53 protein-coding genes and 2 tRNA genes (1 of these 55 running past the window's edge) are annotated in these 56,660 nt (G+C 70.4%); 33 read left to right on the top strand and 22 right to left on the bottom strand.

Translation table 11 applies throughout. The features are described from left to right. A protein-coding gene (locus BDW27_RS24205) for an NUDIX hydrolase (protein WP_233515912.1) crosses the window boundary here: on the bottom strand, positions 1-334 show its 5' portion. Its footprint begins 122 nt before the window's first position; only the first 334 of its 456 coding nucleotides appear in the window; it begins with the start codon at positions 332-334; its stop codon lies beyond the left edge, outside the window. A gap of 30 nt (positions 335-364) precedes the next feature. Here BDW27_RS24205 and BDW27_RS24200 point away from each other — a divergent pair, with 30 nt between their 5' ends. Next, complete coding sequence (locus BDW27_RS24200; RefSeq protein WP_110051914.1) at positions 365-1,144, top strand: GntR family transcriptional regulator; 780 nt, start codon at positions 365-367, stop codon at positions 1,142-1,144. Positions 1,145-1,796: 652 nt separating this feature from the next. Continuing rightward, the gene (locus BDW27_RS24195; protein ID WP_110051913.1) at positions 1,797-1,994 is read left to right on the top strand and encodes a tyrosine-type recombinase/integrase; all 198 of its coding nucleotides are present in this window, start codon (positions 1,797-1,799) and stop codon (positions 1,992-1,994) included. Between the two features lie 153 nt (positions 1,995-2,147). On the opposite strand, the gene BDW27_RS24190 is transcribed toward BDW27_RS24195, so the two are convergent. Beyond that, positions 2,148-2,236 (bottom strand) — tRNA-Ser (locus BDW27_RS24190). A gap of 127 nt (positions 2,237-2,363) precedes the next feature. On the opposite strand from BDW27_RS24190, the gene BDW27_RS24185 reads away from it, so the two are divergent. Further along, positions 2,364-2,822 carry a DUF4442 domain-containing protein gene (locus BDW27_RS24185; RefSeq protein ID WP_017546655.1) on the top strand — a complete coding sequence of 153 codons (459 nt, stop codon included), beginning with the start codon at positions 2,364-2,366 and terminating at the stop codon, positions 2,820-2,822. Positions 2,823-2,895: 73 nt separating this feature from the next. Beyond that, positions 2,896-4,017, top strand: coding sequence for a DNA polymerase III subunit beta (gene dnaN, locus BDW27_RS24180; RefSeq protein ID WP_199560757.1), 1,122 nt, complete (start codon positions 2,896-2,898; stop codon positions 4,015-4,017). Between the two features lie 212 nt (positions 4,018-4,229). Here the strand turns inward: dnaN and BDW27_RS24175 are convergent, their stop codons facing one another. Then, the gene (locus BDW27_RS24175; RefSeq protein ID WP_017546657.1) at positions 4,230-5,042 is read right to left on the bottom strand and encodes a DUF2786 domain-containing protein; all 813 of its coding nucleotides are present in this window, start codon (positions 5,040-5,042) and stop codon (positions 4,230-4,232) included. Positions 5,043-5,188: 146 nt separating this feature from the next. Next, a complete protein-coding gene (locus BDW27_RS24170) occupies positions 5,189-5,626 on the bottom strand; it encodes a hypothetical protein (protein ID WP_017546658.1) in 438 nt (145 codons plus the stop codon). 391 nt (positions 5,627-6,017) lie between these two features. Here BDW27_RS24170 and BDW27_RS24165 point away from each other — a divergent pair, with 391 nt between their 5' ends. Further along, complete coding sequence (locus BDW27_RS24165; protein ID WP_110051910.1) at positions 6,018-6,566, top strand: TIGR03086 family metal-binding protein; 549 nt, start codon at positions 6,018-6,020, stop codon at positions 6,564-6,566. A gap of 359 nt (positions 6,567-6,925) precedes the next feature. Here the strand turns inward: BDW27_RS24165 and BDW27_RS24160 are convergent, their stop codons facing one another. Beyond that, complete coding sequence (locus tag BDW27_RS24160; RefSeq protein ID WP_110051908.1) at positions 6,926-7,402, bottom strand: NUDIX hydrolase; 477 nt, start codon at positions 7,400-7,402, stop codon at positions 6,926-6,928. 874 nt (positions 7,403-8,276) lie between these two features. Here BDW27_RS24160 and BDW27_RS27605 point away from each other — a divergent pair. After that, complete coding sequence (locus BDW27_RS27605; RefSeq protein ID WP_199560752.1) at positions 8,277-8,450, top strand: hypothetical protein; 174 nt, start codon at positions 8,277-8,279, stop codon at positions 8,448-8,450. A 338-nt stretch (positions 8,451-8,788) separates the two neighbouring features. Further along, entirely contained in the window at positions 8,789-11,578 is a 2,790-nt protein-coding gene (locus BDW27_RS24155; protein ID WP_233515911.1) for a BTAD domain-containing putative transcriptional regulator, read from the top strand. Between the two features lie 22 nt (positions 11,579-11,600). Here the strand turns inward: BDW27_RS24155 and BDW27_RS24150 are convergent, their stop codons facing one another. Further along, complete coding sequence (locus tag BDW27_RS24150; RefSeq protein ID WP_110051905.1) at positions 11,601-12,434, bottom strand: oxygenase MpaB family protein; 834 nt, start codon at positions 12,432-12,434, stop codon at positions 11,601-11,603. Positions 12,435-12,565: 131 nt separating this feature from the next. Beyond that, entirely contained in the window at positions 12,566-13,573 is a 1,008-nt protein-coding gene (locus BDW27_RS24145) for a DUF4037 domain-containing protein (protein ID WP_233515910.1), read from the bottom strand. Positions 13,574-14,292: 719 nt separating this feature from the next. On the opposite strand from BDW27_RS24145, the gene BDW27_RS24140 reads away from it, so the two are divergent. The 3 genes from BDW27_RS24140 to BDW27_RS24130 all read left to right on the top strand — a co-directional run bounded on the left by BDW27_RS24140 (position 14,293) and on the right by BDW27_RS24130 (position 16,720). Beyond that, positions 14,293-14,817, top strand: coding sequence for a lytic polysaccharide monooxygenase auxiliary activity family 9 protein (locus tag BDW27_RS24140; RefSeq protein WP_026129630.1), 525 nt, complete (start codon positions 14,293-14,295; stop codon positions 14,815-14,817). Positions 14,818-15,283: 466 nt separating this feature from the next. Then, complete coding sequence (locus tag BDW27_RS24135) at positions 15,284-15,904, top strand: hypothetical protein (protein WP_110051903.1); 621 nt, start codon at positions 15,284-15,286, stop codon at positions 15,902-15,904. Positions 15,905-16,126: 222 nt separating this feature from the next. Next, positions 16,127-16,720 carry a hypothetical protein gene (locus tag BDW27_RS24130; protein WP_110051902.1) on the top strand — a complete coding sequence of 198 codons (594 nt, stop codon included), beginning with the start codon at positions 16,127-16,129 and terminating at the stop codon, positions 16,718-16,720. Positions 16,721-16,740: 20 nt separating this feature from the next. Here BDW27_RS24130 and BDW27_RS24125 read toward each other — a convergent pair whose 3' ends face one another. After that, positions 16,741-18,201 carry an amidase gene (locus BDW27_RS24125; protein WP_110051900.1) on the bottom strand — a complete coding sequence of 487 codons (1,461 nt, stop codon included), beginning with the start codon at positions 18,199-18,201 and terminating at the stop codon, positions 16,741-16,743. A 167-nt stretch (positions 18,202-18,368) separates the two neighbouring features. On the opposite strand from BDW27_RS24125, the gene BDW27_RS24120 reads away from it, so the two are divergent. Then, complete coding sequence (locus BDW27_RS24120) at positions 18,369-19,598, top strand: amidohydrolase (RefSeq protein ID WP_110051898.1); 1,230 nt, start codon at positions 18,369-18,371, stop codon at positions 19,596-19,598. Between the two features lie 73 nt (positions 19,599-19,671). Here the strand turns inward: BDW27_RS24120 and BDW27_RS24115 are convergent. Together BDW27_RS24115 and BDW27_RS24110 are read right to left on the bottom strand one after the other, a co-directional pair. Continuing rightward, positions 19,672-19,745 (bottom strand) — tRNA-Pro (locus tag BDW27_RS24115). A gap of 74 nt (positions 19,746-19,819) precedes the next feature. Next, positions 19,820-20,740, bottom strand: coding sequence for a metallophosphoesterase (locus tag BDW27_RS24110; protein WP_110051896.1), 921 nt, complete (start codon positions 20,738-20,740; stop codon positions 19,820-19,822). A gap of 97 nt (positions 20,741-20,837) precedes the next feature. Between BDW27_RS24110 and BDW27_RS24105 the strand changes: the two genes are divergently transcribed. Then, positions 20,838-21,290, top strand: a complete 453-nt coding sequence (locus BDW27_RS24105) for a GatB/YqeY domain-containing protein (RefSeq protein ID WP_110051895.1) — start codon at positions 20,838-20,840, stop codon at positions 21,288-21,290. A 65-nt stretch (positions 21,291-21,355) separates the two neighbouring features. Here BDW27_RS24105 and BDW27_RS24100 read toward each other — a convergent pair whose 3' ends face one another. Beyond that, positions 21,356-23,746 (bottom strand): penicillin-binding protein, encoded by a 2,391-nt coding sequence (locus BDW27_RS24100; protein ID WP_026129632.1) that lies wholly within the window; start codon positions 23,744-23,746, stop codon positions 21,356-21,358. 437 nt (positions 23,747-24,183) lie between these two features. On the opposite strand from BDW27_RS24100, the gene BDW27_RS24095 reads away from it, so the two are divergent. Then, complete coding sequence (locus BDW27_RS24095; protein ID WP_017546672.1) at positions 24,184-24,501, top strand: WhiB family transcriptional regulator; 318 nt, start codon at positions 24,184-24,186, stop codon at positions 24,499-24,501. A 14-nt stretch (positions 24,502-24,515) separates the two neighbouring features. Here the strand turns inward: BDW27_RS24095 and BDW27_RS24090 are convergent, their stop codons facing one another. The 3 genes from BDW27_RS24090 to BDW27_RS24080 all read right to left on the bottom strand — a co-directional run bounded on the left by BDW27_RS24090 (position 24,516) and on the right by BDW27_RS24080 (position 27,487). Continuing rightward, positions 24,516-25,748, bottom strand: coding sequence for an ArsA family ATPase (locus BDW27_RS24090; RefSeq protein ID WP_110051893.1), 1,233 nt, complete (start codon positions 25,746-25,748; stop codon positions 24,516-24,518). After that, on the bottom strand, positions 25,745-26,812 hold the full coding sequence (locus BDW27_RS24085; RefSeq protein ID WP_017546674.1) for an ArsA-related P-loop ATPase: 1,068 nt from the start codon (positions 26,810-26,812) through the stop codon (positions 25,745-25,747). The genes BDW27_RS24090 and BDW27_RS24085 overlap by 4 nt, the downstream gene beginning before the upstream one ends. A gap of 99 nt (positions 26,813-26,911) precedes the next feature. After that, positions 26,912-27,487 carry a TetR/AcrR family transcriptional regulator gene (locus tag BDW27_RS24080; RefSeq protein WP_086002877.1) on the bottom strand — a complete coding sequence of 192 codons (576 nt, stop codon included), beginning with the start codon at positions 27,485-27,487 and terminating at the stop codon, positions 26,912-26,914. Positions 27,488-27,602: 115 nt separating this feature from the next. On the opposite strand from BDW27_RS24080, the gene BDW27_RS24075 reads away from it, so the two are divergent. From BDW27_RS24075 to BDW27_RS24055, 5 genes are all read left to right on the top strand, one after another. Further along, positions 27,603-28,562 carry an oxidoreductase gene (locus tag BDW27_RS24075; protein WP_255421516.1) on the top strand — a complete coding sequence of 320 codons (960 nt, stop codon included), beginning with the start codon at positions 27,603-27,605 and terminating at the stop codon, positions 28,560-28,562. 60 nt (positions 28,563-28,622) lie between these two features. Then, complete coding sequence (locus BDW27_RS24070) at positions 28,623-28,796, top strand: DUF4177 domain-containing protein (RefSeq protein WP_017546677.1); 174 nt, start codon at positions 28,623-28,625, stop codon at positions 28,794-28,796. After that, a complete protein-coding gene (locus BDW27_RS24065) occupies positions 28,797-29,258 on the top strand; it encodes a RidA family protein (protein WP_017546678.1) in 462 nt (153 codons plus the stop codon). Between the two features lie 59 nt (positions 29,259-29,317). Then, a complete protein-coding gene (locus BDW27_RS24060) occupies positions 29,318-30,157 on the top strand; it encodes an NUDIX hydrolase (protein ID WP_110051890.1) in 840 nt (279 codons plus the stop codon). A 96-nt stretch (positions 30,158-30,253) separates the two neighbouring features. After that, the gene (locus BDW27_RS24055; RefSeq protein ID WP_017546680.1) at positions 30,254-31,060 is read left to right on the top strand and encodes an MBL fold metallo-hydrolase; all 807 of its coding nucleotides are present in this window, start codon (positions 30,254-30,256) and stop codon (positions 31,058-31,060) included. 195 nt (positions 31,061-31,255) lie between these two features. Here BDW27_RS24055 and BDW27_RS24050 read toward each other — a convergent pair whose 3' ends face one another. After that, entirely contained in the window at positions 31,256-31,930 is a 675-nt protein-coding gene (locus tag BDW27_RS24050; protein WP_187294582.1) for a Crp/Fnr family transcriptional regulator, read from the bottom strand. A gap of 414 nt (positions 31,931-32,344) precedes the next feature. Between BDW27_RS24050 and nth the strand changes: the two genes are divergently transcribed. The 3 genes from nth (at position 32,345) to BDW27_RS24035 (ending at position 34,996) form a co-directional block, all read left to right on the top strand. Beyond that, on the top strand, positions 32,345-33,001 hold the full coding sequence (gene nth / locus BDW27_RS24045) for an endonuclease III (RefSeq protein WP_040694775.1): 657 nt from the start codon (positions 32,345-32,347) through the stop codon (positions 32,999-33,001). A 139-nt stretch (positions 33,002-33,140) separates the two neighbouring features. Continuing rightward, positions 33,141-33,794, top strand: a complete 654-nt coding sequence (locus BDW27_RS24040; protein WP_017546682.1) for a CoA pyrophosphatase — start codon at positions 33,141-33,143, stop codon at positions 33,792-33,794. A 23-nt stretch (positions 33,795-33,817) separates the two neighbouring features. Next, entirely contained in the window at positions 33,818-34,996 is a 1,179-nt protein-coding gene (locus BDW27_RS24035; protein WP_017546683.1) for a MarP family serine protease, read from the top strand. Between the two features lie 78 nt (positions 34,997-35,074). Here the strand turns inward: BDW27_RS24035 and BDW27_RS24030 are convergent, their stop codons facing one another. Continuing rightward, on the bottom strand, positions 35,075-35,629 hold the full coding sequence (locus tag BDW27_RS24030) for an ATP-binding protein (protein WP_017546684.1): 555 nt from the start codon (positions 35,627-35,629) through the stop codon (positions 35,075-35,077). Between the two features lie 13 nt (positions 35,630-35,642). Continuing rightward, positions 35,643-35,990 (bottom strand): STAS domain-containing protein, encoded by a 348-nt coding sequence (locus BDW27_RS24025; RefSeq protein ID WP_026117083.1) that lies wholly within the window; start codon positions 35,988-35,990, stop codon positions 35,643-35,645. Positions 35,991-36,223: 233 nt separating this feature from the next. Between BDW27_RS24025 and BDW27_RS24020 the strand changes: the two genes are divergently transcribed. The 6 genes from BDW27_RS24020 to BDW27_RS23995 all read left to right on the top strand — a co-directional run bounded on the left by BDW27_RS24020 (position 36,224) and on the right by BDW27_RS23995 (position 41,938). Continuing rightward, positions 36,224-38,521 (top strand): DEAD/DEAH box helicase, encoded by a 2,298-nt coding sequence (locus BDW27_RS24020; RefSeq protein ID WP_110051888.1) that lies wholly within the window; start codon positions 36,224-36,226, stop codon positions 38,519-38,521. A 109-nt stretch (positions 38,522-38,630) separates the two neighbouring features. Further along, positions 38,631-38,807 carry a DUF4244 domain-containing protein gene (locus BDW27_RS24015; protein WP_017546687.1) on the top strand — a complete coding sequence of 59 codons (177 nt, stop codon included), beginning with the start codon at positions 38,631-38,633 and terminating at the stop codon, positions 38,805-38,807. Next, entirely contained in the window at positions 38,785-39,141 is a 357-nt protein-coding gene (locus BDW27_RS24010) for a TadE family type IV pilus minor pilin (RefSeq protein ID WP_255421514.1), read from the top strand. Before BDW27_RS24015 ends, BDW27_RS24010 begins: the two co-directional genes overlap by 23 nt. A 92-nt stretch (positions 39,142-39,233) precedes the next feature. After that, a complete protein-coding gene (locus BDW27_RS24005) occupies positions 39,234-39,623 on the top strand; it encodes an Rv3654c family TadE-like protein (RefSeq protein ID WP_110051934.1) in 390 nt (129 codons plus the stop codon). Between the two features lie 687 nt (positions 39,624-40,310). Continuing rightward, positions 40,311-40,874, top strand: a complete 564-nt coding sequence (locus BDW27_RS24000) for an RNA polymerase sigma factor (protein WP_110051886.1) — start codon at positions 40,311-40,313, stop codon at positions 40,872-40,874. Continuing rightward, a complete protein-coding gene (locus BDW27_RS23995) occupies positions 40,862-41,938 on the top strand; it encodes a CU044_5270 family protein (RefSeq protein ID WP_110051885.1) in 1,077 nt (358 codons plus the stop codon). The genes BDW27_RS24000 and BDW27_RS23995 overlap by 13 nt, the downstream gene beginning before the upstream one ends. Positions 41,939-41,982: 44 nt before the next feature. Here the strand turns inward: BDW27_RS23995 and BDW27_RS23990 are convergent, their stop codons facing one another. The 5 genes from BDW27_RS23990 to BDW27_RS23970 form a co-directional block, all read right to left on the bottom strand. After that, positions 41,983-42,720: a type II secretion system F family protein gene (locus BDW27_RS23990; protein WP_110051883.1), complete on the bottom strand. Its 738-nt coding sequence runs from the start codon at positions 42,718-42,720 to the stop codon at positions 41,983-41,985. A gap of 506 nt (positions 42,721-43,226) precedes the next feature. After that, positions 43,227-43,907 (bottom strand): type II secretion system F family protein, encoded by a 681-nt coding sequence (locus BDW27_RS23985; RefSeq protein ID WP_110051882.1) that lies wholly within the window; start codon positions 43,905-43,907, stop codon positions 43,227-43,229. Continuing rightward, complete coding sequence (locus BDW27_RS23980) at positions 43,895-45,037, bottom strand: TadA family conjugal transfer-associated ATPase (protein ID WP_370446548.1); 1,143 nt, start codon at positions 45,035-45,037, stop codon at positions 43,895-43,897. Before BDW27_RS23980 ends, BDW27_RS23985 begins: the two co-directional genes overlap by 13 nt. 71 nt (positions 45,038-45,108) lie before the next feature. After that, positions 45,109-46,164, bottom strand: a complete 1,056-nt coding sequence (gene ssd, locus BDW27_RS23975) for a septum site-determining protein Ssd (RefSeq protein WP_110051880.1) — start codon at positions 46,162-46,164, stop codon at positions 45,109-45,111. Between the two features lie 962 nt (positions 46,165-47,126). Beyond that, positions 47,127-47,939, bottom strand: a complete 813-nt coding sequence (locus BDW27_RS23970) for a hypothetical protein (RefSeq protein ID WP_026129639.1) — start codon at positions 47,937-47,939, stop codon at positions 47,127-47,129. Between the two features lie 205 nt (positions 47,940-48,144). Here BDW27_RS23970 and acs point away from each other — a divergent pair, with 205 nt between their 5' ends. From acs to BDW27_RS23940, 6 genes are all read left to right on the top strand, one after another. Beyond that, on the top strand, positions 48,145-50,115 hold the full coding sequence (gene acs, locus BDW27_RS23965; RefSeq protein ID WP_017546698.1) for an acetate--CoA ligase: 1,971 nt from the start codon (positions 48,145-48,147) through the stop codon (positions 50,113-50,115). Positions 50,116-50,340: 225 nt separating this feature from the next. After that, on the top strand, positions 50,341-50,829 hold the full coding sequence (locus BDW27_RS23960; protein WP_017546699.1) for a phage holin family protein: 489 nt from the start codon (positions 50,341-50,343) through the stop codon (positions 50,827-50,829). 6 nt (positions 50,830-50,835) lie between these two features. Then, entirely contained in the window at positions 50,836-51,780 is a 945-nt protein-coding gene (locus BDW27_RS23955) for an alpha/beta fold hydrolase (protein WP_110051878.1), read from the top strand. Between the two features lie 7 nt (positions 51,781-51,787). Further along, the gene (locus tag BDW27_RS23950) at positions 51,788-52,303 is read left to right on the top strand and encodes a DUF309 domain-containing protein (RefSeq protein ID WP_017546701.1); all 516 of its coding nucleotides are present in this window, start codon (positions 51,788-51,790) and stop codon (positions 52,301-52,303) included. A gap of 583 nt (positions 52,304-52,886) precedes the next feature. Next, on the top strand, positions 52,887-55,313 hold the full coding sequence (locus BDW27_RS23945; RefSeq protein ID WP_110051877.1) for a sodium-translocating pyrophosphatase: 2,427 nt from the start codon (positions 52,887-52,889) through the stop codon (positions 55,311-55,313). Between the two features lie 337 nt (positions 55,314-55,650). Next, entirely contained in the window at positions 55,651-56,136 is a 486-nt protein-coding gene (locus tag BDW27_RS23940; RefSeq protein ID WP_017546704.1) for a histidine phosphatase family protein, read from the top strand. Positions 56,137-56,660: the final 524 nt, after the last annotated feature.

Here is a 56,660-nt window from a genome sequence, read left to right as displayed (position 1 = left end):
TGAGCCAGCTGACGGCGCTTGCCTCGGTTGTGGGGTGTGATTCGCCGGTCAACTGTTTGCAGCGGAAGACCAGGGCGACGATTCCGCGGGTCATGTTTTTGTAGACACCTGTAAGCTGCTCCACCTCGACGTGGATACCGGTCTCCTCCAGGACCTCGCGAACAACACCCTCCTGCGGGGTCTCGTCCAACTCCAGAACTCCGCCGGGTAGCTCCCAATTGCCGTTGTCCCTGCGCTTGATCACCAGCATCCGTCCGTCTTCACGGATGACCGCTCCTGCGACGGACACGGAGTGCAGCGGCGTTGACGGCTTGTCTCCTGTGCTGTTACTCATATATATGAGCATAGGAGGCATAGAAGGACTATGGCGAGCACTGTAGGGGCGCGGTCTGCGAAGCCCCGGTATCTCCAGATCGCGGACGACATCGAGGAGCAGATCAGGGGTGGGGCTCTGGCTCCTGCTGAGGAGATTCCGAGTGAGACCGCACTGATTGAGCGCTACGGCGTCTCGTCGGGCACTGTCCGCAAGGCGGTTGCTCAGCTCCGGGCTATCGGGCTCGTGGAGACCCACCAGGGCAAGGGCTCCTTCGTGAAGTCGCGTCGTCTGGTGACCCGCAAGTCGTCGGACCGCTTTCGGCGTTCGCACCGTCGCGCGGGGAAAGCCGCCTACATCGCGGAGACCGAACAGGCTGGGGTCAAACCCACCGTCCAGGTAATCTCCATCGGTCCCGTTCTCGCTCCTGCTGGTATCGCTGAGCGCCTGGGCGTGAATGAGGGAGACAAGGTGCTCGCCCGTCGGCGGCTCTACTTCTCCGATGGCACACCCACCGAGGAAGCCACGTCCTACCTGCCGTGGGACGTAGGGCGGGACATCCCCGAACTCTTCGAGGAGAACCCTGGTGGTGGTGGCATCTACGCCCGTCTGGAGGAACACGGGCACGAGTTCGCGGAGTACACCGAGACTGTCCGGGCTCGGCTGGCCACCAAACAGGAGTCGAGTGCACTCGCGCTGAGCCCTGGCGCTCCGGTGATCCACCTGACTCGTAACGCTGTGACGGAGGTCGGACGCGTGGTGGAGGTGTGCGACACGATCATGGCCGCTGATCAGTTCGTGCTCGACTACAGGATTCCGGCCACCGACTGACGTAGGCGGCCGGTGGTGAAGCTGATCAGGGACTTCACCGAACAGGGTTGACTCATGTACATGAGTGGGGCACCCTTATGGCACTACTTATACACATGGGTGCATGGGTTGTTCTCATGCATATGGGTTGGGTCTTGGATGCGCGGTGCCTCTCTGCTCAAGCGGTGCGGGTGCCTCCGGTTCACGGGAGCGTGGTTGGTGGATGCAGTCACAGCCTCGAAGAGGTGCAAGTCCTGTCGAGGGCGGGGGCACAAGACCGTCCGTTCACGGCGGCTCGTGGTCGTGCGCTCCGCCGGAACCCAGCAGTCGGCGATGCGCATCGAGCCCTGCACCGCATGTCGGGGGACCGGAACGGACTCCTGAGAACCAATCAAGCCGCACGTGGCTGGACTTTCGCCACGCTGCAAAGCGGCTTATCGACAAGTGACCCCCGCGACGCGGGCAAGGCGTCCGGGGGCACGGCCAACCTGAGGAAAGCAGGCTGACGTTAGCGACCTTATCGCCCTGATTCAAGCTCTGGTGACCCTGATACGACCGAAACCACGGGGAAGGCATCACCGGAACGGACCCCGGACGGTGCACCTGCCCCCGCCTGCGCGGGTGGAACTGTGGCCCGCACCGGAACCCATCGTGATGGACAGTCGCGACCCCCGTGCCTACAACCTCCTGCGCGGACACAGCCGCCTCGCTCGCCATCGCCTCCGGGGCCGACGTGAAGGTGGTGCAGTCGATGCTCGGCCACGCCACGGCCACGATGACCCTGGACCGGTACGGGCACCTGTTCCCGGACCGTCTGGACGAGGTGGCCGAAGCCATGGACGTCGCCCGGCTCGCCGCACTGGCCGCGTGAGCCCTCCTCGACCGACCCCAGCGGGGACGACCCCGGACGCACCGAAGGCCGGTGGCCTGTGGACCGTGTGCACTGAATGTGCACCGGCCCGGGACCACCGGCCTTCGCCGTGTTCCGTGGAAGCATCCCACCTGGGAAGACTTCCGGATTCTGCGGAGGGTATGGGATTTGAACCCATGAAGCCCCGTCAAGGACTTGGTGCTTTTCAAGAGCACTGCACTCGGCCGCTATGCGAACCCTCCTCGGGAGAGGAGTCCTCTCCGCCAGACATGGTAGCCCACGGCGGGGGCGGCTTCGCGGGAGTATTCGGGCTTGGTTGGGGGTGGCGCTCTCGGGTTACTCGTGAGTAACCTTGGGGGTATGCAGAAAATGGACGCCGAGACGGCGGAGATGGTCAAGTCCGGGTTCCTGGCCTCGGTTCCCTTCGCGCGCACGCTGGGCGTGACCTTCAGCGACCTCGACTACGGGCGCGCCACCATGCGGCTGCCCGACAACGCCGACCACCACAACCACGTGGGCGGCCCGCACGCGGGCGCCATGTTCACGCTGGCCGAGTCCGCCTCGGGTGCCATCGTGATCGGCACCTTCGGCGACCAGCTGGAGCGCGCGGTCCCGCTGGCCGTCAGCGCCGAGATCCGCTACCTCAAGCTCGCCATGGGCGACGTGACCGCCGAGGCCACGCTGGGCCGCTCGCGGGACGAGGTCCTCGCCGAACTGGACGAGGGCAAGCGTCCCGAGTTCCCGGTGGAGATCGAACTGCGCACGGACGACGGCACCGTCACGGGCCGGATGACCGTGGTGTGGACCCTGCGTCCGAACCGGAAGTAGCCACCCGTCGATTGTCGGTGCCGCTGGGTACGTTGGCCGCAAGCAACGACCGGGAGGCGCAGTGAGAGTACGTGTGGACCGCGACGCGTTCGCGGAGGCGGTCGCGTGGACCGCCAGGGCCCTGCCGACCCGGCACGCGGTCCCCGTGCTCGCCGGGATGCGCCTGGAGGTCGCGCCGGACGGCAGTGCCCTCCACATGTCCGGCTTCGACTACGAGGTCTCCACCCGGGCCTCCGTGGAGGTCCTCTCGGAGGAGACCGGCGCCGCGTTGGTGCCCGGGAGACTGTTGGCCGAGATCGTCAACAACCTTCCCTCGGGCACGGTGCGCCTCGAGACCGACGGGGCCAGGTTGCTGGTCAGCGCGGGTGCGGCCAGGTTCACCCTGATCACCATGCCGCTGGAGGACTACCCGAGCCTGCCCGGGATGCCCGGGCGGATCGGCTCCGTGCCCGCCGACGCGTTCACCGCGGCGGTTCGCCAGGTCACCCCGGCGGCGAGTCGGGACGACACCCTGCCGATGCTCACCGGTGCCTACCTGGACTTCACCGGCGACCAGCTGAGTGTCGTGGCCACCGACCGCTACCGCATCGCGGTGCGTGAACTCTGGTGGCGGCCGGAGGACGCCGAGGTCGACGCCGCCGCCCTGGTGCCCGCGCGCACCCTGGCCAACACGGTCCGGGGTCTGATCAACCAGAGCAACGTGGACATCGCCCTGTCCACCGGAGCCGGTCCCGCCGAGGGCATGGTCGGGTTCGAGAACGGAGAGCGCCGGACCACCACCCGGCTGATCGACAGCGACTTCGTCAAGTACGCCTCCTGGTTCCCCACCGACTTCTCCGCGCGGGCCGAGGTGCCCGTCGCGCCGCTGCTGGAGGCGGTCAAGCGGGTCGCGTTGGTGGCGGACCGAAACACGCCGCTGCGGCTCGCCTTCACTGAGCGTGAGGTCGTACTCGAGGCGGGTTCGGGTGACGACGCCCAGGCCGTGGAGGCCCTGGAGGTCGGCTTCGAGGGGGACCCGATCCGGCTGGCCTTCCGGCCCGACTACCTGACGGACGGGCTCAACGGGGTGGAGACCGACACCGCCCACCTGCACCTCACCGAGCCGACCAAACCCGCGGTGTTCACGGATGTTCCGGCCAAGGAGGGCGAGAGTCCCGCTTTCCGCTACCTGGTACAACCGCTTCGGGTTAGTTGACCAGGGGTTTTGGTGTTCTTGGGAAAGTTCTCCACAGGACTGTCCACAGGTTATCCACAGGCTGCTCCCCCAGCCTGTGGATAACCCCGGGTGATCGGCCCCCTCCGGGGCCTGAACGGCCTCTTGAATCGGCTCGTATTTCCTATGTGACATGGGAAAACGGTGAGCCTGTGGATTCTCTGCACACCCTGTGGATAACTCGGGGTGAGGAGCTATTCGCCCTCGGCCAGAGAGGACGTCCGTCCGCTGGTCACCGGGGTGTCCAGACCCAGCTCCGCCTGGCGTCCGCGCCGGTAGCCGGCGCGGTATCCGGCGGCGCTGTGGGTGCGCTCGGGGCGGTGTTTACGCAACTGTGGGAATTGCTTGTGGAACTCTTCGTTCACCCGGTTCACGTCGTCCCGCAGAACCAACTCCGCACCACGCACTGAACCGTTCTCGCCGTCACCCTCAGTGACGCCTGGTTCTCCGTCGTGAGCGGCCATTTCCTGGAGTCGCGCCCGGAACTCGCGAATGCGTTCGGCCACCGCCTGGCCGTAGGCGCGAACGAACGACCGGTAGTAGCGCTTGCGCTCGGTCTCCAGTTCGGAGCGGGTGTAGTTGCGGAGTTCCCGGATGTCGGCCACGTGCGAGGAACTCATGAACCTGGCCGAGGCCTCCATCTGCATGGAGATCGACGGCATCAGCATCCGCAGCGCGTCCAGGGCGCTGACCGTCCCCACCAGGATGATGGTTCGTTCGGTGTTCTCGGAGTTGTTCCCGCGCACCGCCGACTGGCACCCGTAGGCGGCGGCGATGTCGGCGAGGGCTCTGACCCGGGCCTTGCCGTGACCCCCCACCCCCGGGACCGTGTAGTCCATGCGGCTGATCGCGTCCGGTTCCTCGCCCCTCTCGGCGCGGGCCTCGGCCTCGGCGATCGCGTGGCGGGTCATCAGCTCGGCGGCCTTGGCGGTGAACGCCTGGCTCTCGGCATCAGTGACCGCGGGGTCCTCCGCCATGCGAAGGAGCCCGCGGACCCGCTCGACCATCTTCTGACGAGCAGCTTCAGTCATCGGCGCCGGTTGTCTCCCGTAGGTGAGGTGTGGTCCATCCGCTCCTTGGCGGAAAACATCGAGCCTAGGCCCTTCTGTTCCCCTCCACCATCACGGCGGCGCCGAACGTCCCCGGTGTGCGCCTACTTCTTGTCGCCCGCGACCATGGCCACGACGCCGATGATGAGCCACAGGGCCAGCCCCACACCGAGACCCGCCCAGAGCCCGCCGAACAGGCCGCCGATGATGGCGAAGTCGGTGATCACGGACACGATGTAGCTCACCACGGCGGTGGCGCCACCGCCGAGGATCGCCGGGGCGCTCGCGTAGCGGAACGGATAGGCGGCGGCCCAGCGGCGGCCGCGGCGGTCGCCCTTCTTGCTCAGCACGCCGCCGACCCCGCCGATCAGGGCGAAGAAGAAGATTCCGGTGGTCACGGCGGCCGGGATGCCGGCCAGTCCGAAGTTGGCGAGGAAGGAGAGGGCACCGGCCACGGTGCCGCCGACGACGGACGCCCCCCACGGCCAGATCATCGTCGCCGAGGCGACGGGAGTGAATGCGTTACCGCGCTCCAGCGTCATGTTCACAGCTCCAGTCGAATCGCGTGGCGCCCACTCTTCGCAGGGCCGTCCCCTCCAGCATGCGGGGTCGGGGCGGTCAAGCACATCAGGGCCCGTCCCTGACTTACCCCCGAGACGGTGCCTTGGCACCTGGCGCGCGGGGGAAGCCGACACGAATCATCATCCCAGAACCGTGTGGTCGCCGCCTCTGCCGAGTCCAACGATCGACGGGGCCCGGAAGTGCCCGTTCCGCAGGGATTGTCGTCCTCACGGTTCCGACCTGGGGTGTCAGTGTCCGCGCGGGTGTGCGGCGTCCTCGCGGAGTCCCCGGAACGGGTCTCCTCGGAGGACACGCCCCCGCTCGCCGGGACTCCTCAGGACCCGGATCGGCCTTCGAAGAGAGGATGGATCCATGTCGACCGTCCATGAGAACTACCGTGCCGCCGCTCGGCCCCTCGGTGAGCTCCTGCGCACCGTGCCGAGCGACCGGTGGCCCGCCCCCTCGCCCTGCGAGGGGTGGTCCGCCGCAGACGTCGTACGCCACCTGATCGGAACCCAGAGGTCGTTTCTCGAGGGCGTGGGGGTCGCACTCCCTGCCGTCCCCGACGTGGACGACGATCCGGCCGAGGCCTGGACCGTCCACGAGAGGGGGATGCTCGACCTGCTCTCGGATCCCGAGGTCACCGAGAGGTCCTACGAGGGCATGTTCGGCACGACCACCGTCGCCCGGACCCTCGACACCTACTACGTGTTCGACATGATCGCGCACCGGTGGGACGTCGCCCGGGCCGTCGGCGGGGACACCGAGCTCACCGAGGCGGAGGTCGACCGTCTGGAGGCGGCTCTGGAGTCCTTTGGCGAGCACGCGTACATGGAGGGGGTGTTCGTGCGCGGCCCCGAGGCGCCGCCCGGGGCCTCACGACAGGAGCGCGTCCTCGCCAGGATGGGCCGGGGCGTGTAGCTGGCCAGAGGGGCCTCGGAACGTCGGTCCCCAGGGCACGTTCGGGGGCGACGGCGAGTCGCGGTCCCCTGCGGTAGGCGTCGGGGGACACCGGACTTCTCCGGGCCCGTCCGGCCCTGACCGAGGTGGGTGGACATCAGGGTCCGCGTGCACGGGCGTTGGCACGTCAGGCCCTCCCGCGCCCGTCACCGCCTGGCGGAGAGGGACCTCCCCACCAGGCGGAGCCGGGGCGGTCGGTGTCGGCGACGCCACGCAACGCCACGCCGTCGCGCGGCGCCGCGATGCGTTTGGGGTGTTTGGGTCGGCCGCAGGGGTTGGGGCGGCCGGTGAGGCACGGGGCACCGCGCCCCCGACTCCGGCTACGCCGTCGCGGCCCGCAGGTCGGCGCTCAGGTGCGGCCAGGCGGAACGGAAGGCGGGCAGCAGCGGGAGGTCCTCGGCGCTGTCCACCCGGACCCACCGGATCTCCTTGCTCTCCGAGTTCCCCGGGCGGAACGGGGTGAGGGTGGGAATCCGCAGCAGGAACGTGTCGTAGCGCCACACGGACAGGTCCTGCTCGTGGGAGCCCAGGACCGTGTACTGCCCGAGGTCACCGGACACCTCCTCGCTGAACTCGCGCACGGCCGCCTCGAGTGGGGTCTCGTCCCGGTTGCGGGCCCCGCCGGGGATGCCCCAGGTCCCGCCCATGTGCGTCCAGCCCGCACGGTGCTGGAGCAGGACGTGACCGGACCCGGCCACGTCGGTGGCGTACAACAGCAACCCGGCCGCGCCGTACCGACCCCACCTGCGGGATCCGTCGGCCAGGTCCACCCAGCCGTTTCCGTCGCCCTCCTGCATCAAGCCCTCCAACCAGAGCTGTCGTTCGTGTCACGATCAGGGGTCCTCGGCCCACGGCCCTGTGGACAACCGGATCCACGGAGATCATTCCCGCTCTTCTCTTGAACCTATGGCCCGCTCGACCTCTTCCGCAGCCTCTCTGCCCGTGTACGCCCCCGGCCTCGTCAGAAGCCACGGGGCTCTCCCGCTGTGCGTCCACACCGCCGGAATGCTCACCCACACGCCACTCATGCGCGGGCTGGTCGCCTTCACCGACGGTCAACCCCACCCTTTCCCCTGCCGGGCGCGGTCTCACCCTCCTCGTCACCCTGACCACCTTCGTCATCATGTTCCAGCTGCTCAGGCCGGGGGCCAGGGGAGGGTCGAGAAATGTTCGTCGGAGCGCCTGTGGGGGTAGGAGACGTAACCGCGCCCCTTGGTGTGAGACTGTTCCCCGCCTCCGTTCGCCTTTCCGAAAGCCCGCCGCTCCCACCGCCCAGCCGCCTTAGCGGTGCCGAAACCCGGGACGCGTGTCCGCGCGGTGACGGGAAGTGGTGGGGGGATCCCTGGAGGGTCCGCGGCGCGCGAGAAGCGTCAACAACGGGTAGCGGCCTTGTGACCTTGGGTTTTCCGCTCGGATTGAAAGCCGGTTGAAAGCGGAGCGGAAGAGGACCTCTCTAGTGTGGAGCACGTTCGTCGGATCGGTAGCTGCGTGAGGACGGCTCGCAGCTCCCAGTGTCTCCGACGTCCGTCGGACACATGCCATCCGTGGCGTAGCTGAGGCGGAAGCGCCACGGGTGGCGGCTCCGTCGGAAGGCGGTGCCCCTTGATGCTTCGTAGACGACGTAGGGCGACTCTCAGGCTCTACGCGAGTGCCGTGCGCAAAGGAGTTCGAGTGCCCAAGATGCTGACAGTCAACGAGCAGTTCGACGCGATCGTCGGCGGTGTCCAGCGCGACGTTCGCGGGGACAAGATGGATCCGTACCGCGAGCCCACTCCTCAGCCCGAGCCGGTTGAGGAGAAGGAGAAGAAGAAGGGCGAGGGGCAAGGCGACAAGGACAGGAAGTAGCCTTCCCGGCAGTCGTGGCAACGCCCCGAGTATGAGTTCGAGGGGGATACTCGGGGCGTTCCCGTGCTCGACGGCGCTGGCCATGGCCACACAGGCTTGTAGGGTTGGCGCTTGTGGAATTCGGCGTGCTTGGTCCAATCGCCGCGTGGTCCGAAGGCCAACCCGTGGCGGTTGGCGGGCCTCGCCAGTCGTGCGTGCTGGGAGTCCTGCTCGTCCATCTCGGGCGAGAGGTCACTGTCGACCAACTGATCTCCTGTCTGTGGAGTGACCGGCCCCCGCGTACGGCACGATCAGTCATCCAGGTGCAGGTTTCGCACCTTCGCCGCGTGTTCCCCGGGATGATCAGGACCACCCCCGGCGGCTACCTCGCCGATGTCGCCCCCGAGAAGGTGGATCTCCACCGCTTTCGCGCTCTGCGTGACCAGGCCGAGGCCCTGCCCCCCGAAGAGAGCCTCGAAGCGTGGCAGGCGGCCCTGGACTGCTGGAGGGGCGTCCCCTTCTCAGGTGTCGGCTCCGATGACCTCTACTACACGCTGGTCCAGCCGCTGTTGGAGGAACGGTGGGCCGCGGCGACCTCCTGGGCGACGAACGCCATCTCCGCCGAGCGTTTCGCGGAGGTGATCTCCTACCTCACGCCCCTGGTCCGTTCGGAGCCTCTGCGAGAGCGGTCCCACCACTTGCTGATCTCCGCCCTGTGGCACAGCGGGGAGCGTGCCACAGCGTTGAGTGTCTATGAGGACTTCCGCTCGCGGCTCGCAGACGAACTGGGCGTCCGCCCCGGGGCCGACCTCGTGGACCTGCACGCACGGATCCTCCAGGACGAGGAGGAGAACACGGCGCCGTCGGGCCGGGGCCGGGCGGAGCGCGACGTTCCTGCCGGGGACTCGCTCGTGCAGGGCGATTTCGTGGTGCGCAACGACCTTCCGAGGGACATCCCCGATCTCTCCGGCAGGGACGACGTCCTGGACTACCTGCGGGACTTCACGGGAGAGAGTGGTGCGGGGGCCATGGTCTGCGCGGTGACGGGCAGCGGCGGTAGCGGAAAGACCACTGTCGCCGTCCGGGCCGGATACACCCTGGTGGATCGCTTTCCGGATGGTCAGCTCTTCATCGACCTGCATGGATACACGGCGAACAAGGAGCCGCTCGGGGCGTTCGAGGCACTGGGCAGCCTCCTCCGCGCGGTGGGGGTGAAGCCCGAGCGGGTCCCGGACAGCCTGGACGAGAGGTCTGCGCTGTGGCGTGCGATGCTCATGAGCCGGCGGGTCCTCCTCATCCTGGACAACGCGCGCAGCTACGCTCAGGTGAGCCCTCTCCTCCCCTCGTCTTCGGGATGCCTGGTGCTCATCACCAGCCGGAACGATCTCGCCGGTTTGAACGGCGCCCGGTATCTGCCACTGTCGATGCTCTCAGAGACAGCGGCCATCGAGTTTCTCACCCTGGTGCTGGGCGAGGAGCGGGTGAGGAAGAGCCTGGACCACGCGGTCCAGGTGGTGCGCATCTGCGGTGGCATGCCACTCGCGCTGAGGGTGATCGCCGGACGCATGCTCAGTCGGCCCCGTTGGACCTTCGAGCACGTGGCACGTCGGCTCTCCGACCAGAACCGCATGCTGCGCGAACTCCAGGTGGACGGTCGCAGTGTCGAGGCCGCTATAGGACTCTCCTACTGGAGTCTGGGTCCGGACCAGCGGCGCGCCTTTCTCTTCCTGGGGCTCGCAGTGGGCAGGACACTCGATCTCCAGGCCGCCGCGGCGCTTCTGGGATCCGAACTGGAGGACGCGGACGACCTGCTCCAGGAGCTGGTGAGTGTCTGTCTCATCGAAGAGCCCCGCGGCGACGTCTACCGCTTCCACGACCTGCTTGCCGAGTTCGCCCGTCAACAGGCGGAGCAGGAACTGTCCGTCTCCGAAGCGAGCGACGCGCGACTGCGCCAGGCCGAGTACTTCATGACCACAGCGCAACAGGCCGCGGACCTCCTGGGGCCCCGAGCGCATGGTGGACCCGACAGCGGTGGGCGATCGCGGTACCGCTGGAACATGACCGAACGCTCCGAGGCGGAGGCCTGGTTCGAGGTCCACCAGGACAACATCGCGGACATCGTCGATTTCTACGCTTCACAGGGAAACGGCGAGGACGCGTGGCGCATGGCTGACGCGGTGTGGCGCTTCTACGCGCTTCGAGGCCAGATGGGCCTTCTGCTGTCCTCTCACGAGAAGGCGCTGGCTATCAGTCGGCGTCAGGGGAACCAGCGTGGCAGCGCGGTGACACTCATCGGTCTCGGTATCGCCCACTACATGACGAGCCGGTTCGACACGGCACTCGAACTGCTGAAGGAGGCCCATGTCGTCCTGGCGCGTATCGGCGACCGAAGGGGAGTGGTGCGTGCTCTCGCCAACCTGGGTCTCGTCTATGAGCGGCTCGGACGAATCCATGAGTCCGCGGATTGTCTCAACGGGGTCCTCGAACAGGCCGTCCTCCTGAAGGACCAGAGGCTGGAGGCGCTTCAGCGCGGAAACCTGGGAGTTCTCTACCTGGAACTCGGGGACTACAAGAAGGCTCTCGACATGGGGGAACAGGTGTTCTCCATGGGGGCCAAGGACGAGCTGAAGGGCGCGCGTGCCCACTCGATGAGGATCGTCGGGGAGGCCAGGACGGGTTTGGGCGATGTCGAAGGGGCCTTGAAGGCCTTGCACAGCGCGTTGGAACTCACCAGGGAACTCGGCCTGCGCGGAAAGGAGGTCTACGTGCACAACTCCTTCGGGGCGGCCTACCGGGTGGCGGGTCGCTGGGACGAGGCGATCCGTGCCCACAAGGACGCGTTGGAACTGGCGGAGACCAGGGAGAGCCACAACGGTTCTGCGGAGATCCTCGCGGACCTGGGAATCACCTACGCCGCCGCCTCAAGGGACGAGGAGGCCGCCGGGACGCTCACCCAGGCCCTGACCAGCGCGACCGAGCGCGGTGAGCGCTACACCGCGGCCAGGGCCGCACTGGCACTCGGGAGGTTGCCCGCGCCGGTGGTCGACGCCGATCGCGCCCGGTCGCTGCTCACCGACGCCCTCCAGGCCTTCGAGGAGATGGGGCTGCCCGAGGTCGACCAGGCGCGGGAAGCGCTCAAGGGCCTCTGAGCCCCTCCGCGGCGGGTCACGCTCAGCCCCTCGGACAGCCGCCGTCACCGGTCCGGCGCTTCGTCCTCTCGGACTTCGACGGCTTCCAGCCGCCGTTCTTCCTCAACGACCTCAGGTACAGGGTCGAGGGCAGACTCCGGACGGCCTTCGGGAGGCGCGGGTACACCCTGCGAGTGAGGCGCATCAGGCGCTCGAAGCGACGCTGGCGCGCCTCTGACCAGGGGATGCCGAACTGCTGGCGCAGCTCCGGCTCCAACAGGCCACCGCTGAGGAACCGCTGTGTCTCACACATGGGCCACAGCAGCCGGTTGTTCGGACGGAACAGCCCCTCGGTCAGGCCCACGGCGTCCGGGCCGACCTCCAAGCGGGCGTAGGCGTTCTCCCAGTAGTCCGAGAACTCCTCGATGCTTTGGGGCCACCATTCCTGGGGTAGGCCGAGTGCGGTGGCGTACACCGAGGTCTCACGCAGGAACTGGGCGCGTTCCTCCTCGGTCAGTTCGGCCACGGTCATCTCGTACAGGCGCACCGCGCTGTGGTACAGCGTCGCACCGATCCAGAGCAGGAGTTCGGGGTCGAGGGCGTCGTAGCCCGGCCCCCGGACCTTGCGGTGCACGGCGCGCACGATCGCCTGGACGCGCTCGCGCTCCTCCGGCGTGCCCAGGGCGGTCCCGTAGACGTAGTAGAGAGTGCCGCGCAGCCGGTCGAGCGGGCGCGCCGCGAAGTCGCTGTGCTCGGCGACTCCTCGGGCGACGCTCGGGTGGGCGACCTGGAGCAGGATCGCGTAACCGGCCCCGGCGAGGATGCTGGCCTCGGTGTTGAGCCTCCGCAGAACGGGCGGGGCGTGGGATAGGTCCATGCCTGGATCGTAGGGCAGCGCCCTGCTTCGTCGCAGGTGACGCGCCCACCCTGGTATATGGGGCTTCCTCCGCGTTCGTCTCGCCCGGCTTCCGGGCGGCCCTCCCGGCCCTCGGGAGCACCGATCGGGCCCTAGCCGGAGCCGAGCCGACCCACGGCGCGGGCCACGTTCCGGGCCAGTCCGACACGTTCCAGGGCGTCGGTGCTGTCGACGTACTGGTCGACGGCGCCCACCGGCGGCAGACCGACGAGCGCGGGGTCCTCGACCCCGGCGAGCAGGGCCTCGGTGTAGCGCGCGGCGTCCAGGACGGGGTACGGCCGCGAGTGGAAGGGGCGGGGCTCGGGGGACAGCTCCTCCGCCAACCCGGTCCGGTTCTGCCAGGCCGCGACCATCCGGCACGCCTCGGCCAGGTCGTGCTGCGGGTCGGGCGCGGAGAGCGCCCTGCGCAGTACGGGGCCCACCTCGGCCGCCTCGGGAAGCGCGGAGAAGGCCGACCCCAACCATTTGGAGTAGGGCGGGTAGCGGCGCGCGAGCAGCAGGCACAGGCGCATGAGGTCGCGAACCAGACGGGAGGCGACCACCCGTGCTCCGAGTTCGTCACCGGTCTCCGCACATCGTCCCACGAAAGGCTCCTCCTGGGCGATTCGCAGCCACTGACAGGCCAGCACGTACCGCCAGACGTCGGTGGGGTACCAGCGCAGGGTCCGGCGCGCGGCGGTGAGTTCCCCGACCCCGTCGTGGAACACGGCACCGGCGACCGCCCCCGCCAGCCGTTGGGTCGGGGTCGCCAGCCAGTCGGCGGTGGTCACCTCGGCGTTCGGGTCGAACCCCAGCCACTCGGTGAACCAGGTGCCGGGTTCGACCACGTCGACCAGGTGCAGCCCTCCGGGGCCGTCGGTGAGCCGGTGCACCCCGGGGTCGTCGGGTACCGGTTCGTACCGCGTGGGCCAGCCGCGCACCCGTCGGGGCAGGCACTCCTCCAGGAGCGCCCGCGCGCGTCCGTGGCCGTGGGAGACGAACAGTTGGAGGCGCGGCCCCCAGTCGTGGTCGGTGGAGCGGGCGGTGTCCAGGCCCAGCACCTCCGAACCCGCGCCCACTCGGGCGGCGGCGTGAGGGACTCCGCGCAGAAGGGGGGCCACCCCCTCCTCGTAGAGGGCGCGACAACTCCAGCCCGGGCAGGAACGCCCGGTCCGCCTCAGGGGGAGGGGGTGCCGCGTGTTCCGCCGGAGAGGGCGGGGGTGGTCGGTCGGTCATGCGCGTTCACTCCGTTCCCGTGGGCCGGGCCGCGCGTCCGTGCCCTGGCCCTCGGCTCGGTCGCCACAGCGTGCCGAGGCTTCCGTGCCTGACGTCCGTGCTCCGTTCTGTCACTCATCACGGACCCCGTCCACTGCTTTTCTGACGGATCGCCCCCGCCCTCCGCACGGAAGGGGGGAAGGTGAATGTCACCTTCGGGTGAGGTCTGGTGGAACGGCGTTCGGGTCGACCACTTGGTCCAGCCCGTGAGTGGCAGACCGGTCCCGCGCGGCGATGATCATCGGCCCTGTTCGGGCTGCCGTACCTGCGGCACGACCACCAGTACCAGTGCCCGCGCCCCCGCCTCTGGGCCCTTCCACTGGTACGGGTGTCCATCCGCACCCTCTGGTAACAGGGATCTTGACGAGGGGTGACAACCTCTTTACCGTCCTCGGTACTGGGTGGACGGAGGTTCCCGAAACCCACGGGAACGTCCCCGGGCAACCCCCGTCCGGGCTCACGGAAATAACCGGCCGTGAGTGCGTTCCACCCGCCCTGGTCCGGAGACGGTCCGGGTCACCCCGCTACGGCCCCCAGGGTCGTGACCCAGCAGAAGGGCTCCCTCATGAGCATCAGCAGCAAGATCCGCTCGACCGCGGCCGTCGGTGCCGCCACCGCCCTGGCCTTCACGTTGATGCCCGCGGGCACCGCCAGCGCCCACGGCTACATCAACAACCCGCCCAGCCGCCAGGCGCAGTGCGCCGCCGGAACGGTCTCCTGCGGGCCGATCCAGTGGGAGCCGCAGAGCGTCGAGGGCCCCAAGGGTCTGATGAGCTGTTCCGGAGGCAACGCCGCCTTCTCCGAGCTGGACGACGACAACTACGGCTGGGACGTCACCCCGGTCGGCAACTCCGTCACCTTCGACTGGACGATCACCGCGCGGCACTCGACCAGCACGTGGGAATACTTCATCGACGGTCAGCAGATCGAGAGCATCGACGACGGCGGTGCGCAGCCGCCGGCGAACTTCTCCCACACCATCGACCTCTCCGGCTACAGCGGTGAGCAGACGGTGCTGGCCCGCTGGAACGTGGCCGACACCCCGATGGCCTTCTACGTCTGCGTCGACCTCAACGTCGGCGCCGCGTAGGCACGCGGAGGTTCACCTCCGTACGCCGTGACGCCCCGTCCCCGGGCGTCACGGCGTTCCGCCCCGGTCCGCCCCCGGTCCGGGGTTCTCGTGTTCCCGGGACCGGATTCCGGTTGGCCGGAGGTGGCCGTTTTCCACCCGGGTGGTGCTCGTGCCCGGATTCGTCGGGGCGGCTATGGGAACATGCGACGGGTCAGGACACACGTACTCGTGGATGGACCCTCGCATGGGACACCCCCTCCAGCCGACACCGCCAGGCCACTCCGGCCACCAGGGGCAGCCCCCGTTCGGGCAGCAGGGCCCACCGGGTCAGCCGCCGCCCCGGCCGCCTTACCCCCAGGGCCCGCCCGGCCACCCCGGAGCTCCGTCGAACCCGCCCCCGCCCGGACCTCCCGGCCACCCGGGCTTCCCGGGTGTTCCTGACCAGCCCCCGGCGCCCCGACGTCGGCCCCGAACCGCACTCACGGTGGCACTCACCGCCGCCGTCACGCTCGCCGTGGCGGGCGCCCTCACGTGGGTGGTCACCGCCACCACCGCCTCCTCCGCGCGGATCAGTCCCGCGAGCGGCCTGCCGACTGACGACCCCTGCGCGGTCCTCAGCGACCGAACCCTCGCGTCGATGGACGGTGAGGCCAGATACGGGGGAGCGAGTTCCTACTCCAGCGGCTGCGACTGGAGAGTCACTCTGGCGGGGGAGGAGAGGATCTTCCTCCACTTCCGTCGTTCCGTGCCGTTCTCCGCGGCGGACGCTGCCCTGCTCCGTGAACGTGACCCGCAGGCGGAGGAGTTGCCCACTGATGCCCGGGAGCTCTACGAGTCGACCGTCGAAGGGGCCTCCGAACGCTCGCGGAGCGAGGCCGCGCAGTCGCGGGACCGACCGCTGAGGTTCGGCGACGAGAGCACGTTGGTCCTCGCCGACTTCCCCACCGGTTCCGGCGACTCTCACGAGCAGGTGGTGACACTGGTCGTCCGGGAGGGACGCCTTGTCAGCGAGGTCACCCTCAACCTGGGCTCCACCGTCGACGACATCGATCTGAACGAGGCCGAGGAGCTTCTCGCCGACGTGGCAGCCGACGCCTTCGGTTGACCCCTTCCCCCCGGCGCGCGGGCGTCGCACAGAAACAGGAGGTCAGCCGTGTACAACGGCCCCCCACAGCAGTTCCCCCCACGGCAAGACGGGCCCGGAACCCCAGGCCAGGCTCCCCGAGCGCAGGAACCCGGAGGGTCACCCCCCGCCGCCCGGACCCCAGCTTCGGGGTCGCCACCCGGACGGCGCGGCACCGGGCGCGTCATCGCGATCACCGCAGCGGTGACACTCGCGATCTACGGCCTGGTCGTCGGCGGCGTGTGGGCGGTGACCTCCTCCTCGGGCTCCCACCACGCCGGTCCGTCGCTCGAGGGTCTGGACCTGGACCCGTGCTCGGCGCCCGGCAGTTCGGACCTGCGTTCCCTCAACGCCGTCCTGGCCTCCGCCTCGTACTCCGAGGCGGGCACGGCGTGTTGGTGGAGCACGGAGTTCGCGAACGGGTCCCCGGGGTCGCTCCGGGTCACCTACAGCGTCCCCGAGAACGAGGAGGGGGAGAGGACCCGCGACCCGTCCGACACGGCCAGGAGATTCGCGGAGGAGCGGGGCAAGCTGGTCGACGGCGTGGACGCCCCACGGGGTTTCGAGATCCTGGAGGGGCGTGACCTCGACCTGGGAGACGAGTCCTTCGTCTCCCACTACCTCGCGGGCACCGACGGGCAGGGCAGTAACGCGACGGTGCTCGTCCGGAACGCGGAGTACCTGGTCGAGATCAGGGTCCTGGAGACCGGGGAAGACAGGAGCGGCCGGGTCGACTTCACCGTCGGCGAGGAGGTGATCATCTCGATCGCCGAAGGTGCCGTGAGCCGTCTGGGGTGACCCCGGCACGCGGCGGCCGTCTACCCCGCGGACGCCGTCGTCACCGGACGCACGCGCTGCCCCGTGCCCGCCCCGATTTCCGGGCGGCGGTCGACGCAGCGCGTGCGGTCCTCGAACGCCTTCGCGTAGCGCAGCAGCTCCACGTCCCGGTAGTGGTCCGCGGAGAGCTGGAAACCCACCGGGAGCCCGGACGTGGTGAACCCCGCCGGGAGCGCCAGGACGGGCAGCCCCGTAGCGGAGAGCGCGCACGCCGAGCGCATCCAGTCCAGGTAGGTCGTGGACTCCACTCCGTTGATCGCGGTCGGGTAGCGCAGCCGGGCGTCGAAGGGCAGCACCTGGGCGGCGGGGCTGACCAGGAGGTCGTGGCGGGTGTGGAAGGCTCGGACGGCGGCGGCCAGCCGGGTCCGCGCGGCCGTGGCGGCGATGATCTCCCGTGCGCTCAGCGCCCATCCGGCCTCGACGTTCCAGACCACCTCGGGCTTGATCATCTCCGGCAGATCGCGCACCGCGAGCCCGAGAGCGGCGGCGAAGTCGAGGGCTCGGGTGGTGCGGAAGACCTCGTCCGCCCCGCTGAGGTCCGGAGCGGCCTCCTCGACGATGGCCCCCGCCTCCTCGAAGACGCGCAGCCGTCCCTCCAAAACCTCCAGCACCTCCGGTTCCACGGGCAGGCCCAGCCCGAGGTCCGGGCTCCAGGCGACCCGTACTCCGCGCAGGTCCCCGAGCAGCGGCCCGGCGAAGTCGGTTCCGGTGACCGGTGCCGGGGGTTGGACCCGGGGCGAGGGCCCGGCGACGGCGGACATGAACAGGGCGATGTCGGACACCTCGCGGGCCATCGGGCCGGTGCGGGTCAGCCATGCCCAGTCGTCGCTCGCCGACGGCGCCGGGATCACCCCGTGGGAGGGCCGCAACCCCACCACACCGCAGAACGACGCGGGGATGCGCAGCGATCCACCCATGTCCGACCCCTCGCCCAGGGGCTGGATCCCGCTCGCCACGGCTGCGGCCAGGCCACCGGACGAGCCGCCCGCGCTCAGCTCCGGGGCGTGGGGGTTGGTGGTCGTGCCGAAGACCTCGTTGAAGGTGTGCGAACCGGCGCCGAACTCCGGGACGTTGCTCTTGCCCGTGGAGACGACGCCCGCGCCCCTCAACCTGGAGATGATGGCGTCGTCCTCTGGGGGCACGTGGTCGGCGAGGAGCCGCGAGCCGCTGGTGCTGCGCATCCCGGCCACCGCGTGGGTGTCCTTGTGGGTCATCGGCAGCCCGTGCAACGGAGGAAGCGCGGCGCCGGACACGGTGCGCTGGTCAGCGGCCGCGGCGGCGGCCCGGGCTCGCTCCGGATCCAGGGTGACCACGGCGTTGACTGCCGGGTTCACCTCCTCGATCCGTTCCAGGTGCGCGTCGAGTGCCTCCCGCGCGGAGACCTCGCGGCGGCGGATCGCCGCCACCAGGGTGGTCGCGGACATCAGCTGGATCTCGTTCATGGTGGGGCGCTGGCTCCTTCTGCGGTCTCCGCCGGTTCAGTGGCGCCCCAGTCTCCGTTGCGGGCCGCACGTTCCGGAACCTCCCCTCGGTGGATTCGTCCTGGTTTTTCGGGAAACGACCACACGGGGGCTCACTCCGGCCCCCGACCGCGAAGGAAGGCCTGCGCATGACCAGCCCGACCGACACCGTCCTGTCCGGACTCGACACCGGGCGCGCACACCGGATCTACCGGCACCTGCACGCCCACCCCGAACTCTCCATGCGGGAGTACGCCACCGCGGACTTCGTCGCGGCCGAACTGGACGACCTCGGAATCGGGAACTTCCGTTGCGGCGGCACCGGCGTGGTCGGCGTCCTCCGCAACGGAGAGGGGCCGGTGGTGGCCTTCCGCGCCGACACGGACGGGCTGCCCATCGCCGAGGACACCGGGTTCGAGTACGCCAGCAGTGCCACCGGAACGCTGGAGGACGGCACCACGGTGCCGGTCATGCACGGCTGCGGGCACGACACCCACGTCACGTCCCTGCTGACCGCCGCCCGCGCGCTGGTGTCCCACCCGGAAGCCTGGTCCGGGACCCTCGTGCTGGTCTTCCAACCCGGCGAGGAGGTCGCGGCCGGTGCGCGGGCGATGGTCGACGACGGCCTGTGGGAGCGCGCTCCCGTCCCCGAGGTCGTCCTGGGCCAGCACGTCATGCCGCTCCGGGCCGGGACCGTCAACATCTCCCACGGGGTCGCGATGGCGATGGCCGACGCCCTGCGGGTGACGGTGTACGGCAAGCAGTCCCACGGGTCGCGGCCGCAGTCCTCGATCGACCCGATCGTCCTCGGGGCACACATGATCGCCCGATTGCAGACGATCGTCTCCCGCGAACTCGACCCGCGCACCCCGGCCGTGGTCACTTCGGGGACCTTCCACGCGGGCCTGAAGGAGAACATCATCCCGGACCGCGCGGAGTTCACCCTGAACATCCGCACGTTCGAACCCGAGGTCCGCGAGCAGGTGCTCTCCGCCGTGCGGCGGATCGTCTCCGGTGAGGCCGCGGTCTCGGGAGCTCCGGAGCCGCTGGTCGAGGAGGTCTACGCGTTCCCGAGCTGCCACAACGACCCGGCCCAGGCCGCACGCGTCGAGACGGCGCTCAGGGCCGAACTGGGGGAGGGGAACGTGTCCGTCTCCGAACCGGTGATGGGCAGCGAGGACTTCGGCCACCTGGCGGAGGCCATCGGGGTGCCCTCGGTCTTCTGGATGTTCGGGGGGTTCGACCTGGCCCCGGGCGAGGAGGCCCCGGTCAACCACTCCCCGCACTTCGGCCCGGTCATGGAACCGACGCTCACCACCGGAACCCGGGCCGCCGTCGCCGGAATCCTGGCCTACCTCGGAACCGATCCACGAGGCTGACGGGCGGTCCGGACGGCGGACCCATCTCGGACACGACGAAGGCCGGTCCCGTGGGACCGGCCTTCGTGCTTTGTCGGGGTGGCGGGATTTGAACCCACGACCTCTTCGTCCCGAACGAAGCGCGCTGCCAAGCTGCGCTACACCCCGAAGCAACGTCCCCAAGTCTAGCGGACTCGGGGAGTGCTTGGGTAATTCGATTCGGGCGGAGGCGGACCCGCTGGTCAGGGGCGGGGGACCAGGTCCAGGAGCGAGGCCTCCGGGCGGCAGCAGAACCGCACCGGGGCGTACGGGGACGTGCCCAGGCCGCCGGACACGTGCAGCCACGCGTCGCCGTACTCGTTGAGGCCCCACGCGCGCCTGCGGTCGATACCGCAGTTGGTGACCAGCGTCCCGTAGAACGGCAGGCACAGCTGCCCGCCGTGCGTGTGTCCGGCGAGCAGCAGCTGGTACCCGTCGGCCTCGAAGCGGTCCAGGTTCGAGGGCTCGGGTGAGTGCAGCACACCCAGCCTGATGTCGGCCAGCGGGTCGGCCGGACCGGCGACGTCGTCGTAGCGGTCCAGCTTGATGTGCGAGTCGTGCACCCCGGCCAGGGCCACGTCGAGCCCGTTGGCCTTCAGCGAGCCCTTGTGGTTGTTCAGGTCCAACCAGCCCGAGGCCGACATCGACGCGCCCAGCTCACGCCAGGGCAGGTCCGGCACCCGGCGCTTTCGGTAGTCCGTCTTGCTGGTCCGCCACAGGTAGCGCGCCGGGTTCTTCAACTGCGGGGAGAACAGGTCGTTGGACCCGTACACGAAGGCGCCCGGACGGTCCAGGAGCGGCCCCAGGGCGTCGATGAACGGCCCCACCGCGTCGGGGTGGGCCAGCGAGTCCCCGGTGTTGATCACCAGGTCGGGCTCGTAGGCCTCCAGTCCCCGGATCCAGTCGATCAGCATCTTCCGCCCGGGCGTCAGGTGCGCGTCGGACAGGTGCAGCACACGCAGTCGGGGGCTGCCCGGGGGCAGCAGCGGCAGCTCGTAGCGGCGCAGCCGGAACCAGTTGCGTTCGATGACCGAGGCGTATCCCAGCCCGGCCACACCGACCGCCCCGGTGATCGCTGCCGCGCGCCCGATCCGGCGCAGGAGTGGTCTGTTGTCGGCGCCCATCCGGCCCTCCTTCGTCGAGTACCGATCGTCTCAGATCCGGGGTGCCCCGCGCGCAAACCGTTGGTGGGCGTGGCCGGGGCGGCCGTAGGATCGGGCCATGTCCGAACTCAAAGCCCGTCTCAAGACCGACCTGACCACCGCCATGAAGGCGAAGGACAAGGTCCGCACCGCCACCCTGCGCATGGTGCTCACCACCATCGCCACCGAGGAGTCCGCGGGCTCTTCGCAGCGGGCGCTCGGCGACGACGAGGTCACCAAGCTCCTCATCCGCGAGGCCAAGAAGCGTCGCGAGGCTGCCGAGGCCTTCGACAAGGGCGACCGCCCCGAGGCCGCCGCCAACGAGCGGGCCGAGAGCGAGGTCCTGTCGGACTACCTCCCCAAGCCCCTCACCGACGACGAGCTCTCCCAGCTGGTCACGGCCGCGGTCGCCGAGACCGGCGCCTCCGGGATGAAGGAGATGGGCAAGGTCATGAAGATCGTCAACGCCCAGATCGCCGGGCGTGCCGACGGCGCCCGTGTGGCCGCCGAGGTCAAGCGCCAGCTGGCCTAGGGCCCCGGAACGACGAGGGGGCGGCGGTGACCAGGTCACCGCCGCCCCCTCCGTGCTGCTCGGGGTCAGTCGCTCCGGCTGGGCTGGGCCGCCGGGACCACCGGGTGCCAACCGCCGCGGTCCGGGCTCCCCTCCGAGTTGGCACGGCCGCCGCCGCTGCTCAGGAACACGTTGACCGTCGCTCCCTCAGGGAGGCGGGTGCCCGGGTTCGGGTTGACCGCGGCCACCGAACCCTCGCTCTCGGACGAGCGGACCGTCGTTCCGGACACGTTCACCGAGTAACCGGCGGCCTCCAGGGCGGCGACGGCCTCGGACTCGCCCAGACCGACGACGTTGGGAACGCCGCCGTCGTCGCTGGCCGGGCTGGCGTCCTCGTCCCCGTCGTCATCGTCATCCCGGGGAGCGCGGGGCTCGGAGGTGGAACCGAACTTGCCGGGCGCGGACGCCAGACTCTCGGTGTCCAGGCCCTCGTGGGCGCCTCGCATGGTCTCCTGCCAGATCGGTCCGGGGATGGTCGCCCCGTACACGGTCCCGAAGTACCGGTCGCCGATCCTGACGTTGCGCAGCGGGTACTGCTGGGGACCGCGCGGGTCGCCGACGAACACGCTGCTGGCCATCTGAGGGGTGAACCCGGCGAACCAGGCCGCGGCGGAACCGTCGGTGGTTCCGGTCTTGCCCGCCGCCGGACGGCCGATACCGAGGCTGGCGGCGGTGCCCCCGTTGAAGGTCTGCGACAGCAGGTAGCTGGTGCCGTCGGCGACGTCCTCGTCGATCACGCGCTCGCACTGCGGCTCGATGTCGATCGTGGCGCCCGCCTGGCGGTCCTCGATCCTGGTGATGGACTGCGGCTCGCAGTACATCCCGCCGGAGGCGAAGGTCGCGTAGGCGTTGGACACCCGCAGCGGCGAGACCTCCTCGCTGCCCAGCGTGAAGCTGCTGTTGGCGAGCGAGTTGTCGTTCTCCGTAAACAGGGTGCCGTCGGCGCGCTTCAGCCCCAGCTTCTCCGCCATCTTCATCGTGTTGCACAGGCCCGCACGGGCCTGGAGCTGCGCGAAGTAGGTGTTGGAGGAGGCCTTGGTGCCGGACACCATGTTGTGGTTGCCCGCGTTGCTGTCACCGGCGTTGCTCAGCGACCACGACTCCAGCCGACCGCCGTTGCAGGAGGTCTGGCCGCTCACCGTGGTGGAGCTCGGTGAGTTGAAGGAGGTGCCGAAGGGCAACCCCTCCTCCAGCGCGGCGGCGAGGGTGATCGCCTTGAACGTCGACCCGGCCTGGAAGCCGCTGCTGCCGCCCCGGTCGGAGTCGGTGGTGAAGTTGATCGAGGTCTCGCCGAGCTTGCTCTCGTCGGGACCGTAGTTGCGGCTCTGCATCATCCCGAGGATGTGGCCGGTGCCCGGTTCGACGACCGCCTGCGCGGCCACCTTGCGGGAGTCGTTCTCGCGCGGGACCCACTTGTCCACGGCCTTCTGGCCCGACTCCTGCGTCTGCGGGTCCAGGGTCGTGTGGATCTCCAGGCCGGCGGTGCGCAGCCAGCGCGCCCGCTCGGTCTCGTTGGGACCGAACCGCTCGTCCTGCTCGATCTCCTGCACGACGTAGTCGCAGAAGAAGGGCTGGTCGCTGGGGACGCACCCGTTGGGCGGGGTGTCCAGGTCCAGCTCCATGTCCTCGGCCTTGGCCTCCTCGGCCTCCTCCTCGGTGATGGCCTCGGTGGCGACCATGCGGTCCAGGACGACGTTGCGCCGCTCGGTGGTCTGCTCGGGGAAGAAGCGCGGGTTGTACAGGTAGGGGTAGCGGACGAGACCGGCGATGGTCGCCGCCTGGTGCAGCTCCAGCTCGCTCGCGGGCACCTGGAAGAAGTGCTGCGCGGCGGACTCGACGCCGTAGGCGCCGTCGCTGAAGTAGGCGATGTTGAGGTAGCCCTCCAGGATCTCGTCCTTGGTCATCCTCTGTTCCAGGGCGACGGCGTAACGCAACTCCCGGATCTTGCGGGCGATGGTCTCCTCGCGGGCCTCCTCCAGCTCCTCCTGTGAGGTGGCGGCCTCGATCTGCACGTTCTTCACGTACTGCTGGGTGATGGAGGAGGCACCCTCGGTGTTGCCTCCCATGGTCCGGAGGGCGGCACGCAGGGTGCCGGACACGTCCAGACCACCGTGGTCGTAGAAGCGGGAGTCCTCCATGGCGAGGATGGCGTCGACCATCACCGGGGACACGTCGTCGATGTCGACGAGCTCACGGTTCTGGTCGAAGATCTCCGCGATCACACCGCCCTCGCGGTCGTAGATGGTCGACCGCTGAGGAGGTGGAGGTGTCTCGAGTTGGCTGGGCATGTCCAGGAAGCCGCTGGCGATGTTGCGGGCGGTGATCCCCATGCCGCCGACCGCCGGTAGGGCGAGTGCGGCGACGAGGAGGCCGGCGATCACACCGACGACGACCAGTTGGCTGATTCTTTGAAGCAATGTCCCCTGACCCACCCCATCAGACTAAGTGACCACGAACGCTCAGAAGCGGTGCGATCGGTAACGGACGGTGCGTTTTCACGCCGAATCGCCCATGACTACGCACGAGCCGTATCCCCGGACCATCCTTCCACGGTTAACGCAGACAGCCCCGGGTGTGGTTCAGCCGACACGCACCCCAGCCCCGGTCGGGGAGGGTGGTCGGCCGGTCGCGCAATGGCCCGCTCGGGCCATATCCGTGAGACGGAAAGTGGGTCGAGTGGGTTCTGTTGGCGCGGCGATCCGAACCGTACTTTCGAGATACGGGGCGCCGTGACGATGCGTGCACGTCGCGCCCCACGCGGTAGCGGGAGGCCACCGTGTTCACCTCCACTCAACCAGAGCACACCAACCACCTTTGACCGCGAGCGCTAGCACACGTCTGGGAAGTGCGCCACATGTGGACCCATCAGTGGACGACAGAGGCCCTGTGCCGTCAGATCGACCCCGACGCCCTTTTCGTCCAGGGCGCCGCGCAGAACCGCGCCAAGCTCTTCTGTCACGGCTGTCCCGTGCGTGTCGAGTGCCTCGCCGACGCGCTCGACCACCGGGTGGAGTTCGGGGTGTGGGGCGGCATGACCGAACGCGAACGCCGCTCCCTGCTACGCAAGCACCCCGACATCACCGACTGGGCGCCCCTGCTGGAGGAGGCCCGCCGGGAGGGTGCGGACGACCTCTCCCGGATCGCGTGGACCCTGCGGGACACGCCCGCCTGAGGCCCGGAGCGGCCTCAGGAGTCCTCCGGCGCGGTCTCCCCGGGGCTCGCGGTCCCTCCGGTGGAGGACGCTCCTTCGGTGCCTCCGGCGAGCGCCACGCCGATCCCGCGCAGACCGGCGAGGTCGTGCACGTCCTCGGGCCGCGCCGGAACCTCGACCACCCGCGCCCCCCGGTGGGCCGACAGCATCCGGGCCCGCAGCCGCTCCTCGCGCTCGTGTGCCCGGACCCGCTCGGCGTGAAGGCGCAGGGCCGCCGCCGCGAGCGGGTGGGAGTCCGACTCCTTCAGGGAACCGGCGGCGGCCAGCGCCTCGTCCGCGCCCAGACGCGCCCCCGGCCCGGACGGCAGCGGATGCGTCCGGTTCAGCACCAGGCCCGCCAGCGGCATGGACTCCGCCGCCAACCGGTCCATGAAGTAGGAGGCCTCGCGCATCGCGTCCGTGTCCGGGGTCGCCACCACCACGAAGGCCGTCCCCGGCGTCTGGAGCAGCCGGTAGGTGCGCTCGGCGCGTTCCTGGAACCCGCCGAACACCGTGTCGAACGCGGAGACGAAGGAACGCAGGTCGGCCAGGAACTGGGCCCCGACGATCTTGCCCACCACCGATCCCACCACGTTGAACCCGGCACCCAGCAGCCGGAACGCACCGGTGGCCGGGGGGGTCAGGAAGCGGATGAGCCGACCGTCCAGGAACCGGCCGAGCCGCTTGGGTGCGTCCAGGAAGTCCAGCGCGGACCGGCTGGGCGGGGTGTCCACCACGATCAGGTCCCAGTCGCCGGACTGGCGCAGCTGCCCCAGCTTCTCCATCGCCATGTACTCCTGCGTGCCGGAGAAGCTCGTGGAGAGGGTCTGGTAGAAGGGGTTGGCCAGGATCTGGCGGGCCCGTTCGGGGTCGGCGTGCTCCCTCACGACCTCGTCGAAGGTCCGCTTCATGTCGAGCATCATCGCGTGCAGGCTGCCCCGGGCCGATTCGGGGAGCGGTACCGGGCGCGGGGTGTTGTCCAGCTCCACGAGCCCCATCGACTGCGCCAGGCGCCGGGCCGGGTCCACCGTGATCACCACGGTGCGCCGTCCGCGTTCGGCGGCGCGCAGCCCCAGCGCGGCGGCGGTGGTGGTCTTGCCGACCCCGCCCGCCCCGCAGCACACGACGATCCTCGTGCGGGTGTCGTCCAGCAGGGCGTCCACGTCCAGCGGCGTGCCCTCACGTGGCCCCCGGAGGCCCGGACCCGTCCCTCTCCGGTCCTCGGTCACCGCTCCACCCCCTGATCGGTCAGGCTCCGGGCCAGGTCGCCCAGCACGGCGCGGTCCACCCCGCCCTCCACCCGGGGCAGCTCCACCATGGGCAGGCCCAATCCCTCCAACTCGCCGCGGACCCGTTCCTCCAGCAGCTGGCGCAGCGCGTGCGCGCGCACCTCGCCCGCGAGGTCCTCGGCCAGCTCCTCGGGCGCCTCCAGCAGAGCCGGGTCCAGCGGTGCGGCCCGGAGCCCCGAAGCGAGCGCGGTCGAGTCCAGCTCCCCCGTGACGGCGGCGGCGAGGTCGGCGGCGTCCAGCAGCGGCGGTGCGACCATGTTCACCAGGACTGAGCCCAGGGGCAGTCCCAGCTCGCGCAGCTCCGCGATCCCGTCCCGGGTCTCCTGGGCGGGCATTTCCTCCAGCAGGGTCACGAAGTGCACGCGGGTGCGGGCGGACCGGATCACCTCCATGACCCGGTCGGCGTGGCCGCGAACGGGCCCCACCCGGGCCAGCCCCGCCACCTCGGAGTTGACGTTCAGGAACCGCCCGATCCTCCCCGTGGGCGGCGCGTCCATGACCACGGCGTCGTAGTGGAAGGGGGCGCTGGAGGGGGAGTCAGAGGACCGTCCCCGATCGCCCGTGCGCCGCCGGACCGCCTCGGTGGCCTTGCCGGTGAGCAGGACGTCGCGCAGCCCCGGGGCAATGGTGGTGGCGAAGTCGACGGCGCCCAGCCTGGTGAGCGCCTGACCGGCCCGGCGCATCCCGTAGAACAGCTCCAGGTACTCCAGCAGCGCCGCCTCGGCGTCCGCCGCCAGCACGTGGACGCAACCCCCGCCGGGCGCGGTGATCATCTCGCGCTCCTCGTAGGGCAGGGCGGGACTCCCGAGCAGGGAGGCCACCCCCTGGCGGCCCTCCACCTCGACCAGGAGCACGCGTCCGCCCCGGGAGGCCAGGGCGAGCGCCAACGCCGTGGCGGCCGTCGTCTTCCCGGTACCGCCCTTGCCCGTCACGATGTGCAACCGGGCACCGGCGAACGCCGTCCCCGGGTCGTCACCGCGCGGTCCCTGTTCACGATCGCTCACCCCACGGAGTCTATGTGCGTGCCCTCCACCCGGCGCGGGCGAGGTGTCGTCGGGCGCGGAGGCGTCCCGCGCCCTTGCTGCCCCCGGGGCGGTCCCGGGTCAGCTCCGCGCGCCGAGCCGGATCCCCTCGATCGTCATACGGACGAGTTCTTCGCTGTCGACTCGCCACGTCTCGACCCCGAGGTGACCGCTGCGCTCGAGTTCCGCGATGCCGTGCGCGGTGGACATCAGCAGCGCGCCGTATCGGGGGGCATCGGTCGTACCGACCAGATCACCGAGCAGGTCGAGGAACCCGTCCTGGAGACGACCGGCGGACTCCGCGGCCTCGCGGTCCTCGGCGGGCGTCGCGAACATGAGCGCGTACAGATGCGGTCGCTCGCGTGCGCGTCCGATGAGCGCCATGACCGCGCTCTCCAGCCTGGCTCCCGGGTCGCCCGAGCCCGTGCGCAGCTGCTCGACCTCGGCGGCGAGGGAGTCCCACGCCGCGATCGCGAGCGTGGCCAGCAGCTGCTCCTTGTTCGTGAAGTGCCCGTACGGCGCACCGCGTGAGACCCCGGCCCGCGCACCGACTCCGCGGAGGGTGACCATCGCCGCACCGCCCTCGTCCAGCAGTTCGGACGCGGCTCGAAGGAGGGCGCTACGGGTCGCCGCGGCCGTCTCAGCTCTGGTCACCATGGCCGAATTCTACTTGACAGTGTCACATGAATCGCCCATCATCATTCATATGACAAAGTCATATGAATCTCGTCCCCCGCACGACCCGGTGGACGGTGCCGCCCCCGCGGGCGGTGTGCGGGCAGCGTTCTCGGCTTCGAGCGTGCCCCCGATGCGGGGCCGCACCGTTGTCGTCACCGGCGCGAACAGCGGCATCGGCCGGGTCACAGCCCGGGTGTTCGCCGAACGGGGCGCACGGGTGGTGCTGGCGGTGCGCAGCGAGGAGAAGGGGCGCTCCGCAGCCGCGGAGATGACCGGTGAGGTCGAGGTCCGACGACTCGACCTCGCCGACCTCTCCTCGGTTCGTGCGTTCGCCCGGGACCTCACCGACCCCGTCGACCTGCTGATCAACAACGCGGGTGTGTCACTCCCGCCCCCCATCCGCACCGCCGACGACTTCGAACCGCAGCTCGGGACCAACCACCTCGGCCACTTCGCGCTGACGAACCTGCTGCTCCCACGGATCCGGCAGCGGGTCGTCACGGTGGCCTCGCTCGCCCACCTGCTCGGCTCGATCGATTTCGGCGACCTCAACCAGCACCGCAAGCGCTACCGGGGCATGGCCGCGTACGGGCAGTCCAAGCTCGCCAACCTGCTGTTCACCAGCGAACTCCAGCGCCGACTGGAGGCGGTCGGCTCACCGGTGATCGCGACGGCCGCGCACCCGGGGATCTCGGCCACGAACCTGATGAGGTCCGAGGACCCGGGCCCGGGCTTTCGGCTGGGGCAGGCCCTGATCGGCGCGCTCACACAGAGCCAGGACGACGGTGCCCTTCCCACGCTCTACGCCGCCGTCGCCGAGATCCCTGGGAACGGCTACGCCGGTCCGGGCCGACTCATGGGGCTCCGGGGAGCTCCGAAGCTGGTCGGACGGGCACGCAGAGCGCGGGACGCCTCCGTGGCGCGTCGGCTGTGGGCGGTCTCGGAGGCCCTGACCGGAATCGGCTTCCCCCTGGAACCCGGCGGGCACTCGGAGGGACCCGTCCTGAGGGGGGCGTCACCGGGTCCGCCTGACCTCCCGGGTGGGCGCGGGTGAGTAAGGTGAGCGGCGTTGAGGGGCGGCCCCAGGGGCCGCCGTGACCGAGAGGGGTAGACGATGACCAAGTGGGAGTACCAGAGCGTGGCGCTGCTGTCGCACGCCACCAAGCAGATCCTGGACAACTGGGGTGAGGACGGCTGGGAGCTGGTCTCCGTCGTGCCGGCGCCGCTGCCCGAGGGCACCGACCCGCGCAACCAGCAGTACGTCGCCTACATGAAGCGGGCCAAGTAGATGGCGACCCCGGAGGAGCGGATCGCCGAACTCGGGCTCACCCTGCCCGAGGTCGTTCCCCCGGTCGCGGCCTACCAGCCGACCGTCCGCAGCGGTGACCACGTCTACGTCTCCGGCCAGCTGCCGTTCGTCGACGGCGCCCTTCCGGCCACCGGCAAGGTCGGTGCCGAGGTCAGCCCGGAGACCGCCAAGGAACTGGCCGCCGTGTGCGCGCTGAACGCCATCGCGGCGGTGCGGGCCGAGGTCGGCGACCTGTCCAACGTGGTGCGCGTGGTGCGGGTGGGCGGCTTCGTCGCCAGCGACCCCGGGTTCACCGGGCACCCCGGTGTGATCAACGGGGCCAGCGAGCTGCTCGGCGAGGTCTTCGGTGCGGCCGGGGTGCACGCCCGGGCCGCCGTCGGTGTCGCGTCCCTGCCGTTGGACGCCCCGGTCGAGGTTGACATGATCGTCGAGGTCCGCTGACCGGACCCGAGGACGACCCGGGCCACAGCGCGGCCTTCGTGAACGACGGGAGTGAGTCGATGACCGAGGACGACGGTGTGGCCCGGCCCCGCCCCGCAGCCACCGTGATGTTGCTGCGTCCGGCGGCGGGCTCGGACGCCGGACGGGCGGAGCGCCCCATGGAGGTCCTGCTCATGCGCAGGGTGCCGACCATGGGGTTCGCCCCGGGCGCCTACGTCTTCCCGGGCGGCCGGGTGGACGAGCGCGACGCCGACGGCGACCTCCCGTGGACCGGCCCGTCGCCCGAGGAGTGGGCAGGGATCCTGGGAACGGACGTGGCCCGGGCCCGTGCCCTCGTGTGCGCGGCGGTCCGGGAGACCTTCGAGGAGACCGGCGTCCTGCTGGCCAGCGAACCCGAGCGGGCGGGCGTGGAGGCGATCACCCTCGACACCGCCACCGACGACTGGGAGCGGGACCGGCTGGGCCTGATCGACCACACCCACTCCTTCACGGAGGTGCTGCGTCGGCGCGGGCTGGTGCTGCGCTCGGAGTGGCTGCGCGCGTGGTCGCGGTGGATCACCCCCAGCAACCAGCCGCGCCGGTTCGACACCTGGTTCTTCACGGCCGAACTCCCTCCGGGGCAGGCGGCACGCGACGTCGGCGGCGAGGCCGACCTCACGCGGTGGACCGACCCGTCCGTGGTCGCCGAGGAGTGGGGCGCCGGCAGGATGCCGATGCTGCCGCCGACCGTGATCGCCTGCGCCCAGCTGGCGGACCGGCGGACCCTCCAGGGTGTGAGGGAGGCCCGGCGGGATATCGTTCCTCTCGAACCGGACGTTCGGGAAATAGGCGGACAGCTCCGTGTCGTGGCGCCGGACGGCAGCGACTTCCCCCTACCGGGGCCCGGCGCGGGACAGTGAGCACGGCGTCCGCTCCGGCGGCGCGCGGCGCCCCGTCGTGGGGCGGGCCGCGGGCCCTCCGGGCGGCTCCGGGTACGGCGATCGAAGCGAGGTGCGATGAGGATCGACGGTTCCGGGACACTGCGCGCCGGTTGCGTGCTCTGCCCCAATCCAGGCCCGATGACGCTGGAGGGCACCAACACCTGGATTCTGCGTGAACCGGGCGCGCGCGGGGTGATGGTCGTCGATCCGGGCCCCCACGACGAGCGCCACCTGGAGCGGGTGGCGCGGACCGTGCAGGAACAGGGCGCCCAGGTCCAGATGGCCGTGGTGACGCACCGGCACTTCGACCACGCCGAGGGTTCCCGTTACTTCTCGGAACTGACCGGTGCGCCCGTGCACGCGGTGGACCCGCAGGTGCGGGTGGGCGGCGCGGGCCTGGAGGACGGTCAGCTGCTCGACGTGGACGGTCTGGAGGTCCGGGTCATCGCCACGCCGGGGCACACCGACGACTCGGTCTGCCTGCTCGTCGAGGCCGACAGCGCCATCCTGACCGGGGACACCATCCTGGGACACGGCACGACGGTGATCGACGGGGACGACGGCCTGGCCCCCTACATGGACTCGCTGTACCGCCTCCGGGGCCTGGTGGAGGAGTACCAGGTGCGGACGCTGCTGCCGGGGCACGGGCCGATCCTGACCTCGCCGACGGCCGCGCTGACCTCCTACATCGACCACCGTGAGGCGCGTCTGGCGCAGGTGCGGGACGCGGTGGCGGCCGGAGCGGCGGGGGTCGGGGAGATCATCGACCGCGTCTACCCGGACGTGGTGGAGAGCGTCCGCCCGGCCGCGGCCTCCTCGGTCCGGGCGCAGCTGCGCTACCTGGCGGTCAAGGGCGAGCTCCCCGAGGGGTTCGAGGAGTAGGTCCGCGTCCCCGGGGCGCGCGTGCGGGCCAGGAGCCCGCGCGCCCCCGCAGCCGAAGCCCCGGAGTCGAAGCCCCGGTACCGAAGCACGGAGCCCACGCGGCCCGGAGAGCGCCTGAGAGGCCCCTGAAAGCGCTGCGGCCGCCACCCCGGAGGGCGGCGGCCGCACAGCGTCTGTGGTTCTGCTGAGGCGTCCCTAGCGGGCGCGACGGCGCATGCGCTCGACATCCAGCAGGACCACGGCCTTGGCCTCGATCCGCAGCCAGCCGCGCAGGGCGAACTCGGCGAGGGCCTTGTTGACCGTCTCACGGGAGGCGCCCACCAGCTGGGCCAGCTCCTCCTGGGTGAGGTCGTGGTGCACGTGCAGGCCGTCGTCGCCCTCCTTGCCGAACTTGTCGGCGAGTTCGAGCAGGGCCTTGGCCACACGGCCGGGCACGTCGGTGAAGACCAGGTCGGCCATCACGTCGTTGGTCCGGCGCAGTCGGGCGGCCAGCGACTTCAGCAGCTGGAGGCCCACCTGCGGGCGGCTTGACAGGAAGGGCCGCAGGTCGTCGTGGCCGAGCCCGGCGAGCACGGAGTCGGTGACGGCCACGGCGCTCGCGGTGCGCGGGCGCGGGTCGAACAGCGACAGCTCTCCGAACATCTCGCTGGGGCCGAGCACGCCCAGCAGGTTCTCGCGACCGTCCACGGCCGTGCGGGTCAGCTTCACCTTCCCGCTGAGGATCACGTACAGGCGGTCGCCCTCGTCACCCTCGTTGAACAGGGTCTGACCGCGACCGAGACGCACCTCGTTCACCGAGGAGCGGAGCGCGGCCGTGTCCTCCTCGTCCAGCGCCTCGAACAGAGGGGCCTTCCGGAGCACCTCGTTGATCTCGTCCACACGTCCTCCTAAAACCTGACCGTCAACAGTGTGACGTATATCGCAACCGGGTGGGAAACCAGTTCGTTACCACGGCTAGTCCGCCGGGAGACAACGTGCCCACAACAGCCGACGTCAGCCCATGCGATCCTAGTCGTTGCCGACTTGGGTCACGGCGTGTCCGCGCCGTACGACCGGACATTGGTTACATAATCTCGGTCACCAGTCGAAACGTCGGCACGCGACCGAATCCCGGCACCGGTGTGAGTCGACCCGGACGTGCCCCCACGACCGGACGCCTACCCTGTGACGATGTCCCACACTCCAGAGCCCCGTCACACCGCGTCCGAGGAGGGCGCGGCCGTGTCGGAGAACGCCACGCCCACCGGGGAGAGCCGACTCGCGCTGGTCCGCCGCGCTCGGAAGATGTACCGGGAGCTCTCGGAGCTGTACCCGGACGCCCACGCCGAACTGAACTTCACCACCCCGCTGGAGCTCCTGGTCGCGACGATCCTGTCCGCGCAGTGCACGGACAAGCGGGTCAACCTGGTCACCCCGGCGCTCTTCGCGCGCTACCCCGACGCCGAGGCCTACGCGTCGGCCAGGCGCGAGGAGCTGGAGGAGATGATCCGTTCGACGGGGTTCTTCCGGGCCAAGGCCAACAGCCTGTTGGGGCTGGGCCAGGCCCTGTGCGAACGACACGGCGGCGAGGTTCCTGGAAACCTCGCCGACCTGGTCAAACTACCCGGTGTAGGACGAAAAACCGCAAACGTACTGCTCGGTAACGCCTTCGATGTGCCGGGGATCACCGTGGACACCCACTTCGGCCGACTGGTCCGGCGATTCGGGTGGACCGACGAGGAGGACCCGGTCAGGGTCGAACACGCCGTCGGTGAACTCTTCCCGCCCAAGGACTGGACGATGCTCTCCCACCGGGTGGTGTGGCACGGCCGCCGCGTGTGCCACGCCCGCAGGCCCGCCTGTGGCGCGTGCGGCGTGGCCCGCTGGTGCCCGTCCTACGGGGAGGGGCCCACGGACACCGAGACCGCCACCAAACTGCTGCGCATGCGCTCCTTCGCCTGACCGGCCAGGACCCGGAGACGCGGGCACGGGTCCCGGCAGTTTGTACCCTGAATCACGTGAGTGCGCGCACACCGGCTCCCGAGGCGTCCGCACTCGTACAGATGTCGGCGCGACAACCCCCGGAACAGGTTCCCAGCGAATGAACTCGACCCCGCTCTGGCTGTCCGCGCTCGCGGACGACGCCCGGACGATGCCGGTGCCCAAGCCGATGCGCCCGCCGGAACGGGGCGGCCGCGAGTCCGCCGTGCTCATCCTCTTCGGGGAGACCGACCGGGGCCCCGACCTCCTGCTCATCCAGCGCAACGACGGGCTGCGCCGCCACGCTGGCCAGCCCGCCTTTCCCGGCGGGCGGATCGAACCCACCGACGCCTCACCCGAGGCGGCCGCGCTGCGCGAGGCGGAGGAGGAGACCGGTGCCGTCCCCGCGGGGATCGACGTGGTCGGCCGTCTCCCCGAGCTCTACCTGAGCTTCAGCGACTTCCGGGTCGCCCCCATCCTCGGCTGGTGGCGCGAACCCTCCGAGGTGCGCGCCGCCGACGCCGGGGAGGTCGCCGCGGTGGCCCGCGTCCCCGTCGCCGACCTCGCCGACCCCGCGAACAGGGTCAAGGTCCGCTACGGGGGAGGCCCCATGTGGGGGCCGGGGTTCCGGGTGGACGGCATGCTCGTGTGGGGTTTCACGGGGGCGATCATCGACAGCCTGCTCGTTCTCGGGGGATGGGAACTTCCCTGGCGTGACAGGGGTCTAACAGACGTGTTCGAAGCCACCCCGCAGGGACTCCGCCCGGTCGGGTAACGCTCACTTCTTGGAGGGCATCCGTGCTCGACGCGGTCCTGGTCATCCTGTTGCTGCTCTTCGCGGTGACCGGCTACCGGCAGGGGTTCATCGTCGGCGTCTTCAGCTTCGTCGGCTTCATCGGCGGCGGGATCGTCGCGGCGCTCACCGCGCCCGGGCTCATCCAGGAGTGGGTGGCCGACCCCGGGCGCCAGGCCCTGCTGGCCATCGCCGTGGTGTTCCTCTCCGCCGCCCTGGGCCAGTTCCTCGCGTCCTACCTGGGCACCATGGTGCGCAACAAGGTCACGTGGGACTCGGCGCGCGTCGTGGACGCGCTCGGCGGCGCGGTGGTCAGCGGGATCTCGGTGCTGCTGGTCGCCTGGTTCATCGGCAGCACGGTGGCCAACTCGGCCCTGCCGTACGTGTCCCAGCAGGTCAAGGAGTCACGCATCCTCCAGGCGGTGGACTCGCTGATGCCGGACGCCGCGCACCAGGGCTTCTCGACCTTCCGCCGGGTGGTGGACCAGAGCGCCTTCCCGCAGGTGTTCAGCGGCCTCGGTACGGGCGAACTCGCCGAGGTGGACCCGCCCGACCCCGACGTCCTCACCACACCGGAGCTCATCGAGTCCAGCCGCAGTGTGGTCAAGGTGCTCGGTACCGCCCCCTCCTGCCAGCGGCGGGTGGAGGGCACCGGCTTCGCCTACGGCCAGGACCGCATCATGACCAACGCCCACGTGGTCGCCGGGGTCACCGAGGACCTGCGCGTGGTCACCCGGGACGGGCACCAGCTGGAGGCCACCCTGGTGCTGTTCGACGCCCAGCAGGACCTGGCCGTGCTGCACGTGCCCGGAATGGACCTGGAGCCCCTGGACTTCAACGCTGAGGCGGTTCAGGGAGACGACGCCGTCGTGGCGGGCTTCCCGCGCAACAGCGGGTTCACCGCGGTCCCGGCGCGCATCCGCGCCAAGCAGACCGCGCAGGGCTCGGACTTCTACCACGCGCAACAGGTGAGCCGGGAGATCTACCAGGTGCGTGCGGTGGTGCGCCCCGGCAACTCCGGCGGCCCGCTGCTCGCCCCCGACGGCACCGTGTACGGAGTGGTGTTCGCCGCGGCCACCAACGAGGACGAGACCGGCTACGTGCTGACCGCCGACGAGGTCGCGGCCAACGCGGAAGAGGGGCTGACCGCCACCGCGGAGGTCTCGTCCCAGACCTGCGACTGAGCGCGGTCGGGGCGGGAGCCCCACGGACGACGAGGGGGCGCCTCCCGGTGCGGGAGGCGCCCCCTCGTGACGTGAGGCCTAGTTCGAGCTCGGGTTCTGGGTCTGGTCCGCGTGGAGCGGCCAGCTCATCCGGACCACCGTGCCCGATTCCTCGGGTTCGATGCTCACCTCGTCCGCGAGGCCGGTGATCACCGCCAGGCCGAGGCCGGGGGAGAAACCGGAGATCCCGCCGGGAGGGGTGTCCTCGCCGTCCAGGAAGAGGCCGTCGAGCAACGGCTCCAGGCGGTGTGGCGTCTCCTCGGTGTCCTTCGCGGGGGCACGGTCGGAGACGACCACCTCGAAGCGTCGTGTCGCGCTCCCGGTGGAGCCCGGCATCGGGTTCGAGGCGTCGGTACTGGGGTCCGTCGCCGGATCGGGTCCGCTGCCGTCGATCAGCTGGAGTTGGATCGGCTGCGTGGGGCAGTGCAGCTTGTGCGCCGCGACCGCCCGTGAGCAGGCCTCACCGACCGCCAGCCTGATCTCGTCGATCGCGGAGGCGGCGATACCCGCCCGACGCGCGACGGTCGCGGCCATGAGCCGAGCCGTACGCACGTGGGCCGGGAGCGCGCTGATCGTGAGCGTGATGGTTGCCATCGCTCGCTCTGGGTTACTTCGACGAACGCTTGTCGATGGCTTCCTGCACAGAGCCGTGGATACCGAACACCTTGGTCAGCCCGGTGATCCGGAAGATCTTCAGAATCCGCTCCTGGGTGCAGACCAGGTCCAGGGTTCCGTCGTGAGCACGGACCCGCTTCAACCCGCCCACAAGCACACCGAGGCCCGTCGAGTCCAGGAACTCCACCTTCTCCATGTTGACCACGAGGTGGAAGTTGCCCTTGTTGACCAGGTCGATCAGCAGCTCGCGGAGCCGGGGCGCGGTATAGACATCGATCTCACCCTCAACGACGACGATCTCGGTGTCGCCCTCGGTGTAATGATCAAGCTTCAAATCCACAAGTCCTCCAGCGCCGAACCGCGAAATATCGCGAAGTATCTCTGCCGGGCGTTACCCCACCAGCACGCATTCAACCACGGGTGTCGCTAATGTCTGCCCGCCATGCACGCGCAAACGGCGACCCCGCGCCACTCCTACCCCGGATGTCACACTGAAACCGACGTCGAGCGGTGCCCCGAACCTCGGAACGAGGGCGGACGACTCGCGAACGTGTCCAGTGAGGAGGGGACTCGATGAGGCGATCGGAGCCCGCGCTCCCCGGTGTGTGGCGTGACGACACCCGGTACCCGCAGGTCACCCACATCGAGCATGTGGCCCGGAACGCGGGAGTGAGTGGGGACTGGCCTGAGTGGACAGCCCCCCATCTGGTCGAACGGCTGGCCGAACGGGGGATCACGGGTCCGTGGTCCCACCAGGCAGCCGCCGCCGACCTCGCACGCTCGGGCCGTGATGTGATCATAGCCACGGGCACCGCCTCGGGGAAGTCGCTCGCCTTCCTTATGCCCGCTGTGGACGCCGTTGACTCAGGGGAAACGGTGCTCTACCTCTCTCCCACGAAAGCGCTTTCCCAGGACCAGCTCAGATGGATTACGGACCTGGGACTTTCGGGCATGCGCGCGGCCGTCTACGACGGCGACACCACCCCCGAGGAGCGCTCCTGGGTGCGCGAGCACGGGAACTACGTCCTGACCAACCCGGACATGCTGCACCACGGCATCCTGCCCCGGCACGGGGCGTGGTCGAGGTTCCTGCGGCGGCTCCGCTACGTGGTGATCGACGAGGCCCACCGGTACCGGGGGGTCTTCGGCTCGCACGTGGCCCAGATTCTGCGGCGTCTGCGCAGGCTGTGCGCCCGCTACCGCTCCGAGCCGGTGTTCGTCCTGGCCTCGGCCACCTCGGGATCACCCGCCGAGAGCGCCACCCGGCTGACCGGCGTCCCGGTCACCGCCGTGAGCGAGGACGGTTCTCCCCGGCCGGGGATGTCCGTCGCGCTGGTCGAGCCGGAGCTCACCGACCTCACCGGCGAGCACGGCGCGCCGATCCGCCGCACCGCGCCCTCGCAGGCCGCCGAGATGCTCGTCGACCTGGTACGGGACGGGGTTCGGACGCTGGTGTTCGTGCGTTCGCGCCAGGGCGCGGAGGTGGTCGCGATGAACGCCCAGAGGATGCTGACGGAGGACGGCGAGCACGACCTGGCCGGACGGGTCGCCGCCTACCGGGGCGGATACCTGGCCGGTGAGCGGCGCGAACTCGAGGAGGCCCTGAGATCGGGGGAGCTCCTCGGCCTGGCCAGCACGAACGCCCTGGAACTGGGTGTGGACATCAGCGGTCTGGACGCCGTGCTCATCGCGGGTTGGCCGGGCACGCTGGCGTCGCTGTGGCAGCAGGCGGGCCGGGCCGGGCGACGCGGGGAGGACGCCCTGGCGGTGTTCATCGCGCGCGACGACCCCCTGGACACGTATCTCGCCCACCACCCCGAGGCCATTTTCGGGCGCTCCGTGGAGGCGACCGTCCTTGATCCGGAAAACCCGCACATCCTCGGCCCGCACCTGTGCGCGGCCGCCCAGGAGCTCCCGATCACGCGTGAGGACCTCGCCCTCTTCGGGGAGACCACCGAGGGCCAACTCGCCGAACTCGTGGACCGGGGCCTGCTGAGGAAGCGCCCGAGGGGCTGGTTCTGGACCAGTCACGAACGGGCAAGCGACCTCGCCGATATCCGTGGTGCGGGTGGGCCTCCGGTCCAGATCGTCGACACCGCCAGCGGACAGCTGCTCGGGGAGATCGACGAGGCCGCCGCGCACGGAACCGTCCACGCCGGGGCGGTCTACCTCCACCGGGGCGCGACCTACCTGGTCGACGACCTCGACCTGGACGAGGGGGTGGCCCTGGTGCACGCCGCCGAGCCGCCCTACAGCACCTGGTCCCGGGACACCACGGACATCACGGTGCGGTCGGTGCTCCGTGAGGAGGCCTGGCCGAGCGGGGCGAAGGTCTGCTTCGGCGAGGTCGAGGTGGTCCGCCAGGTGGTGGGCTTCCTCAAACGGGACGTGCGCACCGGCTCCGTCCTGGGCGAACAGTCCCTGGACATGCCCGAACGCACTCTCCAGACCCGCGCGGTGTGGTGGACCCTGCCCCGGGAGGGGGAGGACCGGCTGCGCGGGGAGGACGTCGCCCTCCTGGGGGCCGCGCACGCCGCCGAACACGCGGCGATCGGCCTGCTGCCCCTGCTCGCCACCTGCGACCGCTGGGACATCGGCGGGGTGTCCACCGCCCTGCACGGGGACACCGGGAAGCTGACGGTGTTCGTCTACGACGGCTACGAGGGCGGCGCGGGGTTCGCCGAACGCGGCTACGCGGCGGCCCGGGAGTGGCTCGGCGCCACCCGGGCGGCCATCGCCGACTGCGAGTGCGAACAGGGCTGCCCCTCGTGCATCCAGTCGCCCAAGTGCGGCACCGGCAACGAACCTCTGAGCAAACCCGGGGCCCTGCGCCTGCTCGACGAGGTGCTGGGAACCGCGAACCGGGCCTGAGACGAAGTTGTCCACAGGCTGGGGACAACATCTTCCATCCAACCCGGGATGACCGCACTCTGGAAGGACCGGACGGACGCCCTTCCGCCCGGACCACCAGGGAGGTCCCGTGTTCTCTTCGCCGTGCCCGTTCACCCTCGACCGGGGCATGAGTACCGCCGAGTACGCCGTCGGCACGATCGCAGCCGTCGCCATCGCGGGGGTGCTCTACCTCATCGCCACCAGCGAACCCGTCTCGGCCGCGCTCACCAAGGTCTTCGTCGATGCGCTCCAGCCCCGGCACTGACCACGGCTCCGTGACGATGGAGGCCGCCATGCTGCTTCCCACGCTGATGCTCCTGCTGGCGGTCGCCCTCGGCGGGATCGCCGCCGCCGAGGCTCGGCTGTCCTGCGCCGACGCCGCCCGGATCGGCGCCCGCGCACTGGCCCGTGGGGAACCGCCCGAACGGGCCCGGGCCCTGGCTCTGTCGGCCGCGCCCGACCGGGCCCGGGTGAAACTCTCCGAGGGCGACGGCACCGCCCGCGTGACCGTCCGCGCCGAACTCCGGATCGGTCCCCTCCGAGCTCCGCCGCTCGGTGTGGGCGCCGAGGCGGCGGTCCCCCTGGAGGCACACGGATGAGCCCGGGATTCGCGGTCCGGTTCCCGGTGGCCGCCCCGGGATCACCCGGCCGCGAGGAACCGTCGTCCGGTGCTCAGGGGTCACCCGCCCCGGTGCCCCCTTCGCGCCCGCGGAGATCAGGGGCATCGGGTCCTGCGGACTCGGGGTCGGCGAGCGTCTGGTGGATCTCGCTGAGCCTGGTGCTGTGGTTCCTGGTCCACGCCGTGCTCCTCGTCGCCACGGCACGCCTGGACCGCGACCGCGCGGCGACCGCGGCGGACCTCGCCGCGCTCGCCGCCGCGGCCCGGGCACACGAGGGCGCCGAGCCCGTCTGCGCGGTGGCCCGACGAACCGCCGAGGCCAACGGGGCGGTGCTCGCCTCCTGCGAACTGGACGGCCTCACCGTCGAGGTCACCGTCTCCCTCACCGCCTCGGCCCTGCCCCACGAGGTCACCGCGCGCTCCCGGGCCGGACCGCTCCACGATCCCGGGGAGACGGAGTGACCGACCTGGTGGCGAGCTTCCACTTCCCGGGTCTCCCGGCCGTGCCGACGGTGCCCGAGGTGCCACACCCAGGGTTCGTGGGGTCCCTCAAGGAGCCTGCCTGACCTGCGACCTCCGGAGGTGGCCACAAGGGCGCGGTGACGGGAGCGCCAGGGTGACCGGCGCCATGGTCTTCCTTCGCCCGGCGGGAGAACTGCCTGGTTGGCTTGGGGACCTCACCTTTCAGGTGGGACGAGCCCCCAGGCTAGGGCGACTTCTTTGGAAGCTTTCGCCGGTCGCGGCGGAGCAGCCATCGATGCGAGCGGCCGCCCTCTACTGTGCGCTACTACGCAGGTTCCGCAGAGTCGCCCAGCGGGGCCCACCCCGGGGTTGGCTGTGCCAGTTTCACCGGTGCTGTCCGTTGAGGGTGGTGGCGGGTGACGAAGAGGGTGGGTGCCGCGCCGTAGGTGTCCGTTGAGGGTGGTGGCGGGTGACGAAGAGGGTGGGTGCCGCGCCGTAGGTGTCCGTTGAGGGTGGTGGCGGGTGACGGGTGGGCGGAATGATCCACAACACGCTTTAGGCGTCCTCCCACCTCCGCGCCGGATGTGTGACCCAGGACACGTGTGGGTCCACGAGAAAAGTCGCCTCCCGACCGAACACACACCCCCTCCACCGACATAGACGGGTGAGAGAACGGGAGGAACGCCGATGCGAGAAGGCCGGGCCGGACACGAACACTCCGACCGTCGCGACTTCAACGCCGTGTTCGAAGAGCACTACGACGCGGTCTACCGCTACGCGCGCCGACGTGTGGGGCCCGACCAGGCCGATGACGTCGCCTCGGAGGCTTTCGCGGTGGCGTGGCAACGCCGGGCGCGGTTGCCCCCGGGCCAGGAACTGCCCTGGCTCTACGCCTGCGCACGCCGGATCGGTCTCGCCCACATGCGCACCGCGCAACGCCAGGGGCTGATCGCCGCGTCGCTCGGGCGTGAGACCGGCGCCCACCACCACGACGACGCCGACCAGTTCATCGACCGTGCTGGCGCGCTGGCCGCCCTGGCCCGGCTGACGGAGGTCGAACGCGAACTCGTGATGCTCGTGACCTGGGAGGGGCTCGACTGCCGTCAGGCCGCCAAGGTGATCGGCTGCACCCACGTCACCGCTCGCGGGCGTCTGCACCGGGCTCGAAGAAAACTGACCGCGTACATGAAGGAAGACGCCCCCGCGCCCGCACGGGTCCGCGTCCTGAAGGAGGCCCCGTGGACGACCTGACCGCTCTGCGCAACGCGTTCGAGGGGACCGACCCCGCGAAGGACGTTCGCCCCACCCCCGAGGCCCGACAGCGGGCGCGTGTCGAAGCCATCGCGAAACTGGAGGAACACGAGACCATGGCCCGCCCCCTGTGGAAGCGCATCCCCGTCCTGGCCGCCGGTGCGGCCACCGCAGCCCTCGCCGTGGGCGCCGGTGTGGTCGTCCTGCCCGGTGACGACCCCGCTGGCATTCCGCTCGCCTACGCCGCGCAGCCCGAACCCATCGAGGTGACCGGAGGTGACCCTGCCGACGGCACCGGACCGCTGACGGAGCTGGCCGACGTCACCGAGACGCGCGGCGCGGCCCCCGGTGAGGGGGACGTCGCCTTCGTGTCCACCACCGGCGTGCAGCTGCACCTGCTCACCGCCAATGCCGGTGACGAGGACCCCGACGAGACCTACGGGTACCGGTTCGTCCCCTACGACTGGACGGACTGGGAGGACTTGGAGGGCAACACGCGCCAGGACACCGAGCCCAAGCCCCCGCTGGAGACCGGTGGCGAGGAGGCCGACCACGAGTGGTTCCTGGACCAGGGCAGCGAGTCCCACGAGGACACCCTGCACGAGAGTCTGGTGTGGCCCGCCGAGCTGCCCACTGACACTGACGGCATGCTGGAGGTGCTCGCAGACTTCGGGGAGGGCCCGGTCGACGAGTCCCTGCCCGCAGTGGCCAACGCCGTGGACCGGCTCTACGAGTCGCGTCCGCTGTCCGGCGCGGAGGAGGCCGCCGTCCAGCGGGTGTTCGCGGAGGTCGCCGACGTGACCTACCTGGGCACCGCCACCGACACCCTGAACCGTGACGGCGAGCTGTTCTCCTTCACCGTGGAGGACGACGGCCGGGTGACCGAGGTCCGGTACATGTACGACGCCCTGGACGGCGCGCTGCTCTACCGCGACACGACCCTGCTGGAGGAGGGCCCCGGCTACGGGGACGCCGCCGACTTCGGGCTGGAGTACCCGCTCCTCACCGAGCAGATCGGGTTCGTGTGGTCGGGCTGGGTCGGCGAGATCGGCCAGCGCCCCTGACGTGAGGCGGGTCGGGGCGGACAGGGTCCGCCCCGACCCGCTTCTCAGTGCGCGAGTGCGGCCAGCACCAGCTCGGCCGCCATGGGCACGATGCCGATCAGCACGAACGCGGGCAGGAAGCACAGACCCAGTGGGGCCACGACGAGGACCCCCAGTCTCTCGACGCGGCCGGTGGCCTCGGCTCTGGATCGTCGCCGCAGGTCTCGCACGTGTCGGTCGAGCAGGTCGGCCACGGGAGCACCGGTCTCCGCGGCCCGGGCCAGGTCCTGGCCGACCGCGACCAGGGGTTCGGGCAGCGCGGAGCGCCGCCAGGCCAGGGCCGGTTCGGCGCCCAACCGGAGCTGGTCCCGCACCACTGACAGCTCCGCCCCAAGATCGCCGCGCGCTGCTCCGGACACCGCGCCCAGGCAGGCCGGAAGGGTCGCCCCGGCCCTGACCCCCGACGCGATCAGGCCGATGAGCACCGGGAGTTCGTCGGTGACCGGCAACCTGCGGGCGGACTCTCCTCTCCTGCGGGACCGCCACCACAGGTGGGCCCCCACGGCCAGCGCGGCCAGCACGCCCACCCAGCCGAGGAGGGTCGTCAGAAGAGTCGCGGCACCGGCCAGGGCGGCGACGCGCGGCCACGGTCCGTTCCGCCGCCAGACGGAGCCGCGCTCGCCGGACCGCTGTGGGCGCTCCCGGGTGCCGAGCACCTGTCGGAGCACCCGTGGGCGGTCCGAACCGCACAGGACCCACACCGATCCCACCGCGAACAGCACCGCCAGCACCTCCAAGAACATCCCTCCTCCTTCGTCGTTTCCCAGCGGAGTCCGACCACAGTTCGCCCGTCCCGGGAACCCACCTCCCCTGCTGGCAGGGGAGTACGATCCTCGGTCGCACCCGTCGCACCCGTCGCACCCGTCGCACCCGTCGCACCCGTCGCACCCGTCGCACCCGTCGCACCCGTCGCACCCGTCGCTCCCTCAGCGGTCGGATCCGGGCCACGCAGCATCCCCCGCGCGAGGCATGGACATCGGGTGTCTGGGCCAGCGGCCCCCAGCGGAACCCGTCGCACTCAACTCCCCGATAGCTTCGGTGAGTTCGGACATCAGAGGTCTGGGCTGAGAGGACCCTGCCGGTACCGGGTCGACGCGACTCCTTACTCCTGGGCGCCTGCGTGAGGCGCGGACGCCTGAGGTCCGGGCCGAGAGGCCCCTTCGGTTCCGATGACCGGATGCCCGGGACGGCGGTGCCCGTCTGGCCTCCCGAAGCCTCGGAATCGTTGGTCTCGTGCGTCGCACCAGGTTCATGCCACCGCTCCCCGGACCATGCGCAGGGTCCACCAGGCGCCCACGACATCGAGCAGCACACCGACGCCCAGGCACAGCAGGCCCACGGGCGTGGTGAACAGGAACACCAGCGGTGAACCGCCCAGCCCCGCCGACATCGCCATCCCGACCAGCGGCAGCCCCGACAGCACCAGGGCGGTGGTGCGCGGACCGGCGGTCCTCGCCCACACCTCGGCGCGCTGTTCCTCGCGTTCGGTCAGACTCTCCGCCAGCTCGTCCACCACCCCGGCCAGCCCGGCTCCGGTCTCCGACGCCACCTCCCAGCAGGCCGCGAGGTAGGCGAGCGCCCACAGGTCCGCGTCCCGCTCGGCCGCTCCGCGCAGTGAGGCGACATCCGACACCGCGCCGACCCGTGGTCCGGTCTCCAGCACCGCGACCCGCAGAGCCGTCTCCGGGGGTTGCCCGGAGCGGAGCTCGACCGCCATCACCCGGCAGAGCTGGATCACCGCCCGCCGTCGCTCGGCTGCCTCCTCGCGGCGGGTGAGCAGGGCGCGGAGCGGTGCCAGGGAGGGCCGGGGGAGTGCACGGCGCGGGCGCCGTGGCACGAGGCCCGCCAACCGGTACCAGCCGGTGCGGGGCACGGACCAGGCCAGGGCGGCCGCCAGCGTCAACACCACGAGGAGGGTCACCGCATCCACCCCCGGCCCAGGCGGGCGGCCACCTCCTCAGCTCCGGGGTGCTCGTGTCTGCGCCCGTCCGCGGCGAAGGCCACCGCCGGTTCGGCCCGCACCAGTCCGGAGGGTTCCCGGCGCAGGACCCTCACCTCGGAGAGGCGGCGCCCGCAGTGGTCCCTCACCAGGTGGACCACCAGGACCCCGGTGGCGGCGAGCTGGCTGTGCACCGCGCCCCGGCCGAGCCCTGCGGCGCACCCCATCGCCTCGACGCGGGCGGGCACCTCACCGGCCCCGTTGGCGTGGAGCGTTCCCGCGCCGCCCCGGTGGCCGGTGTTGAGGGCTCCCAGCAAGGAAACGATCTCCGGGCCGCGCGCCTCACCGACCACCAGCCGGTCCGGGCGCATGCGCAGCCCCTGCCGGACCAGGGTCTCCAGTGAGACCTCCCCGCTGCCCTCGATGTTGGGCGGTCGGGTCTGGAGGCGCACCACGTGCGGGTGCTCGGGGCGCAGTTCGGGGGAGTCCTCGGCGAGCACGATCCGCTCCTCCGGGTCCACCAGCGACAACAGGGAGGAGAGCAGCGTGGTCTTCCCCGTCCCGGTGCCGCCGCTGACCAGGAAGGGCTCACGGTGGGAGACGAGGGCCCGCAGCAGGTCCGCGCCGGAGGCGGTGAGGGTTCCGCTGGCGGTCAGCTCCCGGAGGCCGAACACCCTCCGGGGAGGTATCCGCAGGGAGAGACAGGCCCCCTCGGGGGCGATCGGCGGCAGTACCGCGTGCAGTCGGGCCCCGTTGGGCAGACGGGCGTCCACGTAGGGTGCGGCCGCGTCCAGGCGGCGGCCCGCCTGGAAGGCGAGCCGCTGGGCGAGCCTGCGCACCTCGTCCTCGGACGTGAAGCGCACGTCCCGAACCCGGCGCAGCCCCTCTCCGGAGTCGACCCAGACCTGGTCCGGGCCGTTCACCAGGACGTCGGTGACGTCCGAGGTGAGCAGCTCCTCCAGGGGTCCGGCACCGGACAGGTCGGCGGCCAGCCGACGGGTCATCGCGAGCAGCTCGCGGTCGCCCAGGGCTCCGCCCTCGGAGCGGATCGCCGCGGCGACGTTGGACGGGGTGACCGGCGTACCGGACGCCACGAACCGGTCGCGGACCCGGTCCAGCACGCTGTTCACCTGAGGTGGGCCCTGTGTGGGCGGGGTCGGCGCGCGGTTGGTGAGTCGGCCCCAGACGGCGTTCACCGCGCCTCCCGTTCGGTGACGAGGGAGCCCACGACCTGGTCCGCGTAGCGCGCCAGCGGGGAACGGGGGTGCCGGGCGGGGACCTCGCCCACACGGAGCACCCGGGACAGTCCCGGTTCCGGTGGCAGGTCGGCGCCGAGCTCCACCCCGAGGGTTGTGGTGACCGTCCCGGTGGACAGGCCGCCCCGGGCACCCCGCACCACCGCCCGCACCCGCGTCGTCTCCTGCCGCAGGCGGTGGGTCATCCGCGCGGCGGACACCACCGAGTGCACGTCCGCCGGAACCACCACGAGCACGAGCGTGGAGTGGTTGAGGAAAACGGTGGTGCCGGGGTCGAAGCAGCGGGGCAGGTCCGTCACCACGAGGTCGGTGCCCCTGCGCGCGGACTCCAGGGCGGCCCGCGCGGCCCCGACCGGCAGCGGGTGCCCCTGTTCGGCGCCGTCGCTCCGCGCCCAGGTGAGCACGTCCACCCGGCCGACCCTGGGAAGGCCGTCGCGCAGTGTCCGCCAGGGAACCCGGCCGCGCTGCCGGAGCAGGTCCGCCCATCCGGTCTGGGTTCGCGGGTCGGTGTGGTCGCAGCCCAGGTAGATGTCGGGCCCGCAGCCCAGAGGGTCGGCGTCGAGCAGGGCCGTGGCCAGGCCCGCCCGCTCACCGGCGAGGGACAGGGCGACCGACAGCAGGCTGGCTCCGGCGCCGCCCCGGCCGCCGACGACCGACACCACGGGAGCGGGGGAGCGGTCGGAGACGGAGGAGAACAGGTCAATGAGGGCCGACTCGTCCCTGGGCAGCAGGTAGACGCCGTCGCCGCGGGTGTCGCCGGTGCCGTGGGCGACCACCGCGACACGGGGGTGGGGCGGGGGTCCGGCCGCGCGCAGGGCGTGGTCCAGGTCGTGGCCGACCACGACGAGCGGGGAGCGGCCCCAGGCGCGCAGGGCCTGGTCGGGGTCGGGGGCGACGGTGACCTCGGTGGCGGCCGCGGCCGTCAGCCGGAGGAGGTCGTCGAGGAGGGCGGGGTCTGCGGTGGCGATCAGGGTGCGATGCGGGACGTCCATCGGGCCTTCCGGGAAGGGAGGGAACCTGCCCTTTCGACCTTCGCCGAACCGGGGGCGCGGCGGAAGCCACCGATGCGGATCTGTGGATAACCCGGTGCGTTGTCGCGGAACGGTCGGGGGAGTGAGGAGAAGGCGGAGGCCGGAGGCTGCCCCACCCGGCGGGCGGGACACACGTACGGGGGCTGTCGTGTGTCCCGGCCCGTCAGGTGAGACGGAGCGGAGGACGTCGAGCGGACCCCACAGGGGGAACTGGGGGCCCACTCGGTTCCGGCCTCGGGGGGACAGGCCGGAGTCCGCTCTCCGGGGAAGGGTCCGTCGGGAGCGCTGGCGTGAACGCACGGGACCCCGTGCGGGGTGTCCGGGTTCGTACTTCTCGCGAGGAACGACGGCGACACAGTTTCGCGGGCGCAATGTCCGTATTGGTGGCTTGTGTCCATAAAGACGGTAAGCCCGGATTTTTGGCCCGTCGCAGTCGACCCTTCGCGCAACTCCGGAACAGACGCTATCACGAGACACTGTCTATGGGTTCGGGAATCCAACAGAGAAACTTCGTCCCGCCACCTTTTGGAAGAAGGGTCCTCGGTCTTGTAACAAAGGAGACGGGGCTCTGGGCTGTCCATGAGTGCGGGTTGAGAAGCCGTGTTCCACAGGCTCGCATAGGCCCTTCCCAGGTTTGTGGATGCTCTGTTTTCCCAGGTGGGGCCATATGTGGTGGCGCCTGCTAAGTCACTCCCGCCCATCAGAAACGGCACCCCGGACGGTCATCCGGAGTGCCGTTCGCATGCACGTGCATGTGCGTGAGCAATCAGGAAACATTCGCGCACGGTCAAGCGTGATCGAAACGAGACGCGTTCGCGCTACTGCTTGTTGGTAAATCAACTGAGTGGGTGAACTGCCGAATATCCGATGGCACTCCGGAGTGCGGTACGAACGAACACGGTTCGGTCTGACTCCGGCCGGGATCACCCGCGCTTGAGTGCCTCGCATGTGGCGAGGGAGTCCTGTGCGCCGGCCCGCACCGCGCGGCAGCAGTACGCGACCCACGCGGCCACGCCCTCGGCGGTACCGGCCATGTACCCGCGCAGCGCCGGGGCGTACTCGTCCCTCAGCGTCTGGTGGCCCAGCTCGGACGTCACCAGGGACTTGGGGTCCAGACCCCGCTCCACCAGGGTCAGCCGCTCGGCGGCACGCGCCACCAGCCCGTCCCCCCAGCCGAACGGCCGGATCGCCATCAGCTCGCCGTGCACCAGCGCCGACGTCACCAGGGCCGGAACCCTCGTGCGCGCGCCCAGCAGCGCGTACAGGCCCTCAAGGCGAGCGGATGCCTCCGCCGCGCTCGGCGCCGGACCCAGGTCGAGCGGGTCCTCGACCCGCTCGCCCTCCAAGCGGGGTCGACCCAGGGCGTCCTCGGACACCGCGTCCGCCGCAGCCAGAGTGTGCAGTCGCGCCAGCGCCTGCCGAGGCGCCTGGGGCCAGGTGTCCACCATCGTGCCCAGCTCACCGCCGATACGGAGCGCGCCCTTGATCCGGGTGTCGTACACGTGACCCTCGCGGATCTCGTCCATCGAGACCTCGGCGCCCTCCAAAGCGGCCGACGCGCACGCGCCCCGCAGGGAGGACTCCATGGACACGTCGCTGCTCCGACGGCGCAGGATGCGGTGTCCCAGCAGCCTGTCGACCAGGGTCCGCGTCTCGTTCACCGCGTCGCTCACCCCGGGGAGCCCGGCGATCCGGGACAGTGGGTCGGACAGGGATGCAGAAGTCGATTCGCTCACGGAAGCCAACACTACGCGTCGGTAACACCGTGCGCTCCACGGCCCGCACCGGTCCCACAGGGACCGCTCGTCGCGGACCGGTGACCGTTCGCCGACCGTTCGTCGCGCGCCCGCGCCGCGCCGCCGCTGGACGCGGACCCGGCTGTTCCCCCGGTATGGACCACATGATTAGTCTGGACCCAAAGCCAACGTAAGGAGAATCACAGTGGCCGACAGCACTCCCCCGAGCCAGGAGACACTGTCCAACCTTCTCCACGAGACCAGGAGTTTCCCGCCGCCGGCGGACCTCGCCGCGAACGCCAACGTCAAGGCGGACGCCTACGACGCGGCTGCCGGTGACCGCCTGGGCTTCTGGGAGGAGCAGGCCCGGAGGCTCCAGTGGGAGCGGACCTGGGACACCGTCCTGGACTGGAAACCGCCCTACGCACAGTGGTTCGTCGGCGGCCAGATCAACGCCTCCGTCAACTGTCTGGACCGGCACGTGGAGGCCGGGATCGGCGACCGCGTCGCCCTCCAGTGGGAGGGGGAGCCCGGCGACAGCCGCGCCATCACCTACGCCGAGCTCAAGGACCAGGTGTGCCAGGCGGCCAACGCCCTCACCTCGCTCGGCGTGACCAAGGGCGACCGCGTCGCCATCTACATGCCGATGATCCCCGAGACCGTCGTGGCCATGCTCGCCTGCGCCCGCATCGGCGCCGTGCACATGGTCGTCTTCGGCGGCTTCTCCGTCGACGCACTCGGCCAGCGCCTGGACGACAGCCAGGCCAAGCTCGTGATCACGGCGGACGGCGGCTACCGGCGCGGCAAGCCCAGCGCCCTCAAGCCCGCCGTCGACGGTGCCGTCGCCGACCGCCCCGCCGTCGAGAACGTCCTCGTCGTTCGCCGCACCGGCCAGGACGTCGAGTGGAACGAGCGCGACGTGTGGTGGCACGACGTCGTCGAGACCGCCAGCACCGAGCACGCCCCCGAGGCGCACGACGCCGAGCACCCGCTGTACATCATGTACACCAGCGGCACGACGGCGAAGCCCAAGGGCATCCTGCACACCACCGGCGGCTACCTCACGCAGGCCTCCTACACCCACTGGGCGGTCTTCGACCTCAAGCCGGAGACCGACGTCTACTGGTGCGCCGCCGACATCGGCTGGGTGACCGGCCACTCCTACATCGTCTACGGCCCGCTCTCCAACGCGGCCACCGTCGTCATGTACGAGGGCACCCCGGACACCCCGCACAAGGGCCGCTTCTGGGAGATCATCGAGAAGTACAAGGTCACCATCGCCTACATGGCGCCCACGGCGATCCGCACCTTCATGAAGTGGGGCGACGAGATCCCCGCCAAGTACGACCTGTCGAGCCTCCGGGTCATCGGCTCGGTCGGCGAGCCCATCAACCCCGAGGCCTACATGTGGTACCGGGAGAACATCGGCGGCGGCAGCACCCCGGTCGTCGACACCTGGTGGCAGACCGAGACGGGCGCGATCATGGTCAGCCCGCTGCCCGGCGTGACCTCCGGCAAGCCCGGAGCGGCCATGCGCGCCATCCCGGGCGTCGTCGCTGACGTCGTGGACGAGCACGGCGAGTCCGTCCCGGACGGTGAGGGCGGCTTCATCGTCATCCGCGAGCCGTGGCCGGCCATGCTGCGCGGCATCTGGGGCGACGACCAGCGTTACAAGGACACCTACTGGTCGCGCTTCGAGGGCCTCTACTTCCCGGGTGACGGGGCCAAGAAGGACGAGGACGGCGACATGTGGCTGCTCGGCCGCGTGGACGACGTCATGCTCGTCTCCGGCCACAACATCTCCACCACCGAGGTGGAGTCGGCCCTGGTCTCCCACCCGAAGGTCGCCGAGGCGGCCGTCGTGGGCGCCGTCGACAAGGTGACCGGCCAGGCCATCGTCGGCTTCGTCATCCTGCGCGGCGGTGCCGAGGAGGTCCCGGCGGACCTGGTGCAGGAACTGCGCAACCACGTCGGCAGCTCGCTCGGCCCCATCGCCAAGCCGGCCCGGCTCCTCGCCGTTCCCGAGCTGCCCAAGACCCGTTCCGGCAAGATCATGCGCCGCCTGCTGCGCGACATCGCCGAGGAGCGCGAGGTCGGTGACACCTCGACCCTCACCGACTCCTCGATCATGGACGTGATCGCCAAGCAGCTGCCCTCCGCCAAGAAGGGCGACTGAACGGCCTGACCGACCGACGCCGCGCGGCCCCGCCGCGCCCCCGGTCCGGCCCGGACACCACGGCGCCCCGCCCCTTCCGAAGGGACGGGGCGCCGTTCCCGCTCACCCACGTGACGAAACCGAAGCCCCGGGTTTTGCGTGCCGTGAGAGACACGGGTGGGAGGGCATGTGCGAGGATGCGGAGGATCATCCGCGTGTACGGACCGAGAGAAGGGAACCCCCACGATGGTGGACAAGCCGGGTACCGGTCGACCTGGCACTGCCAGCGACTCCGACCGTTCCATCGGTGAGCTGGTCTCCGACGCCACCGACAACCTCTCCCGCATCGTGCGGCTGGAGCTCAGGCTCGCCAAGCTCGAGGCCAAGGCCGACGCGACCAGGATCGGCAAGAGCGTCGGCGAGTTCGGGGCCGCGGCCTTCGTCCTCCACCTCGTCCTGATCCTGTTCTCGGTCACCGCGGGACTCTTCCTCGCCGAGGTCGCCGGGTGGGCCTTCTGGCTCTCCTTCCTGACCGTCACCGGCTTCTACCTGCTGATCGCCGCCGTCCTCATCCTGGTCGCCGTGATCAACCTGCGCCGCCGCCAGGGCCTGGCCCGCACGGCGCTCACCACCTCCCGGCTCATGGGCATCCTGCGCGGCGAGATCCGTCCGCCCAGGGACGGGTCGGTCGAGGCCGCCTCGGACAGCGAGGCGCCCGAACCCGCCGGCCGTTAGTCGCCGGTGCTGGACGACTCGGCCGCCTACGTCGACGGCCCCTGGTCCCACCGGACGGTCAGTGCCGCCGGCGCCCGGTTCCACGTGGCCGAACTCGGGGAGGGCCCCCTGGTCCTCCTCCTGCACGGGTTCCCCCAGTTCTGGTGGGCCTGGCGCGCCCAGCTGACCGGCCTGGCCGAGGCCGGGTACCGCGCCGTCGCGGTCGACCTGCGCGGTTACGGAGCCAGCGACAAGACACCGCGCGGTTACGACCTCGTGGGATTGGCCCAGGACATGGCGAGCCTGGTGCGCGCGCTCGGAGCGGCGAACGCCGCCGTGGTCGGCCACGGGGTCGGCGGACTGGTGGGCTGGACCCTGACCGCCCACCACCCCGGTGCGGTCCGTGCCCTGGCGGCGGTGTCCGCGCCCCACCCACGCCGCGCCGCACGTGTCCTGTTCTCCGGAGGTCCGGGCACCACGCACATGCTCCGCGCCCAGGTACCGGTCCTGCCCGAGCACCGCCTCCTCGCGGACGGCTGCGTCCGGGTGGGCGAACTGCTGGACTCCTGGTCCGCCCCCGGCTGGCCGGACCGGGAGACGGAGGAGCGCTACCGCCTCGCGTTCGCCATACCGAAGGTCTCGCACTGCTCGCTGGAGTACCACCGTTGGATCTTCCGCTCGCGGTTCCGCGCGGACGGGTTCAGGTACGCGATGAGCATGCGCCGCCCGGTGCGCGTCCCCGTCCTCCAGCTGCACGGAGCCCTGGACCCGGTGTGCCCGCCCGGGACGGCACGCGCCTCCGGGAAGTTCGTGCGAGGCCCCTTCCGGTGGGTGGAGGTGCCGGAGGCCGGACACTTTCCGCACGAGGAGCGCCCGCTCGAAGTGGAACGCGCTCTCGTAGGGTGGTTGCGGGAAGTCGACGGTGGGCTCGGCGTCGCCGGTGAACGGGGCGTCGACGGCGAACGGCGGTGAGGAACGTATGACCAGGAGATCTCGGCCCGGGGCCGACGGCGTCCGCGATCGCAACGAGTCCGGGCAGGCGCAGAACCAGCGCCCGCGTGATCGCTACGGCCGTCCGATGCCGCACGGCAGCGTCGGTGAGGTCGACCGGGTGCCCGACGACGCGGAGTTCACCGTGGAGGAGGGCGTCGCGGAGGCGCAGCTCCTGCTGGACGGCGGATTCGCGTTCACCGCCCACGAGGTTCTCGAAGCGGTCTGGAAGTCCGCGCCGGAACCGGAGCGGGAGCTGTGGCGGGGCCTCGCGCAGACGGCCGTCGGCGTCACCCACGCCCAGCGCGGCAACAGGGTGGGCGCCGCCCGGCTGCTCAGGCGCGGTGCGGACCGCGTGGAGGCCTTCGGGCCTGAGGCGCCCCACGGTGTCGACGTGGCCGGGGTGGCCGCGTTCGCCCGGGGGCTGGCCGACGACCTCGACTCCGGCAGGGCGACCTCGGGGGACGGGATCGACCCCTCGGGGATGCGGTTGCTCCGAGCGTAGTTCCGTTCGGACCGAAACCCCTTTCTCCGCCTTTCACAGAGGCGGGTCCGCTGCCCCGTGTCAGTGATCCGTGCGCGAACTGGGGGATCGATGTTGTGCGCGGGGCTGATGGGTGGGATGAGGCCAAAGGGACAACTTCCCTGTTCCTGGCTTTATGCGTACTTTAACGTTAACATCGAGTTAACGTGTTATGCGAGGCTATGCAAGCCCAATAATGTCGCTAAAGGCATTTATCCGATTCCCAGGATCACCGTGAGATCACATCTTTAATCTCTCTTGGGCAAATGCCGAACCAGCTCTCTGCTTTATTCCCTTCCGTGCGTAGAATCCCCGGATCACCGTCCGCGCGTGCGTGACTGCGGGCGGCGTTCACCACACAGGAAGGTGGCACCGCTTCGACCCCGGCAAGCGTGCCGTCGAGCCAGTTCAGGAGCCTTACGGACGGCGGTACGTCCACGGCGGTGCGCGGCACCGGAGCCCACACGGCCCGACGTCCCGCGCGCCTTCGACAAGGGGCCGAAAAGGACGTGCCCGTCTCAAGGAGGACGGATTGTCTGGGCTCAACCTCGCCACAGGAAGTGGCATGGCACTGGCACTGGAGGGTCGGGACCTCACACTCGTCATCCTCGTCATGGTGGTCGCGCTTTTGGCGCTCGCCGTCGCGGGGATGCTGGTTCGTGAGGTACTCGCCGCCGGCCAGGGCACCGAGCGAATGCGCAACATCGCGGTCGCGGTACAGGAAGGAGCCGCGGCCTATCTGAAACGGCAGTTCCGCACCCTCGCGGTGTTCGTCGTCGCCATTCCCCTTCTCCTGCTGCTGCTCCCGGCCGACACATGGGCCATCGCGGTCGGCCGGTCGGTCTTCTTCGCCCTCGGCGCGCTGCTCTCGGCCGCCACCGGGTTCATCGGCATGTGGCTCGCGGTACGCGGCAACGTCCGGGTGGCGGCCGCCGCCCGGGGAGGAACGGAGAGCGACAACCACACCGCCATGCGGATCGCCTTCCGCACCGGCGGCGTCGCGGGCATGATCACCGTGGGCCTCGGCCTGTTCGGTGCCGCGCTCGTCGTCCTCCTCTACCGGGGAGACGCCCCCATCGTCCTGGAGGGCTTCGGCTTCGGCGCCGCCCTCCTCGCGATGTTCATGCGTGTCGGCGGCGGCATCTTCACCAAGGCCGCCGACGTCGGCGCGGACCTCGTCGGCAAGGTCGAACAGGGCATCCCCGAGGACGACCCGCGCAACGCGGCCACCATCGCGGACAACGTCGGTGACAACGTCGGCGACTGCGCCGGCATGGCGGCCGACCTCTTCGAGTCCTACGCCGTGGTGCTGGTCGCCTCGCTCATCCTCGGTCGCGTCGCCTTCGGCACCGAGGGCCTGGTCTTCCCGCTGCTGGTCCCGATGATCGGTGTCCTCACCGCCATCATCGGCATCTTCATCGTGGCGCCCAGGACCCGGGACCGGAGCGCGATGACCGCGATCAACCGGGGCTTCTTCATCTCCGCCGCGATCTCCGCCGTCCTGGTCACGGCCACCGCCTTCTGGTACCTGCCCAGCAGCTTCGAGCAGATGTCCGGGGTCAGCGACACCGTCCTGCAGGAGATCTCCGACGCCGGGACCAACCCCGACCCCAGGTTCATCGCGGTCGCGGCCGTCCTCATCGGCCTCGTGCTCGCCGCCGCCATCCAACTGCTCACCGGCTACTTCACCGAGACCGACAAGCGTCCGGTCAGGGACATCGGGGAGAGCTCGCAGACCGGTGCGGCCACCGTCATCCTCTCCGGCATCTCCGTCGGCCTGGAGTCGGCCGTCTACTCGGCTCTGCTCATCGCCGGCGCCGTGTACGCCGCCTTCCTGCTGGGCGGCGGGTCCATCACCCTGAGCCTGTTCGCCGTCGCCCTCGCGGGCACGGGCCTGCTCACCACGGTCGGCATCATCGTCGCGATGGACACCTTCGGCCCGGTCTCCGACAACGCCCAGGGCATCGCCGAGATGTCCGGGGACGTCGAGGGCAAGGGTGCCGAGATCCTCACCGGCCTTGACGCCGTCGGCAACACCACCAAGGCCATCACCAAGGGCATCGCGATCGCTACGGCGGTCCTGGCCGCCACCGCCCTCTTCGGTGCCTTCCGCACCTCGGTCCAGGAACGCCTCGGGGACACGGAGGTCTTCTCCCTCTCCCTGGACCAGCCCGACGTCCTCGTCGGGGTCATCATCGGCGCCAGCGTCGTGTTCTTCTTCTCCGGTCTGGCGATCATGGCCGTCGGCCGCGCCGCCCAGCGCGTGGTCCTTGAGGTGCGCAACCAGTTCCGCACCCGCCCGGGGATCATGGACGGTACGGAGAAGCCCGAGTACGCGCGGGTGGTCGACATCTGCACGAAGGACTCGCTGCGGGAGCTGGTCACCCCCGGCCTCCTCGCGGTCCTGGCGCCCATCGCGGTCGGCTTCGCCTTCGGGTACGCCCCGCTCGGCGCCTTCCTGGGCGGCGCGATCGCCGCGGGCGTGCTGATGGCGGTGTTCCTGTCCAACTCGGGCGGCGCCTGGGACAACGCCAAGAAGCTCGTGGAGGACGGCCACCACGGTGGCAAGGGTTCCGCCGCCCACGAGGCGACCGTCATCGGCGACACGGTCGGCGACCCCTTCAAGGACACCGCCGGACCGGCCATCAACCCGCTGCTCAAGGTGATGAACCTCGTCGCCCTGATCGTCGCGCCCAGCGTGGTGATCTACGCGGACAACGTCGCCCTGCGGGTGGCGGTCACCGTGGTCGCGGTCGGCGTGCTGGTCGGCGCCGTCCTGTGGTCGAAGAACCGGGGGTCGGGCACCGAGACCGACCTCGCCGAGACCAGCGGGGCCTCCGCCCCCAAGGGTGCCCCGGAGGCCGGAGACGGATCCGTCTCCGGTGGCGGGGACCAGGGCGCGGACGCCGTGAGTGGTGACGTCGCCGACCCGGCCAACGAGGACGGCGGACACAGGGAGGAGGCCCGGGCGGGGGAGACCAACCAGGGCTGAGACCCGGACCGGAGCACCTGACCGGACCCCACCCCCACCGCGAACGCGGGGTGGGAAGACGGAAGGGGGCGAGGCCGGTCCGATGCGATGACGCGGCCGTCCGGGGAGACCCGGGCGGCCGCGCCGCGTCCTGGGGTGAGGGCGCGGCACCGGTCCGCAGGGGCGCACCTAACCTGAAGGAACGCGTCCGTGCGGTACCCGGCGGAGCGGTCAGACAACAGGGGTAGCCGGAGTCGAAGGAGTTGGCCTTGTCCGGGATGAAGGGTTTGTTGGTCATCGTGGGGGCGATGGTGGGCTTCATGGCCCTGCTCGCCATCGTCGCGACGGTGTTGACGCCATGAGCCGCACACTGCTGCTCATGCGCCACGCACAGGCGGAGGACGGTCACGGGGGCACCGACCACGAGCGCGCGCTCACCGATCTGGGCAGGGAACAGGCACGGCGGGCGGGAGTGCTGCTCGCCGAGCTCGGGCACGCCCCGGACCACGTGATCTGCTCGACGGCCAGGCGCACCCGGCAGACACTCGACGGAGTCCTCGGAGCCATGGACCCGACAAGAGGGGGCGGGGCCGCCGTCGACTACTCGGAGGCCGCCTACCTCGCAGGGGTCGACCAGCTCCTGGAGTTGGTCAACCAGGCGGACGCGGACGCCGGCACGCTCCTGGTGGTCGGTCACAACCCGACCATCGCCCAGGTGGCCGCGTCCTTCGTGGGCCCCGAGGCCCTCATGGCGTATTCCCCGGGGACGGTGGCAGCGGTGTCACTGGAGGTGGAGTGGTTGTACGCGGCGCCGGGAACGGGCGGCGGGAGCATCCTCAACTGATGTGACCCGGGTCATGCGGAGAACCGTTTGCGCGACACCGGGCCTAGGGGTAATGTTCTCCGAGTCGCCTCCGACCGGCCCAAGGCCGCAAGGGGATCAGGATCTTCTCGATCGAAACGAACACGGGTTCTCCGTGGGCGTGATCGGATCTTCGAGTCAGACAATCTCCGAAACACACCGGTTCGAGCACTGCTCGGGCCATGTAAACTCGGAGAGTCGCTTCAAGGAAACGGGCAAAAGCCGCAAGGCAGCAACTCGGAACCAAACGAAGCAAAACGGGCTTTACCCCGATCTCGTGTTTAGCGGAAACGCTGCCACAAACCGCCGATTTGGCGGGGCGCGGAACACCTGATAAAGTAAAGACACAACACAGCGTAGAAGCCGCTAAAGCGGTGGAAACGCAAAAAGCCTTCTCCGGAAGAGCAGACGGAACTTCGGTTCTGGCGCTTGTACGGGAAGAGTGATTGTTTCTTGAGAACTCAACAGCGCGTGTTTGATTTTCTTTAAGCCATGTTTGTTTTGGC

It is taken from the genome of Nocardiopsis sp. L17-MgMaSL7, assembly GCF_003182025.1.
Classification (GTDB): domain Bacteria; phylum Actinomycetota; class Actinomycetes; order Streptosporangiales; family Streptosporangiaceae; genus Nocardiopsis; species Nocardiopsis prasina.
The sequence above is the reverse complement of the archived record's forward strand: the minus strand, read 5'-3'. Positions and strand labels throughout refer to the sequence as shown.

Coding starts and splice junctions, on each gene's coding strand:
- BDW27_RS24200 (WP_110051914.1), top strand. CDS start 365: ATGGCGAGCACTGTAGGGGCGCGGTCTGCGAAGCCCCGGTATCTCCAG.
- BDW27_RS24185 (WP_017546655.1), top strand. CDS start 2,364: ATGGACGCCGAGACGGCGGAGATGGTCAAGTCCGGGTTCCTGGCCTCG.
- BDW27_RS24175 (WP_017546657.1), bottom strand. CDS start 5,042: ATGGTCGAGCGGGTCCGCGGGCTCCTTCGCATGGCGGAGGACCCCGCG.
- BDW27_RS24170 (WP_017546658.1), bottom strand. CDS start 5,626: ATGACGCTGGAGCGCGGTAACGCATTCACTCCCGTCGCCTCGGCGACG.
- BDW27_RS24165 (WP_110051910.1), top strand. CDS start 6,018: ATGTCGACCGTCCATGAGAACTACCGTGCCGCCGCTCGGCCCCTCGGT.
- BDW27_RS24160 (WP_110051908.1), bottom strand. CDS start 7,402: ATGCAGGAGGGCGACGGAAACGGCTGGGTGGACCTGGCCGACGGATCC.
- BDW27_RS24155 (WP_233515911.1), top strand. CDS start 8,789: ATGATCAGGACCACCCCCGGCGGCTACCTCGCCGATGTCGCCCCCGAG.
- BDW27_RS24150 (WP_110051905.1), bottom strand. CDS start 12,434: ATGGACCTATCCCACGCCCCGCCCGTTCTGCGGAGGCTCAACACCGAG.
- BDW27_RS24140 (WP_026129630.1), top strand. CDS start 14,293: ATGAGCATCAGCAGCAAGATCCGCTCGACCGCGGCCGTCGGTGCCGCC.
- BDW27_RS24125 (WP_110051900.1), bottom strand. CDS start 18,201: ATGAACGAGATCCAGCTGATGTCCGCGACCACCCTGGTGGCGGCGATC.
- BDW27_RS24120 (WP_110051898.1), top strand. CDS start 18,369: ATGACCAGCCCGACCGACACCGTCCTGTCCGGACTCGACACCGGGCGC.
- BDW27_RS24110 (WP_110051896.1), bottom strand. CDS start 20,740: ATGGGCGCCGACAACAGACCACTCCTGCGCCGGATCGGGCGCGCGGCA.
- BDW27_RS24105 (WP_110051895.1), top strand. CDS start 20,838: ATGTCCGAACTCAAAGCCCGTCTCAAGACCGACCTGACCACCGCCATG.
- BDW27_RS24095 (WP_017546672.1), top strand. CDS start 24,184: ATGTGGACCCATCAGTGGACGACAGAGGCCCTGTGCCGTCAGATCGAC.
- BDW27_RS24080 (WP_086002877.1), bottom strand. CDS start 27,487: ATGGTGACCAGAGCTGAGACGGCCGCGGCGACCCGTAGCGCCCTCCTT.
- BDW27_RS24070 (WP_017546677.1), top strand. CDS start 28,623: ATGACCAAGTGGGAGTACCAGAGCGTGGCGCTGCTGTCGCACGCCACC.
- BDW27_RS24065 (WP_017546678.1), top strand. CDS start 28,797: ATGGCGACCCCGGAGGAGCGGATCGCCGAACTCGGGCTCACCCTGCCC.
- BDW27_RS24060 (WP_110051890.1), top strand. CDS start 29,318: ATGACCGAGGACGACGGTGTGGCCCGGCCCCGCCCCGCAGCCACCGTG.
- BDW27_RS24055 (WP_017546680.1), top strand. CDS start 30,254: ATGAGGATCGACGGTTCCGGGACACTGCGCGCCGGTTGCGTGCTCTGC.
- nth (WP_040694775.1), top strand. CDS start 32,345: ATGTACCGGGAGCTCTCGGAGCTGTACCCGGACGCCCACGCCGAACTG.
- BDW27_RS24040 (WP_017546682.1), top strand. CDS start 33,141: ATGAACTCGACCCCGCTCTGGCTGTCCGCGCTCGCGGACGACGCCCGG.
- BDW27_RS24030 (WP_017546684.1), bottom strand. CDS start 35,629: ATGGCAACCATCACGCTCACGATCAGCGCGCTCCCGGCCCACGTGCGT.
- BDW27_RS24020 (WP_110051888.1), top strand. CDS start 36,224: ATGAGGCGATCGGAGCCCGCGCTCCCCGGTGTGTGGCGTGACGACACC.
- BDW27_RS24010 (WP_255421514.1), top strand. CDS start 38,785: ATGCGCTCCAGCCCCGGCACTGACCACGGCTCCGTGACGATGGAGGCC.
- BDW27_RS24000 (WP_110051886.1), top strand. CDS start 40,311: ATGCGAGAAGGCCGGGCCGGACACGAACACTCCGACCGTCGCGACTTC.
- BDW27_RS23990 (WP_110051883.1), bottom strand. CDS start 42,720: ATGTTCTTGGAGGTGCTGGCGGTGCTGTTCGCGGTGGGATCGGTGTGG.
- ssd (WP_110051880.1), bottom strand. CDS start 46,164: ATGGACGTCCCGCATCGCACCCTGATCGCCACCGCAGACCCCGCCCTC.
- BDW27_RS23960 (WP_017546699.1), top strand. CDS start 50,341: ATGGTGGACAAGCCGGGTACCGGTCGACCTGGCACTGCCAGCGACTCC.
- BDW27_RS23950 (WP_017546701.1), top strand. CDS start 51,788: ATGACCAGGAGATCTCGGCCCGGGGCCGACGGCGTCCGCGATCGCAAC.
- BDW27_RS23945 (WP_110051877.1), top strand. CDS start 52,887: ATGGCACTGGCACTGGAGGGTCGGGACCTCACACTCGTCATCCTCGTC.
- BDW27_RS23940 (WP_017546704.1), top strand. CDS start 55,651: ATGAGCCGCACACTGCTGCTCATGCGCCACGCACAGGCGGAGGACGGT.